The 57671-nt window shown below is 72.9% G+C and carries 44 protein-coding genes, 2 tRNA genes and 1 pseudogene (1 of these 47 running past the window's edge); 28 read left to right on the top strand and 19 right to left on the bottom strand.

Features of this window, described 5'->3' with window-relative positions:
• The 4 genes from MLV88_RS10310 to MLV88_RS10295 all read right to left on the bottom strand — a co-directional run.
• Positions 1-4646, bottom strand: partial view of an AMP-binding protein gene (locus MLV88_RS10310; protein WP_243337390.1) — the 5' portion only. Its footprint begins 79 nt before the window's first position; the window shows 4646 of its 4725 coding nt (coding positions 1-4646); its start codon is at positions 4644-4646; the stop codon falls past the left edge of the window.
• The gene (locus MLV88_RS10305; protein WP_242336020.1) at positions 4643-6256 is read right to left on the bottom strand and encodes a lactate racemase domain-containing protein; all 1614 of its coding nucleotides are present in this window, start codon (positions 6254-6256) and stop codon (positions 4643-4645) included. The genes MLV88_RS10310 and MLV88_RS10305 overlap by 4 nt, the downstream gene beginning before the upstream one ends.
• 3 nt (positions 6257-6259) lie before the next feature.
• Positions 6260-6937, bottom strand: coding sequence for an HAD family hydrolase (locus MLV88_RS10300; protein ID WP_242360432.1), 678 nt, complete (start codon positions 6935-6937; stop codon positions 6260-6262).
• 82 nt (positions 6938-7019) lie between these two features.
• A complete protein-coding gene (locus MLV88_RS10295) occupies positions 7020-7991 on the bottom strand; it encodes an NAD-dependent epimerase/dehydratase family protein (protein ID WP_242360431.1) in 972 nt (323 codons plus the stop codon).
• Between the two features lie 196 nt (positions 7992-8187).
• Between MLV88_RS10295 and MLV88_RS10290 the strand changes: the two genes are divergently transcribed.
• The 11 genes from MLV88_RS10290 to ccoS all read left to right on the top strand — a co-directional run bounded on the left by MLV88_RS10290 (position 8188) and on the right by ccoS (position 19290).
• The gene (locus MLV88_RS10290; protein ID WP_243337389.1) at positions 8188-8592 is read left to right on the top strand and encodes a hypothetical protein; all 405 of its coding nucleotides are present in this window, start codon (positions 8188-8190) and stop codon (positions 8590-8592) included.
• 72 nt (positions 8593-8664) lie between these two features.
• The gene (locus tag MLV88_RS10285) at positions 8665-10665 is read left to right on the top strand and encodes a molybdopterin oxidoreductase family protein (protein ID WP_243337388.1); all 2001 of its coding nucleotides are present in this window, start codon (positions 8665-8667) and stop codon (positions 10663-10665) included.
• Between the two features lie 280 nt (positions 10666-10945).
• The gene (locus tag MLV88_RS10280) at positions 10946-12379 is read left to right on the top strand and encodes a cbb3-type cytochrome c oxidase subunit I (RefSeq protein ID WP_242336007.1); all 1434 of its coding nucleotides are present in this window, start codon (positions 10946-10948) and stop codon (positions 12377-12379) included.
• Positions 12380-12393: 14 nt separating this feature from the next.
• Positions 12394-13425, top strand: a complete 1032-nt coding sequence (locus tag MLV88_RS10275) for a cbb3-type cytochrome c oxidase subunit II (RefSeq protein ID WP_242336004.1) — start codon at positions 12394-12396, stop codon at positions 13423-13425.
• A 9-nt stretch (positions 13426-13434) separates the two neighbouring features.
• On the top strand, positions 13435-13746 hold the full coding sequence (locus MLV88_RS10270; protein WP_242336002.1) for a cbb3-type cytochrome c oxidase N-terminal domain-containing protein: 312 nt from the start codon (positions 13435-13437) through the stop codon (positions 13744-13746).
• Positions 13743-13889, top strand: a complete 147-nt coding sequence (locus tag MLV88_RS10265) for an LPXTG cell wall anchor domain-containing protein (RefSeq protein WP_242335999.1) — start codon at positions 13743-13745, stop codon at positions 13887-13889. Before MLV88_RS10270 ends, MLV88_RS10265 begins: the two co-directional genes overlap by 4 nt.
• Entirely contained in the window at positions 13873-15099 is a 1227-nt protein-coding gene (locus tag MLV88_RS10260; protein WP_242335996.1) for a 4Fe-4S dicluster domain-containing protein, read from the top strand. Before MLV88_RS10265 ends, MLV88_RS10260 begins: the two co-directional genes overlap by 17 nt.
• Positions 15096-15941 carry a FixH family protein gene (locus MLV88_RS10255; RefSeq protein WP_242353819.1) on the top strand — a complete coding sequence of 282 codons (846 nt, stop codon included), beginning with the start codon at positions 15096-15098 and terminating at the stop codon, positions 15939-15941. The genes MLV88_RS10260 and MLV88_RS10255 overlap by 4 nt, the downstream gene beginning before the upstream one ends.
• Positions 15938-16600: a sulfite exporter TauE/SafE family protein gene (locus tag MLV88_RS10250; RefSeq protein WP_242335990.1), complete on the top strand. Its 663-nt coding sequence runs from the start codon at positions 15938-15940 to the stop codon at positions 16598-16600. The genes MLV88_RS10255 and MLV88_RS10250 overlap by 4 nt, the downstream gene beginning before the upstream one ends.
• Positions 16597-19077 carry a heavy metal translocating P-type ATPase gene (locus tag MLV88_RS10245; protein ID WP_243337387.1) on the top strand — a complete coding sequence of 827 codons (2481 nt, stop codon included), beginning with the start codon at positions 16597-16599 and terminating at the stop codon, positions 19075-19077. Before MLV88_RS10250 ends, MLV88_RS10245 begins: the two co-directional genes overlap by 4 nt.
• Positions 19078-19086: 9 nt before the next feature.
• Positions 19087-19290, top strand: coding sequence for a cbb3-type cytochrome oxidase assembly protein CcoS (gene ccoS, locus MLV88_RS10240; protein ID WP_243337386.1), 204 nt, complete (start codon positions 19087-19089; stop codon positions 19288-19290).
• Positions 19291-19311: 21 nt separating this feature from the next.
• Here the strand turns inward: ccoS and MLV88_RS10235 are convergent, their stop codons facing one another.
• The 3 genes from MLV88_RS10235 to MLV88_RS10225 all read right to left on the bottom strand — a co-directional run bounded on the left by MLV88_RS10235 (position 19312) and on the right by MLV88_RS10225 (position 21458).
• Entirely contained in the window at positions 19312-20346 is a 1035-nt protein-coding gene (locus MLV88_RS10235; RefSeq protein WP_243337385.1) for an endonuclease/exonuclease/phosphatase family protein, read from the bottom strand.
• 6 nt (positions 20347-20352) lie between these two features.
• Entirely contained in the window at positions 20353-21078 is a 726-nt protein-coding gene (locus tag MLV88_RS10230; protein WP_242353778.1) for a GNAT family N-acetyltransferase, read from the bottom strand.
• A gap of 128 nt (positions 21079-21206) precedes the next feature.
• The gene (locus tag MLV88_RS10225; RefSeq protein WP_242353776.1) at positions 21207-21458 is read right to left on the bottom strand and encodes an acyl carrier protein; all 252 of its coding nucleotides are present in this window, start codon (positions 21456-21458) and stop codon (positions 21207-21209) included.
• Between the two features lie 703 nt (positions 21459-22161).
• On the opposite strand from MLV88_RS10225, the gene MLV88_RS10220 reads away from it, so the two are divergent.
• Positions 22162-24453 carry a choice-of-anchor D domain-containing protein gene (locus MLV88_RS10220; protein WP_242353774.1) on the top strand — a complete coding sequence of 764 codons (2292 nt, stop codon included), beginning with the start codon at positions 22162-22164 and terminating at the stop codon, positions 24451-24453.
• 71 nt (positions 24454-24524) lie between these two features.
• Here MLV88_RS10220 and MLV88_RS10215 read toward each other — a convergent pair whose 3' ends face one another.
• The 4 genes from MLV88_RS10215 to MLV88_RS10200 are packed head-to-tail and all read right to left on the bottom strand — an operon-like array spanning position 24525 to position 29602.
• Positions 24525-25799: a glycosyltransferase family 4 protein gene (locus MLV88_RS10215; protein WP_243337383.1), complete on the bottom strand. Its 1275-nt coding sequence runs from the start codon at positions 25797-25799 to the stop codon at positions 24525-24527.
• Complete coding sequence (gene wecB, locus MLV88_RS10210; protein WP_242335966.1) at positions 25796-26977, bottom strand: non-hydrolyzing UDP-N-acetylglucosamine 2-epimerase; 1182 nt, start codon at positions 26975-26977, stop codon at positions 25796-25798. Before wecB ends, MLV88_RS10215 begins: the two co-directional genes overlap by 4 nt.
• 25 nt (positions 26978-27002) lie before the next feature.
• A complete protein-coding gene (locus tag MLV88_RS10205) occupies positions 27003-28244 on the bottom strand; it encodes an O-antigen ligase family protein (RefSeq protein WP_242353772.1) in 1242 nt (413 codons plus the stop codon).
• Entirely contained in the window at positions 28241-29602 is a 1362-nt protein-coding gene (locus MLV88_RS10200; protein ID WP_243337382.1) for a lipopolysaccharide biosynthesis protein, read from the bottom strand. The genes MLV88_RS10205 and MLV88_RS10200 overlap by 4 nt, the downstream gene beginning before the upstream one ends.
• Positions 29603-30037: 435 nt before the next feature.
• Between MLV88_RS10200 and MLV88_RS10195 the strand changes: the two genes are divergently transcribed.
• From MLV88_RS10195 to MLV88_RS10185, 3 genes are all read left to right on the top strand, one after another.
• Positions 30038-30763 (top strand): sugar transferase, encoded by a 726-nt coding sequence (locus tag MLV88_RS10195; RefSeq protein WP_308197551.1) that lies wholly within the window; start codon positions 30038-30040, stop codon positions 30761-30763.
• Complete coding sequence (locus MLV88_RS24575; protein WP_243337381.1) at positions 30760-31824, top strand: lipid II:glycine glycyltransferase FemX; 1065 nt, start codon at positions 30760-30762, stop codon at positions 31822-31824. Before MLV88_RS10195 ends, MLV88_RS24575 begins: the two co-directional genes overlap by 4 nt.
• Before the next feature lie 76 nt (positions 31825-31900).
• The gene (locus MLV88_RS10185; protein ID WP_243337380.1) at positions 31901-32542 is read left to right on the top strand and encodes a hypothetical protein; all 642 of its coding nucleotides are present in this window, start codon (positions 31901-31903) and stop codon (positions 32540-32542) included.
• A gap of 95 nt (positions 32543-32637) precedes the next feature.
• Here the strand turns inward: MLV88_RS10185 and MLV88_RS10180 are convergent, their stop codons facing one another.
• Genes MLV88_RS10180 through nadE form a run of 3 tightly spaced genes read right to left on the bottom strand, consistent with a single transcriptional unit; the run spans position 32638 to position 35934 of the window.
• Positions 32638-32925, bottom strand: coding sequence for an acyl carrier protein (locus MLV88_RS10180; RefSeq protein WP_242335952.1), 288 nt, complete (start codon positions 32923-32925; stop codon positions 32638-32640).
• A 1-nt stretch (position 32926) separates the two neighbouring features.
• A complete protein-coding gene (gene asnB / locus MLV88_RS10175) occupies positions 32927-34957 on the bottom strand; it encodes an asparagine synthase (glutamine-hydrolyzing) (protein ID WP_243337379.1) in 2031 nt (676 codons plus the stop codon).
• Positions 34958-34959: 2 nt separating this feature from the next.
• Positions 34960-35934 carry an NAD(+) synthase gene (nadE, locus tag MLV88_RS10170; RefSeq protein ID WP_242335946.1) on the bottom strand — a complete coding sequence of 325 codons (975 nt, stop codon included), beginning with the start codon at positions 35932-35934 and terminating at the stop codon, positions 34960-34962.
• A 214-nt stretch (positions 35935-36148) separates the two neighbouring features.
• On the opposite strand from nadE, the gene MLV88_RS10165 reads away from it, so the two are divergent.
• From MLV88_RS10165 to acnB, 6 genes are all read left to right on the top strand, one after another.
• Complete coding sequence (locus MLV88_RS10165; RefSeq protein WP_242353744.1) at positions 36149-37708, top strand: class I adenylate-forming enzyme family protein; 1560 nt, start codon at positions 36149-36151, stop codon at positions 37706-37708.
• Positions 37709-37741: 33 nt separating this feature from the next.
• On the top strand, positions 37742-38905 hold the full coding sequence (locus tag MLV88_RS10160; RefSeq protein WP_242335940.1) for a DegT/DnrJ/EryC1/StrS family aminotransferase: 1164 nt from the start codon (positions 37742-37744) through the stop codon (positions 38903-38905).
• A 53-nt stretch (positions 38906-38958) separates the two neighbouring features.
• Positions 38959-40278 carry a nucleotide sugar dehydrogenase gene (locus tag MLV88_RS10155; protein ID WP_243337378.1) on the top strand — a complete coding sequence of 440 codons (1320 nt, stop codon included), beginning with the start codon at positions 38959-38961 and terminating at the stop codon, positions 40276-40278.
• Positions 40279-40645: 367 nt separating this feature from the next.
• The gene (locus MLV88_RS10150; RefSeq protein ID WP_242353717.1) at positions 40646-42682 is read left to right on the top strand and encodes a nucleoside-diphosphate sugar epimerase/dehydratase; all 2037 of its coding nucleotides are present in this window, start codon (positions 40646-40648) and stop codon (positions 42680-42682) included.
• 17 nt (positions 42683-42699) lie between these two features.
• Positions 42700-45000, top strand: coding sequence for a polysaccharide biosynthesis tyrosine autokinase (locus MLV88_RS10145; RefSeq protein WP_243337377.1), 2301 nt, complete (start codon positions 42700-42702; stop codon positions 44998-45000).
• 258 nt (positions 45001-45258) lie between these two features.
• Complete coding sequence (gene acnB / locus MLV88_RS10140) at positions 45259-47808, top strand: bifunctional aconitate hydratase 2/2-methylisocitrate dehydratase (protein ID WP_242335927.1); 2550 nt, start codon at positions 45259-45261, stop codon at positions 47806-47808.
• Positions 47809-47906: 98 nt separating this feature from the next.
• Here acnB and MLV88_RS10135 read toward each other — a convergent pair whose 3' ends face one another.
• Entirely contained in the window at positions 47907-48374 is a 468-nt protein-coding gene (locus MLV88_RS10135; RefSeq protein ID WP_242335923.1) for a ferritin-like domain-containing protein, read from the bottom strand.
• Positions 48375-48446: 72 nt separating this feature from the next.
• Positions 48447-48923 carry a ferritin-like domain-containing protein gene (locus MLV88_RS10130; protein WP_242335920.1) on the bottom strand — a complete coding sequence of 159 codons (477 nt, stop codon included), beginning with the start codon at positions 48921-48923 and terminating at the stop codon, positions 48447-48449.
• Between the two features lie 156 nt (positions 48924-49079).
• Here MLV88_RS10130 and MLV88_RS10125 point away from each other — a divergent pair, with 156 nt between their 5' ends.
• Entirely contained in the window at positions 49080-49754 is a 675-nt protein-coding gene (locus MLV88_RS10125; protein ID WP_242335918.1) for an NUDIX hydrolase, read from the top strand.
• 22 nt (positions 49755-49776) lie between these two features.
• On the opposite strand, the gene MLV88_RS10120 is transcribed toward MLV88_RS10125, so the two are convergent.
• Together MLV88_RS10120 and MLV88_RS10115 are read right to left on the bottom strand one after the other, a co-directional pair.
• Entirely contained in the window at positions 49777-50448 is a 672-nt protein-coding gene (locus MLV88_RS10120; protein ID WP_242360422.1) for a hypothetical protein, read from the bottom strand.
• A 144-nt stretch (positions 50449-50592) separates the two neighbouring features.
• The gene (locus tag MLV88_RS10115; protein WP_242360421.1) at positions 50593-52905 is read right to left on the bottom strand and encodes an OmcA/MtrC family decaheme c-type cytochrome; all 2313 of its coding nucleotides are present in this window, start codon (positions 52903-52905) and stop codon (positions 50593-50595) included.
• Positions 52906-53271: 366 nt separating this feature from the next.
• On the opposite strand from MLV88_RS10115, the gene MLV88_RS10110 reads away from it, so the two are divergent.
• The 6 genes from MLV88_RS10110 to MLV88_RS10085 all read left to right on the top strand — a co-directional run bounded on the left by MLV88_RS10110 (position 53272) and on the right by MLV88_RS10085 (position 57234).
• On the top strand, positions 53272-54717 hold the full coding sequence (locus MLV88_RS10110; RefSeq protein WP_242360420.1) for an aspartate ammonia-lyase: 1446 nt from the start codon (positions 53272-53274) through the stop codon (positions 54715-54717).
• 24 nt (positions 54718-54741) lie between these two features.
• Positions 54742-56013 carry a GspE/PulE/PilB domain-containing protein gene (locus MLV88_RS10105; protein ID WP_242360419.1) on the top strand — a complete coding sequence of 424 codons (1272 nt, stop codon included), beginning with the start codon at positions 54742-54744 and terminating at the stop codon, positions 56011-56013.
• A gap of 38 nt (positions 56014-56051) precedes the next feature.
• Positions 56052-56597, top strand: a complete 546-nt coding sequence (locus MLV88_RS10100) for a hypothetical protein (protein ID WP_242353682.1) — start codon at positions 56052-56054, stop codon at positions 56595-56597.
• A 74-nt stretch (positions 56598-56671) separates the two neighbouring features.
• A complete protein-coding gene (locus MLV88_RS10095; RefSeq protein ID WP_242336092.1) occupies positions 56672-57013 on the top strand; it encodes a hypothetical protein in 342 nt (113 codons plus the stop codon).
• A 5-nt stretch (positions 57014-57018) separates the two neighbouring features.
• A tRNA-Gln gene (locus MLV88_RS10090) sits at positions 57019-57092 on the top strand.
• A 67-nt stretch (positions 57093-57159) separates the two neighbouring features.
• Positions 57160-57234, top strand: a tRNA-Glu gene (locus tag MLV88_RS10085).
• Between the two features lie 127 nt (positions 57235-57361).
• On the opposite strand, the pseudogene MLV88_RS10080 reads toward MLV88_RS10085, so the two are convergent.
• Positions 57362-57671 (bottom strand): annotated as a pseudogene (locus MLV88_RS10080) (hypothetical protein); the annotation flags it as partial.

Raw genomic sequence — 57671 nt, 5'->3', positions numbered from 1 at the left:
CTCGGGGTCGGAGTCGGAGTGGCGGGGGAGGCGGGGGCCGGCGCCGGCGTCGGCGTCGCGGTCGCCTTGGCGATCGAGGTCGCGGTCGCGCCGCCGGTCGAGGTCGCGGTCGCGCCGCCGGTCGAGGTCGCGATCGCGCCGCCGGTCGAGGCCTTCCGCTCGCCCTTCGCCGCCTCCCGCAGGGCGCGGACGGCGTCCTCGATCACCCGCGTCGCGACCTTGTACCCCTCGCTCCGCGGCAGGCCGGCGATGCGCTGGCGCAGCTCCTCGACGGCGATGGGGCGGCCGATGCGCACCTCGAGCTCGGCGTTGCGCGGGACGCTCTTGCCCGGCGGCAGCGCCTCGAAGGTGCCGTCGAGGTGGAGCGGCAGCACGTCCACGTTGCACTGCAGCGCGAGGTAGCCCGCGGTCGGGAAGAACGGCCGCAGCGCGCCGTCGCGGGTGCGCGTCCCCTCGGGGAAGATGAGGAGGTGGTACCCGCGGCGGAGCGCCTCGGCCGCGGCCTTGAGGCTCGCCTTGAGCGAGCCCTCGCGCTCCATCGGGATGAGGTTCGTGAAGTTCTCGAAGTAGGCGCGCTTCACGCGGGTGTCGAAGAAGTAGTCCCGCGCGGCGAGCGCGGCGAGGCGCCGGCCCTCCTCGCCGAGCGCGATCTTGACGAGCCCCATGTCGAGGTGGCTCGCGTGGTTCGCGACGACGAGCACGTTGCGATCGTGCGGGATGTTCGCGGCGCCGACGACCTTCGCCTCGTAGAGCCCGTGGTAGAGGGCGCGCTGGCCGAGCCCGAGCAGGCGACGACCGAGCTTCGCCAGCGCCGCCGGCACCGCGATCTCCGCGTCGCCGGCGGGCGGCGGCGGGGCGGCGCGCTCCGGCTCCGGCGCGTGGCGGTGGACCGCCGCCGAGACGACGCGCGCGAGCTCGCCCGCGGTCTGGACGTCCTGCAGGTGCTCGGCGGCGGACGCGGGCACGCCCGCCTCCTCCAGCGCGGCGGTGAGCTCGGTGAGCATCAGGCTGTCGAAGCCGAGATCGGTCGCGAGGTGCGACTCGTGCGTCACCTCGGCCCGCGGGCGGCGCGAGACCTCGGCGAGGAGATCGAGGAGCCAGCCCTCGCCCGCGCCGCGGTCCTTCGCCGACTCCCGCGCGCGCCGCCCCTTCTGCGCGGCCGTCTCGAGCCGGAGCAGCTCCTCGCGCACGAGGCCGCGCTTCACCTTCCGCGTCGCCGTCTTCGGCAGCTCGCCGTCCACGACGTGCCAGACCTTCGCGCGCTTCGCGAACGGGAGGGACGCCGACACCGCGCGCACGTGGGCCTCGAGGCGGGCGCGCACCTCCTCGCGATCGTCCTCGCCGTACTCGGGCACGACGATGAGCGCGACCTTCTCGCCCGTGCCGTCGGGGAGCCCCACGACGCACAGCTCCTTCACGAGCTCCGGCTCGCGGTAGGCGTCCTCGACCTCGTCCGGGTAGACGTTCTTCCCGTTGGCGTCGATGATGACGTCCTTCTTGCGCCCGACGAGGGTGAGGTTGCCGTTCGCGTCGAGCTTGCCGAGGTCGCCGGTCCGCAGCCAGCCGCCCTCGAGCACCTGGCCGGTGAGCTCGGGATCGACGCCGGCGTGCTCGCCGCCGCGCCAGTAGCCGAGCATGACGTTCGGCCCGCGGGCGAGCACCTCGCCGACGCCGTCCGCGTCCGGCTCGGAGATCCTGAGCTCGACGCCGGGCAGCGCCGGACCGACGCTCCCCTTCGGCGCCTCCTCCTCGGGCTGCGACACCGCGAGGACCGGCGCCGCCTCCGTGAGCCCGTAGCCCTCGTACAGGTCGAAGCCGAGCTCGCGGAACGCCTTCTGGACCTCGGGATCGAGCGCGGAGCCGCCCGACACGAGCAGGCGCAGGCGGCCGCCGAAGCGGCGGTGCACCGGCCAGAAGAGGAGCTTGCCGAGGTTCACCCCGAGCTCGGAGTCGCGCAGCGCGGCGTTGCCCTTCATGAGCGCGCGGAACGCGGCCTCGACCACGCCGGGCTTCGCCGCGAGCTCCTGCGTGATGCGGCGGTGGAGGAGCGACCAGAGCGCCGGCACCCCGATCATCGCCGTCACGCGCCCGGCGGAGAGCGCCTCGGAGATGCGGTCCGAGGTGAGCTCGTCGAGGTACTCGATCTCCGCGCCGCGCGAGAGCGGCACGAGCAGCCCGCAGGTGAACTCGAAGGTGTGGTGCAGCGGGAGCACGGACAGCATGCCGTCGCCCGGGCCGAGCTCGAACGTGCCGACGAGCTTCGCGACGAGGCTCGCGAAGTTGCGGTGCGAGAGCATGACGCCCTTGGGCGTGCCGGTCGTCCCGCTCGTGAAGATGAGCGAGGCGAGGTCGTCCGGGCCGATCTTCACGGGCGGCGCGCCCGCGCCGGGGGGGCCGCCCGCGAGCGCCTCCCCGAGGAGCGCGGTGCGCGCGCCGGGCACCGCCGCGGCGGCGAGCGCCGCGAGGCCGGGGCTGCGCTCGGCGGCGTCGTCGGAGAGGAGCGCGAGGCGCGCTCCGGCGGTCCGCCAGAGGTTCGCGAGCTCGCGCTCGGTGAGCTGCGGATCCACCGGGACCGCCGCCGCGCCGGCGCGGAGGATCCCGAAGTAGGCGATCGCCCACTCGGGCCGGTTCTCGCTCGCGAGCAGCACGCGGTCGCCCTTCGCGACCCCGGCCGCGTGCAGGAACGCGGCGACCGCGCCGGCGCCCCGCCGCAGCTCGCCGTACGTGACCCGCGTCTTCGCCGCGCCCTGCATCCGCAGCGCGACGCGGTCCTTCCAGCGCTCGCACCCGGCGTCGAGGAGCTCGAGCAGGTCGCGGTGGGCCTTGGGGGCGTGGACGCGCTTGCCGGACTCCTCCTCGAGCCCCGGGAACACCCACTCCTCCATGCCCTTCATGTGCACGTCGAGCCAGTAGCGCCGCCAGTCGAGCGCCTCCGGATCCCACGGCACGCGCGCGCGGTCCGCGTCGCCGAGCCGCGCGTACAGCGCGCGGATCGCGGCGCAGCGGAAGACGTAGCGGTTGTCCCAGACGAACGGCATGTAGAGGTCCCACATGGCCTTCGTCTTCTCGAGCCGATTGCCGAGCTCGTCGAGGCTCTCGGCGGCCCCCTCGGCGAGCGCCGTGAGCCGCGGCGCGCCCCAGCGCGGCGACGCCTCCAGGAGGAGCCGCTTCGCCCCGCGGGCGAGCGCGGAGATCGCGGGCGCGCTCGCCGCCTCGTAGTGGGCGCGCGAGACGGAGTAGGGCTCGAGCCGGGAGAGGAGCCGGTTCCAGGTGCGGTTCCCCTCCTCGCGCTCGCGGAAGAAGCGGCGCCGGTAGAGCGCCGTGAGCTCGACCGCGCGCCGCGCCCAGAGGGGGTTCACGTCGCCCGAGGCGAGGTGGTAGACGCGGCCCTCCGGGAGCTCCCCGGCCCCGGACGCCCGCGAGGCGTCGCGGCGCTCCACGAGCTCGGCGGTCGCCGCGATCATCGCCGCCGCGACGAGATCGACCGGCACGACGTCCAGGATCGCCTTCTCCGCGGCGGGGAAGCTGCGGTGCCCCTTGAGCGCCATGAAGGCGAGCGGCGCGCTCGTCGTGAACCCCTCGTTCCAGCCGGGGAACGGGAAGCGGAGCGCGCTCTCGACGATCGACGGCCGGACGATCGACCAGACCACCCGCTCGCCCCGGGCGCCTCCGAGCGCGCTCGCGGCGATGACCTGCTCGCCGAGCGACTTCGTGTAGGTGTACGTGTTGGGCCAGCCCCAGTGGCGGGCGCGGGTCATGCCCGCCTCGACGAGCTGCCCGGACAGCCACAGCCGCCTCTCGCGGCCGACGGCGAGCCGCAGGGCCTTCTCGTCGCCCGCGCGCCCCTCGGCGCGGAGCCGCTCCAGCGCGCGATCGCGGAACTCGGACTGGAGCACGCGGTCGTCGGCGCGCGCGCGGAGCTCCTCGATGCGCCGCGTGGCGTCGGCGAGCTCGCCGTCCACGTCGAAGTCGGCGGCGGCGAGGGCGCCCGCCTTCGGCCGGCCCTCGACGCCCTCGCGGCGCGGGAAGTAGCCCGGGAGCTCCTCGTCCTCGTGGACGACGCCGTCGCGGTTCCCCGCGACGAAGCAGGTGGACACGTGCAGGAGCGCCGCGCCGGTGGTCCGGCAGAGCTCGACCGCGCTCCGCGGCCCGCGGACGTTCACGGCGAGCGCGAGCTCGAGCGAGGGGTCGAAGTCGACGAGGCCGGCGCTGTTCACGACCGCGTCGAGCCCCTCGAGGCGCGCGAGGTCCGCCTCGGAGAGGCCGAGGAGCGGATCGGTCACGTCGCCGGCGAGCGGCACGCACTTCTCGCGGAGGAAGGCCTCGAAGCCGGCCCCGTGGCGCGCGCGCAGCGTGTCGAACGGGCGGCTCGGGGCGACCTTGTCGAAGAAGCGGGCCTCGGCGGTGCCGCCGGTCCCGGGGCGGACGAGCACGAAGACCCGGCCGACGTCGGGGTAGCGGTCGAGGAGCATCGAGAGCGCGACCTTGCCCACGAAGCCGGTCGCGCCGGTGACGAGGATCTTGCGCCCGGCGAGCGCGCGGCCGACGTCGAGAGGGTCGGCGGCGGTCGAGGCCGTGCGGCCGGCGCCCGGGCGCGGGCCCGGGTGCTGGTGCGCGGGGCGGGATCTGTCGCGGCGCTCGCTCATCCGAGGTTCTGCGTCATGACGATCGGCGGGTGGTGGAGGAGCGCGATGGACGCGCTGCGGCCGTGGATCGCGCGCGCCATGTCGATGGCCTCCGAGAGCGTCTCCGCGTGGTCCCAGCCCATCATGCGCGGCACGTGCGCGTTGTCCGCCCCGGCGGCGATCACCTTGCCGACGTGCTGGCGACCGTTCTCGCCCCAGTACCACATGAAGAACGGGTGCGCCCCGTGGTACGCGTGGCCGGTCCGGTACATGTGGACGTAGGTCGGGTTCTCGGCGAGCTCGCGCTCGTAGCGCGCCTCGAGCACCTGCGCGTCGCGGGTCTCCGGCAGGAGCCGGTGGAAGAACTCGATGTAGCTCGGGTGGTGCTCGGGGTCGAACGAGTCCGAGCACGGGTGCGTGACGATGAGCGTGCCGCCCTTCTTCACGAGCGGCTTGCCCCGGTAGAAGTTGAAGAAGTACCCGCAGGCCATGACCTGGACGAGCAGCGGGTTCAGGATCGAGTTCACGTTGTACGGCGAGACGTACGGGATGCCGTAGATGAGCACGTCCGCCTGGAAGTCCACGTCCACGGCGTACTGCGCCCAGCTCTTCTCGAGGATCTTCGCGTGCGTGGGCTCGGTCAGGCCCGCGTGCACGGCGATCACGTCGTACGGCGCCGGCACGGCCTGGAAGATCTTGCGCTTCGCCACGGGCGGGAGCCGCTTCAGGGTCGCGCGCATGCCCGCGAGCTTGAGCCGATCGAGCTCGGTGTAGTCCTCCTCCTTCTTCATGAGGAACTCGAGCGGCCCGTCGAACATCCGGTTGTTGATGGTCGTCTCGATGTGGAAGACCTGGAGGTGCTCGTCGACGTAGCGGCCGATCCGGTCCACGGAGCGGTGCATCTCGGAGCGCTCCGGGTCCATGTACGAGTGGCTCTTGCGGATGTGGTGCGGCGTGTGGTGCGCCTTCACGCCCTCGTAGTTGGTGAGCCCGGTCGAGACCGACTTGTGGCCGCCGTCCATGGGGACGAGGTTCAGGTTCACGTAGATGAGCAGGTCCGACTCCGCCGCGCGGCGGTTCACGATGACCTTCTCGCCGTGCGCGGTGGTGCCGAGGACGACGCAGCCGTCGGGGTCCTCGGCGTCGTGGTTGTAGTAGCGGTCGGGGTAGTAGGCGTCGAAGATCTGGTCGCCCACCATCCGCCGCATCTCCGCCTCGGTCATGCGGCGGTGGAGGGCGATCGCGATGACGAGGTGGACGTCGTCGACGCCGGACTCCGCGAGGAGCGGCAGGATCACCTCGAGCACCTGCTGGCGGACGTCGGGCGTCCGCATCGGGGGCAGGGGGAGCGAGATGTCGTCGATGGCGATCGTCACCCGCATCCCGGGGCGCAGGAGCGCGTGCAGCGGATCGCAGCCCTCCGGCCGGTTGATCGCGCTCCGGATCGCCGCCTTCACGTTCGGCAGCCCCTCGAGCGGCGGCTTCGGGTAGATGACGCGGGTGCCGACGGGCAGGTCCTCGACGAGCAGGTCCTCGCCGGAGAAGAGGACGCGCGGGGGCGAGTCCTTGTCGATGGTGACGATCTGCTCGGTCGTCTCGTAGAACCGCGCGAGGCTCTTCGGGTCACGCATGCGTCACGCCTCCGTGGTCCTGAGGATGGGCCACTCGTAGGCCCGCGCGACGCGCGCGAGCCGCACGTCGGGGTTCACCGCGGCGGGGTGGCCCACGACGGCGAGCATCGGGTAGTCGGAGAAGGAGTCGGAGTACGCGAAGCTCTTCTCGAGCGCCAGCCCCTCGCGCACGCAGTAGTCGCGCATCGCGAGCGCCTTGTGCGCGCCCTCGATGATGGGCGGGATGACGCGGCCGGTGGCGACGCCCTGCACGAACCGCATCCGGTTCGCGATGAGGTCGTCGGCCCCGAGGTGCTCGGCGAGGCGCCGCACCGTGAAGTCGAGGGCGCCGGTCACGAGGACCACCCGGCAGCCGGCGCGGCGCGTCTCGTCGATGAGGCGCGGCGTGCCGGGGAAGATCGCCGGCCGGAGCACGTCCTCGAAGAGCTCCCCGGCGAGCGTCTCCAGGCGGTCCTCGCTCTGGCCGGAGTAGTACCGGTAGAAGACCTCGTTGAAGAGCTTCCGGTTCATCCGGTCCGCCGCCGCGAAGAGCGGCAGCGACAGCACCGTCCGGGCGGTCTGCCAGGCCGTGCCGAGGATGGAGCCCTGGTTCATCGCGTAGAACGCGAACGCGTGCACGATGTTCGTGCGCACGAGCGTCCCGTCCACGTCGAAGAAGGCGGCCCTCTCCGTTCCCGCCATAGGTGAGCCTCTGTAGACTGTCGTGGTGCGGCTTGGCAAGCGCGGCGAGGGGCCCCTCGGTGCGGTGCCGCGCCGTGATGCGTCAGAGCCACCCGCGGGCGCGGTACCAGGCGGCGGCGCGGGCGATCGAGTCGGAGAGCGGCGTCCTCGCCTCGAAGCCGAGCCGGGCGCGCGCCTTCCCAGGATCGCACACCCAGCCCGGCGCGAGGGCCTGCGCCGCGAGCTTGCGGTTCAGCGGGAGGCGGCGACCGGTCGTGCTCGTGACGAGCTCTGCGAGCGCCGCGGCGCCGCGCACCGCCGCGGGGGGCACCTTCACGGTCCGCGCGCGGACGCCGAGCGCGCGCGCGGCCTCGAGCTGGATCGAGAGCGCGTCGGTGGTGACCGGGGAGGCGAGGAAGAACGCCTCCCCGGCGGCCTCCGGCTTCTCGGCGAGCAGGATCATCCCGCGCGCGCAGTCGTCCACGTCGATCCAGGAGAGCGGCCGCTCCGGGCCGCGGAGACCGATCGCCAGCCCGGCACGCGCCAGCCGGAACAGGAAGAGGTTCTCGCGATCGCCCGGCCCCATGATCCGCGGCGGCCGGGCGACCGCCACCGGCAGGCGATCGGCGTAGGCGAAGGCGATCCGCTCCGCCTCCGCCTTCGACGCGCCGTAGGGCTCCACGGGCTCGAGCGGCTCGTCCTCGCCGCGGGGCGTCCGCGAGGGGCCCGCCGCGGCGATCGAGCCCGCGAGCACGAAGCGCGAGAGGCCCTGCGCCTCGGCGAGGCAGGCGTCGAGCGCCAGCCGGGTCGAGCCCGCGTTCACCCGCAGGAACTCGTCGGGAGCCGTCGCGCGGCGGACGCCCGCCAGGTGGAACACGACGTCGCAGCCGCGCACCGCGGCGCGCAGCGACGCCGGGCTCGTCGCGTCTCCGAAGAGGACGTCGACGCCGGGGAGGGCCTCGAGGGCGGGCGCCGGCGCGCGGACGAGGGCGCGCACGCGCTCGCCGCGCGCGGCCAGCCGGCGCACGAGCGCCGACCCGAGGAACCCGCCGGCACCGGTCACGAGCGCGCGCATCGCCGGCGGACGGAACCATGCGGCCGGGCGCCCGTCAATCCCTCCCGGCGCCGTGCGCCCCCGGTGCGTGCGTGCGTGCGCTGGGGTCCCTTGTCGCTCTCGGAGGGGCGTCCTTACAGTTTTTTACGAGGACGGGCCGGGGAGGCCCGGAAGGACGGGCCGGAGGGGCCCGGGGGAACGACAAGGGGGGGAACGGATGAGGATTGCCAAGGCGCTGGTGGTGGCGGCGACGCTGCTCGGGTTCGGGGTGGCGCACGCCGACGAGGTGGTGCGAGTCGAGCGGCGGCACAGCACCGCGGGCATCGTCCTCAAGGACACGATCGCCGGCGGGCTCGTCGGCTCGGCCGTGTCGGGAGGCGTGATCCTCTACAACATGGGGATCCAGGGTGAGGACAACTACGACTGGGGCCGCACGCTCGCGTGGGGCGCCGTGATCGGCCTCGGCGCCGGCCTGGTGTGGGGCATCGTCGACGCCGCGTCGGCCTCCGACACGACCTACGCGGCGCGGACACCGGTCCACGACGGCCAGTCGCTCACGCTGAACCGCGGCAGGGACCAGAGCAACAAGGTGACGATGGGGCTCCTGTCCCGGCGCTTCTGAGGCGCCGCAGCGGGAGGGGCCTTGGGGTGGGGCCGGCGGGAGCCGGCCCTGCCCTTTTGTTATCCTCCGGGGATGACCGCGCTCCGCTCCGTCTGCCCGTTCGACTGCCCCGACGCCTGCGGGCTCCTCGTCCAGGTCGAGGATGGACGTGCAGTGAAGGTGCGCGGCGACCCGGAGCACCCGTACAGCCAGGGCACGCTGTGCCCGAAGATGAACGGCTACGAGCGGAGCGTGGGCTCGCCCGATCGGCTGCTCCACCCGCTCGTCCGCACCGGCGCGAAGGGGGAGGGCCGGTTCCGGCGCGCGAGCTGGGAGGAGGCGATCCAGCTCGTCGCCGCGCGCTGGAAGGACCTCGCCCGCGAGCACGGCAGCGAGGCGATCCTCCCCTACTCGTACGCGGGGACGATGGGTGTCGTGCAGCGGAACGCGGGGCACGCGTTCTTCCACCGGCTCGGCGCGTCGCGGCTCGACCGGACCATCTGCTCTCCCGCGAAGGGCGCCGGCTGGAGCCAGGTGATGGGCGCGACCGCCGGCCCGGATCCGGACGAGGTGCTCGACTCCGACCTCGTCGTCCTATGGGGCATCCACGCGGTCGCGACGAACCTCCACTTCGTCCAGCGCGTGAAGGAGGCGCGGCGCCGGGGCGCGAGGGTGCTGCTCGTCGAGGTGTGGCCGAGCGAGACCGCGGCGGTGGCGGACCGGACGATCCTCGTCCGGCCCGGGTCCGACGGCGCGCTGGCGCTCGGGCTCGTCCACGTCCTCGCGCGCGAGGGCCTCGCGGACGAGGCGTTCCTCGCGGCCGAGGCGGTCGGGTGGCCGGAGCTGCGCGCGCGGGCGCTCGCAGAGTACCCGCCGGAGGCGGTGAGCCGGCTGACCGGCCTCGCGCCGGCGGAGATCGAGGAGCTCGCTCGGGCGCTGGCGCGCGCGCGGGCGCCGTTCCTCCGGGTGGGGAGCGGGCTCTCGCGGTACGCGAACGGCGCGATGACGGTCCGCTGCATCGTCTCGCTCGCGGCGGTGCTGGGCGCGTTCGGGAGGAAGGGCGGGGGCTGCTTCGCCGACGCGAGCTCGTCCCAGGCGCTCGACCTGTCGCCGGTGACGCGGGAGGACCTCCTGCCGAGGCCCACCCGCGTCGTGAACATGAACCAGCTCGGCGCGGCGCTCGCGGAGCTCCGCGATCCGCCGATCCGCTCGATGATGGTCTACGCGGCGAACCCGGCCGCGGTCGCCCCGGATCAGAACGCGGTGCTCGCCGGGCTCGCGCGCGAGGACCTGTTCCTCGTCGTGCACGAGCGGTTCATGACCGACACCGCGCGCTTCGCCGACGTCGTGCTCCCGGCCACGTACTCGCTCGAGCACGCCGACCTGTACCGCTCCTACGGCCAGTACTGCCTGCAGCGGGCGCAGCCGGTCGTGCCGCCGCCCGGAGAGGCGAAGGCGAACTGGGAGGTGTTCCGCCTCCTCGCCGCCGCGATGGGCTTCGAGGAGCCGGTGTTCCGGATGACGGAGGACGCCCTCATCGACGCGGTGCTGGAGCGGCTCTCCCCGTCCTGGCGCGCGGGGCTCGACCTCGAGCGGCTCGCCGCCGGGCGCGCGGTGACGCTCCGGCCGCCGGCCGGGCCGCGCTGGCGTACCCGCTCCGGGAAGATCGAGCTCCGGAACGACGCGCTCGCCGAGCCGTTGCCGCGGCACCTCCCGACCCACGAGGAGCGGGGCCTGCCGCTCCGGCTCGTCACCGCGCCCGCGATCCACACGCTGAACTCGACGTTCATGGAGCGGCCCGAGCTTCGCGAGCGCAACGGCGGCATGAGCCTCAGGCTCTCGCCCGCCGAGGCGTCCGCGCGCGGCCTCGCGGACGGCGCCGCGGTGGTCGCCTGGAACGGCCTCGGCGAGGCGACCTTCGCGCTCCGCGTCACGCCCGGCCTTCCCGACGGGATCGCGGTCGCCGAGGGCGTGTGGTGGCTCGCGCACGCGCCGGGTGCGCGGAACGTGAACGCGCTCACCGCGCAGCGGCTCACCGACGCCGCGGGCGGCTCGACGTTCTACGACAACCGGGTGGACGTGCGCGGCGCCTAGGCCCGAGCGCTCGCCGGGCGTCCACGTTCCCGCCGGCGCAGGCCGCGGGGGCTTCCCGCTTGGCCGGTGCCGCTGTCATCGGACGCTGACTCCCATCAAGGGCGGCAACTTGCCGCAGCATTTGCGCCAGCGGACCTGCTGGCGCAAGGGTAAGCCATCAGCGCGAAATCATTGCGTCTTGCGGGGAATTGCTGGCCCTAACGGGTGCGCAACGAGCCTCTACTCGGCGGCCGGGAGGTCCTGTATTCTTGCGCGCGATCAACCCACAGGGGACGTGCACATGAACGAGTATCGCTACGACCACCGGACGGTCCAGGGGTTCATCCTCTCGGCCATCTTCTGGGGGGTCGTCGGCATCCTCATCGGGCTGCTCATCTCGGTGCAGATGTGGCTGCCCGCCGCGAACTTCCCGCCGTACCTCACCTTCGGCCGGCTGCGGCCCGTGCACACGAACGGCCTCGCGTTCGGGCTCGGCGTCGGCGCGATCTTCGGGCTGAGCTACTGGATCGTGATGCGGCTCTGCAAGCGGCCGCTCCTGTTCCCCCGGCTCGCGCGCGTCCAGCTCTGGCTCTTCAACGCCGGCATCGCGCTCGCGGCGCTCTCGCTCATGGCGGGGTACACGCAGTCGCTCGAGTACGCGGAGCTCGAGTGGCCGCTCGACGTCGCGATCGTCGTCCTGTGGGTGATGTTCGCCGTGAACGTCTTCGGGACGGTGCTGAAGCGGCGCGAGCAGCAGATGTACGTGTCGCTCTGGTACGTCATCGCGACGGTCATCGCCGTGGCCGTCCTCTACCTCGTGAACAACCTCGCCCTCCCGGTGAGCCTCACGAAGAGCTACCCGGTGTTCGCGGGCGTGAACTCCGCCAACGTGCAGTGGTGGTACGGGCACAACGCGGTCGGCTTCGTGTTCACGACGCCGATCCTGGCGATGTTCTACTACTTCCTCCCGAAGGCGACCGGGCTGCCGATCTGGAGCCACCGCCTGTCGATCGTGGCGTTCTGGTCGCTCGTGTTCGCGTACCTCTGGACCGGCGCGCACCACCTCGTCTACACGCCGCTGCCGGACTGGATCCAGACCCTCGCGATCGTGTTCACCCTGTTCCTCATCGCGCCGAGCTGGGGCTCGGTCGTGAACGGCTACTACACGGTGGGGCAGGACTGGTCGAAGATGCGGTCGAACTACCTGACCAAGTTCTTCATCCTCGGCATCACCTTCTACGGCCTGCAGACCGTGCAGGGCCCGACGCAGGCGCTCCGCGTCGTCTCGCAGCTCATCCACTTCACGGACTGGGTCCCCGGCCACGTGCACATGGGCACGATGGGCTGGGTGACGATGGTGATCACGGCGTCGGTCTACTACGTCATCCCGAAGATCTACGGGACCGAGATCCACTCGGTGAAGCTCGCGAACGTCCACTTCTGGCTGGTCCTCGTCGGCCAGCTCCTGTTCTCGATCACCATGTGGATCACCGGCATCCGGCAGGGCTGGATGTGGAAGGCGACCGACGCGCAGGGGAAGCTCGTCTACCGGAACTTCGTGGACACCGTGGCGGGCAACTACCCGTACTGGCACACGCGCACGCTCGCCGGGATCGTCTTCACCGTCGGCATGCTCTTCTTCGTCTACAACGTCCTCATGACCATCCGTAAAGGCAGGGCGCTCGAGCGGCAGGCCGCGCCCGCGACGCCGGCGGCCCACGTCACGGCGGCGTAGGAGCGGAGACGACCATGGCCGGAAAGATCTACTCGAAGCCGCTCGCCTTCTCGATCGCCGCGACCCTCGCCGTGCTCGCGGGCTCGATCGTCATGATGGCCTACCCGATGCTGCGCTCGGACATGCACCCGAAGGTCGAGGGCCTCGTGCCGCTCGGCGCGCTCGAGCTCGCGGGGCGCGCCATCTACCAGCGCGAGGGCTGCGTGAACTGCCACACGCAGACCGTCCGCCCGCTCCAGAGCGAGGTGGTGCGCTACAAGGGCAACCGCGCCGCCGAGCCGTCGGGGCGCTACTCGCTCGCCGGCGAGTTCGCCTACGACCACCCGTTCCTGTGGGGCTCGAAGCGGACGGGCCCCGATCTCGCGTTCGAGGGGTGGCTGAAGAGCGCCGCCTGGCACGTGGCGCACTTCGAGAACCCGCAGTCGGTCGTGCCGAGGTCGAACATGCCGGCGTACGCGTTCCTGAAGGACGCCGCGGTGGACGGGGACGACCTCCGCGCGCACATGCGGACGCTCCGGCGCCTCGGCGTGCCGTACACCGACGCGGACCTCGAGGGCGCCGCGGCGGCGCTCCAGGGCAAGACCGAGATGGACGCGATCGTGGCGTACATGCTGTCGCTCGGGAAGGCGGTGGACCGGGGCGGAAAGGGCGGGCTCGAGCTCGACCTCGAGGAGAAGAACCCCGTCGCGACCGACGTCGCCGCGATCACGAAGGGGCGCCAGCTCTTCGACGCGCAGGGCTGCTCCGCCTGCCACGGCGACGAGGCGCAGGGGCAGGAGGGCGTCGCGCCGAGCCTCATCGACGACGCGTTCCTCGGCGCGAAGGGCGACCTGCCCGACGCGGCGTACTTCGGGATGATCAAGGGCGGCAGCGACGTGAAGCGGCAGCTCGGCCGGCCCGGGCTCGCGGACGGCGGCATGCAGCCGTTCGGGAGCGAGCTGTCCGACGAGGACATCTGGTCGATCGTCGCGTGGCTCCGGAACCAGAAGGCGCACGAGGCCTCCGAGGGGCACCACGACGACGCGGCGGAGCACGGGAACCGCTAGGGAGACGCCATGGCCGAACGGCAGCAGCTCGATCCGCAGTTCGACGACGATCTCTCCCAGCTCGAGGCGCCGAAGGAGACCGCGAACAAGCTCCCCGTCGGCTGGCTCGTCCTGTTCTGGGGCCTCGTCGTCTGGGGCGTCTGGTACGCGTGGTCGTTCACCCCGGGGCTCGGCGGCTGGTCCCAGGCGCAGGACCTCGAGGGCGGCGGGGCGTCGATGGGCCTGAACGTGCTCGCCACGCTCGCCTTCACCGTGATCCCCGCGACCGCGGCGGTCCTCCTCGTCGCCGCCCAGCGCCGGAAGGGGAAGAAGCAGGCATGAGCCCGGAGACCGCCTACTTCGTGTTCGGCCTCACGCTCTGCGCCGCGCTCGCGGGGATCGCGCTCTTCTACTACTCGCGCAAGCGCAAGCACACGGTGGAGCAGGCGAAGTACCGGATGCTGGAGGATGACGACGAGCGGTAGCTTCCAGCGGTGGCGCCGGCTCGCTCTCGCCGCCCAGGGGCTCCTCTGGCTCGGGCTGCCCTTCGTCTCCGTCGGGGGCGAGAGCGCGCTGCGCCTCGACGTGCCGGCCGGGCGGCTGCACGCCTTCGGGGCGTCGTTCGCGATCGACGAGGCGTTCGTGGTCCTCGCCGCGACGCTCCTCCTCACCGCCGCGTTCCTGCTCGTGACGCTCGTGCTGGGGCGGGTGTGGTGCGGCTGGTCCTGTCCGCAGACGCTCCTCGGGGAGCTCACCCGCCTCGTCGAGCCGGACCCCCGGCGGAAGCGCCCGCGCTGGCGGCGCCCGGCGGGCCTCGCGCTCGTCGCGCTCGCGTCCGCCCTCGTCGCGGCGAACCTGCTCTGGTACTTCGTGCCACCCGGGGAGTTCTTCCGCAGGCTCGGCGCGGGCACGCTCGGGCCGGTGCTCGGCGGCGCCTGGCTCGCGATGGGTGGCGTCCTGTTCGCGGACCTCGTCTTCCTGCGCCAGACGTTCTGCGCCACGGTCTGCCCGTACGCGAAGCTGCAGGGCGTCCTCTTCGACCGGCACACGCTCGTCGTGGCGTACGACCGGCGCCGCGCCGCGGACTGCGTCGACTGCGGCGCGTGCGTGCGCGTGTGCCCGACCGGCATCGACATCCGCGACGGGCTGCAGATGGAGTGCATCGCCTGCGCCGCGTGCGTGGACGCGTGCGCGCCCATCATGGCGAAGCTCCGCCGCCCGCCGGATCTCGTCGGCTACTTCCTCGGCGAGCCCGGCACCCCGCGCAGGCTCGCGCGCCCGGGCGTCCTCGCGCTCGCCGGCGCGACCGCCGCCGCGCTCGCGCTCCTCGTCGCGGTCGTCGCGGGACGAGGGCTCGTGGACATGAACGCGCTCGCCGAGGCGGCGTTCGCGCCGCGGCGCGCCGCCGACGGGCGGGTCGTGAACGCCTTCAGCGTCGCGCTCGAGAACCACGGCCGCGCGCCCGTCACCGTCGGCCTCGCGCTCCGCGCCGGCGCCGCCGAGGTGGCCGTCCGCCCGGACGTCGTGGAGCTCGGCCCGGGCGAGCGGCGGCAGGTCCGGCTCGTCGCGAGCGCGCGCGGGCTCGACCGCGCGGGGCGCGTGCCGGCCGAGCTCGTCGCCGAGGTGCGCCGCGGCGGCGCGGCGGTCGAGCGCGACCGCCAGTCGGTCTCCCTCGTCGTCCCGGAGGTCAGGTGATCCACGCAACGAAGCTCGCGTTCACGGGGGCGGTGGTCGCCGGGCTCGGCGCCGTCGTCGGGACGATCTGGATCGGCGCCCGCGTGAAGGAGGAGACGATCGTCGCCGACCCCTACGAGGAAGGGCTCCGCTACGACGCCGAGCGCCACGCGCGCGCGACGCTCGGCTGGGACGTGTCGCTCGCCGCGAAGCCGTCCTCGCCGGGCGAGGTGACGCTCCCGTTCGCCGTGGCCGACGGGCAGGGCAGGCCGGTCGCCGGGGCCGTCATCGCGGTGAGCGTGGCGCGGCTCGACACGAGCCGGGGGGTGGAGACCGTGGCGGCGCGGCCGGACGGGATCGGGCGGTATGCGGCGGAGGTCGACCTCCCCGCCGCCGGCCCGTGGCTCCTGCGGTTCGACGTGCGGCGCGGCGGCGACCGGGTGCGGATCGAGAAGGTCGTCCACGTCGGCGCGCCCACGGCGGACCCCCGGCGCGCCGCCGCAGGGGAGAGCGCGGCCCCCTGCGATCTGGGCCGGGGCCCCTGCACGCGCCCGCTCGACGGCGGCGGCGAGGTGACGCTCGAGCTCGGCCCGCGCCCGCTGCGCACCATGCGCACGCTCGCGGTCGCCGCCGAGGTGCGCGGCGCGCCGGGCGCCGCCGTGGAGGTCTCCTTCGCGATGAACGGGATGGAGATGGGGCGGAACGCGAGCGCGCTCGCGCCCGCGGGGGAGGGGCGCCACGCCGGGAAGGCGGTGCTCGTGCGCTGCCCGAGCGGGCGGAGGGACTGGACGGCGGAGGTCAGGGTGACCTCGCCGGAAGCGCCGGCGCGGACGGCGAGGTTCGAGCTCACGGTGGCCGAGTGACCGACGCCGTCGCGATGGCGTTCGTGACCGGCCTGCTCGGCGGGTTCGGCCACTGCATCGGGATGTGCGGGCCGCTCGTCGGCTCGTTCGCGCTCGCGAGCGGTGCGCTCGGACCGCGCCGCTCGCTGGCGGGGCAGCTCGCCTACCACGCGGGCCGGGTCACCACCTACGCGACGCTCGGCGCGGTGATGGGGCTCACGGGCTCGTTCGTGAACGTGGCGGGCAGGCTGGCCGGGCTGCAGGACGTCGTCGCCGTCGTCGCGGGCGTGCTCATGATCCTGGTCGGCCTCGGCGCGGCGGGCCTCTCGGGCGGGCTGAAGCGCCTGGAGGCGCGCGCGTCCGCCCGGGTCGTGCGGCTCGTGCGCGGGCTCCTCTCCGGCGGCGGCCCCGGGCGGCTCTACCCGACGGGCCTCGCGCTCGGGCTCCTCCCGTGCGGCCTCTCGTGGACCCTGTTCCTCGGCGCGGCGGGCACGGGCAGCCCGTCCGAGGGGCTCCTCCTCGCGCTCGCCTTCGGGCTCGGCACCGTCCCGGCCCTGCTCCTCGCCGGCGCCCTGGGGGCGCTCCTCGGCGCGCGCGCGCGGGGCGTCCTCTACCGGGCGGGCGGGCTCCTCGTCGCGGTGCTGGGCGGCGTGTTCGTCGCCCGCGGGCTCGGCCTGTGAAGCCGGTCTGCGACCACTGCCTGCTCGAGTTCCCCGAGCGCGAGGAAGTCCGCGTCGAGATCGCGGGGCGGGCGCACGTGTTCTGCTGCGGCGGCTGCCGCGGCGTCTTCGAGCTCGTGCACGCGGAGGGGCTCGGCGCCTACTACGACACGCGGCGGTGGGAGGGGCCGGGCGCGCCAGTGAGGCCGGACGGGCTCGAGGCGGACCTGCCCGCGTTCCGCGAGGCGGTCCGCCACGGCGAGGAGGGCGACGAGATCGAGGTCTACGTCGACGGCATCCGCTGCGCGTCGTGCGTGTGGCTGAACGAGCGGCTCCTCTCGCGGACGCCGGGCGTCACCTTCGCGCGCGTGAACTACGCGACCCACCGCGCGCGCGTGCGCTGGGATCCGGCGCGCGCCGGGCTCGAGACGGTGCTCGGCCGCATCCGCGCCGCGGGGTACCTCCCGAAGCCGTGGTCCGACACGGAGCAGGCGGCGGCGCAGCGGGCGGAGGCGAGGGATCTGCTCGTCCGGCTCGGCACCGCCGGGTTCCTCGCCTCGCAGCTCATGATCTACCAGGCGGCCCTCTACGCCGGGTACTTCCAGGGGATCGACGCGGGGACGCGCCGGCTCATGGAGTGGATCTCGCTCGGGCTCACGCTGCCGGTCTTCTTCTACGCGGGCGCGCCGTTCCTCCGCGCGACCGCGAGCGGGCTCCGCCACCTGCGCTTCAACATGGACTCGCTGGTCGTCTTCGGCTCCGGCGCGGCGCTCGTGTACTCCGTGTTCCAGATGCTCCGCGGAGGCGAGGTCTACTTCGACACCGCCGCGATGATCCCCACCCTCGTGCTCGTCGGCCGGTTCGTGGAGGCGAGCGCGAAGGGCCGGGCCTCCGAGGCGGTGGCGCGCCTCGCCCGGCTCGCGCCGCGCGAGGCGCGGCGCCTCGCGCGCGGCGCCGGCGGGTGGGAGGAGCCGCGGAGCGTCCCGGTCGCGGAGATCCGTCCGGGCGATCGCCTCGCGGTCGTGCCCGGCGAGCTGATCCCGCTCGACGGCACGGTCGTCGACGGCGCGTCGGAGGTGGACGAGTCGCTCGTCACGGGAGAGTCGCGGCCGGTCGCGAAGGCGCCCGGCGCGGCCGTGATCGGCGGGACGGTGAACGGGACGGGCGCCCTCGTCGTGGAGGTCACGCGCGTCGGGAAGGACACCGTCCTCGCCGGGATCGTCCGGGCCGTCGAGGAGGCGCAGGTCGCGAAGCCGCGCATCCAGGCGGTGGCGGACCGGGTCGTCGGCGTGTTCGTGCCGGCGATGCTCGTCCTCGCCGCGGGGACGCTCGTCTTCTGGCTGGCGCGCGGCGCGCCCGTGGACCGGGCGCTCATGACCGGCATCTCGGTGGTGGTGATCGCCTGCCCCTGCGCCCTCGGGCTCGCGACGCCGATCGCGGTCATCGTCTCCACCGGGCTCGCGACGCAGCGCGGGCTCCTCGTGAAGGGGGGAGACGTGGTCGAGCGCGCCGGGCGGGTGACGGACGTGCTGCTCGACAAGACGGGCACGGTCACGCGCGGCAGGCCGGTCTTGCGCGAGGTGGTCGTGGTGGACCCCGCGCTCGGGCGGGAGGCGGCGCTGGCGCTGGCGGCCGCGGTGGAGTCGCGCAGCGAGCACCATGTCGGCCGGGCGATCGTGGAGGCGGCAAGGGCGCTGCCCGAGGCCGCGGTCGAGGTGGAGGGGTTCCGGGCGGTGCCGGGGAGGGGAGTGGTGGCGCGGGTGCGGGAGATGGGCGGGTGGCCGACCCCGACCTCGACCCCGGCCGACGCCGCTTCCATCCTCATCGGCAACCGCGCCCTCCTCGCCGACCACGGCGTCTCCCTCGGCGCGGACGCCGACGCCCGCGCCCGGGGGCTCGAGGAGCGCGGCGAGACGGTGGCGTTCCTCGCGGTGCGGGGCGCGGTCGCCGCGCTCCTGTCGGTCGCCGACGTGGTGCGCGACGAGGCGCCCGAGGCGATCGCGCGCCTCCGGGCGCTGGGCGTCCGCGTCGCCCTCGTGAGCGGCGACACGCAGATCACGACCGGTGCCGTCGCTGCCGCGCTCGGGGTGGAGGCGATCGCCGAGGCGAGCCCGGTGGAGAAGCGCGCCGTGGTCGCCCGGCGCCAGGCGAAGGGCAGGCGCGTGCTCTTCGCGGGCGACGGCATCAACGACGCCCCCGCGCTCACGCAGGCCGACGTCGGAGCGGCGATGGGGCGCGGCACCGACGTGACGATGGAGAGCGCCGACGCGGTGCTCGTCCGCGACGACCTCCGGCTCGTCGCGGAGCTCGTCCGGCTCTCGCGCCGGACCCTGGCCGTCATCCGCCAGAACGTGTTCTGGGCCTTCTTCTACAACGCGGTCGCGATCCCGCTCGCGATGGCGGGCCTGCTCCACCCGATCGTGGCGGCCGGGGCGATGGCGGCGAGCTCGCTCTTCGTCGTGCTGAACTCGGTGCGCCTGCGCGGCGCGCTGGGCTAGAGACCTTCCATGTCGATCGGCTTCCTCGTGGTCCTCTCGCTGGCGCTCGGGGTCGCCGCGTGGCTGTTCTTCATCTGGACGGTGAGGAGCGGGCAGTACGACGATCCCGAGGGGCCGAAGTACCGGATGCTCGACGACGACGAAGGAGAGAGGCCGCCGCCGCGCGAGGGCGGGGAGGCGCCGCGGCCGCCCCCCGGAGGCGGCGGCGGGTAGGGTCGCGCGGGCGAAACGCCCTCACGGGCGGCGTCGGGCGGCCGCGCCGAGCGCGCGGCCCGTCACGCCCTGCGGCTCGGCGGCGCGCGGCGCGAGCTCCGCGAGGACCGGCCGGTGGTCGGATCCGCCGCTGTCGTCGAGCGTCTCGGCCCGGATCGCGACGAGCGCCTCCGAGAAGAAGATGTGGTCGATGCGCACGAGCGGCACGGCGGGGACCGCGCCGAACGGGAGCCAGACGTGCGCCGGATACGTGAAGCCGAACCCGAACCCGCGATCGTCGTGGGCGCTGTGGAGCGCGCGCGTCACCATGCCGTAGAGCTGGGAGCGGTCGGGCGCGTTGAAGTCTCCTCCCAGGATCACGGGCCCCGTCTCCCGGAGCACGTCCTCCTGCAGGAGCGCCTCGATCTGCGAGTAACGGTCATGCCATCCGCCGCGGCGCAGCGGGTGGACGTTGTAGATGGCGATGGGACCCGCAGGGGATCGCAGCACCGCTCGTTGCGCCTTGCCCTTCGTCCTCATGCTGCCCGACGCCTCCACGGGGTACCGGCTCACGATCCCTTGCAGGAGCTGCGGGTCGTACGCGACGTGGACCTCCGCGCCGCCGCTCGCCTCCCGGAGCGCCTCGACGACCCCCGCGAAGATCTTCGGCCGGATCTCCTGAACGAGGAGGAGATCCGGGCGCTGTCGCTCGATGGCGCGCGCGATCCGCTGCACGTCCAGGTTCCTCGACCAGGTGTTGTAGCTCATCACCCGGAGGGAGAAGCCGGAGGAAGCCGGAGGGGCGGGCTTCGATCGGAACAGCGGCGCATGGGCGGCGGTGATGATGGCGATCGAGGCGGCCGCCACGGCCGCGAGGGCCCGGTGGTGCGTGAGCCACGCGGCGGCGGCGCCGGGTACGAGGACGGCGAGCAGCCACGGCATCACGTAGCCGGTGTAGCGGGTGACGAGGAACGCGTCGCCGAACGCGGGGCGCAGGGCGAGCCCGGCGAGGATGGTCGAGCCGAGGAGCCACCCTGCCATGACGAGGACCGGACGCATCTCGGCGCGTGAGGCCATCATCCGTCAGGGCTGCGGGGTGTCCACGCCGGACGATGGCGAGCGCGCCGGGGGCGCAGGGGCCGCGTCGGGACCCGCCGGGCGCCCGGAGACGCGCGCGACCTTCGGGAACGCCGTCTCGAGCCAGAGGAACTTGTGGATCGTGACGCGCGGAAGCTCCCGGTAGCCGAGGAGGCGATGAACCCACAGCGCCGGCAGGTTGCCGGCGTCGTAGTAGCCGTACGCCCTGCGCACGCCCGCGGCGCGGAGGTGGTGGAGCGCGCGCGACATGAAGTAGGTGGCCATGCCGCCGCCGCGCTCGTCCGCGGCGAGGTGCATGTCGAACATGTAGACGTCGTCCTCGCCGAGGTCTATCCCGAACCACCGGAGGTGCGGGTGGATCCCGCGCGTCCGGGCCGTGCGCCGGCCCACGTACCAGTAGTCGGCGATCACCTTCCTGCCGCGCGTCATCACGAGGGTGCGGTAGCCGCGCTCGACGTAGCGCTTCACGCGCGCGCCGCGGCTTTCCTCCGGGTGGTCCAGCTCGAAGCGGTCCACGTTCTCCGGGCCGATCTCGAAGAGCTCGAGCCCGGGACCGGGCGGCGCAGCGACGGGCTTCAGGGCGGAGAGGTCCTTCTCGATCGGGACCGCCTCCTCGCTGCGATGGAGCGCGAACCGGCAGGCCGCGGCGAGGCCGTGGTCGCGCGCGTACTCGCGGAACTGGAGGTACCGGAACCGCCAGGCGCTGGTCATTTCCGTTCGTCTTCCGGCGGGACGCGCGCGAGGACCTCCGTGCGGTCGCGCTGTGAGGGGCCGAGCGAGGCGTGCCGTGCGACCGGGAGCGAGGGGGTCATGGTCGTTCCCGAGGAGCGGAGAGCGCCTCAGCGGTGGCGGGCCACGAAGGACGCGATCGCCTCCACCGAAGAGAAGTTCTCGGGGAGAATCTCGCTCTCCCGGACCCGGATCGCGAAGGTAGACTCCAGGAAGCCGATGAGGTGCATGATCCCCATCGAGTCGATGACACCTGCGGTGATGAGGTCGTCACGATCTCCGATCCGGAGGTGCTCCGAGGCCCTCATGAGCTCCCCCGTGATGAAGCCTCGGACCGCGTGACGCACCTCGCCTCCCGTCATCCGATTCTCCTCTTCATGCTCATTGCGTCGCCTCCGCGCCGGAGGCCGTGACTCCACCCTCGAGCCCGCCACGGGCGCGTGGAGTGGATGTTTGTTTCCGTCTCGCGTCCACGCCCGGCAAGCCCCCACTGCGGACGGTGCGCTTCGGGGCGCGGATGGCGCAGACGCGGACCCGCCGGGGCCCGGCGGGCGCGCGTCGTCGCTGCCAGGTCGCTGCGGCGTCCCCTCGCACCACCCCCGCATCGTCAAAGCTCGTCGGCGTCCTTCCGCCTGGCCGCCGCCCCGCACCGCGAGCGCCTTCTCGGCACGGGCTCCACGGATGAGGGAGCAGCGGGTCGTCAACTCACCGGTACCACGAGCGAATTCCTGAGTGCGCATGCACTCAGGGGTTCGTTTGTACCCGTACGATAAGTTTACGGCTATGACATTCAGATCAGGGCCTTTGCCAAAATCCTGAGCAATCTCCGCCATATTCGTACCTACTGCCCTTTCGCTCCTACACGGCTGCCGTGGTCTCTACGGCCCCAGGACCACGGAGCAAGCAGCCGTGGAAAGCCCTGCTGGGCCTGCAGCTGAGCCGCCAAGAGGGATGAAAGGGAACGCCCGAATGCACAAGTTCTTCGCCGGACACGCTGCCTTGCTGACACTCGCTGGACTGCTCGCTCTCGTCGCCTGCGGCGGCGGGGATACGTCGTCACAGCCAGTGACGGCGACCCCGTCGGAGGTGTCCTTCGGCGAGGTGGACGTGGCTGGCGACGCGGCGCAGACGGTCACGCTCACCAACACCTCCGCCGCTCCGCTCACGATCACCGACGTGACCCCCACCGGGAAGTGGGCCATCACCTCCGGTCGAGCGCTGCCGGTGACGCTCGCCCCGGGCGAGCAGACGAGCCTGTTCGTGGAGCTCGCCCCCGTGACGTCGGGTGACGTCGCCGGCGCGATCTCTGTGAGCAGCTCCGCCCAGACCGGCTCGACCACGCTCGTCCGGTTCAACGGAAGGGGCGTGAAGTACGCGAACCAGCTGGACGCGGCACCGGGTGCGCTCGTTTTCCCGGACGTGCCGGTCGGGGCGATCGCCCAGCAGGTCGTCACGGTGACCAACTCCTCGAGCCGCCCCGCCCAGGTCACGAGCATCTCGGTGCTCGGCCGGGACGTCACCGCCAGCGGGCTCACGCTGCCCGCCACCATCGCGGCGGGGGAGAGCGCCACCCTCACGGTCGCGTTCGCCCCGAGCATCGCGGGCGCGGTGGCTGGCAGCGTGTCCATCAACGGCACCCAGCCGCGTCCGCTCGCCGTCGTGGAGTTCAGCGGGAACGGGCTGTCCCCGGCCGTGTCGCTCGGCACGACGCCGACCGCCCTGGACTTCCGGGACGTGACGATCGGGAGCTACAGCGCGCAGAGCGTCACGCTCACGAACCCCTCCAGCGCGCCGGTGACCGTGTCCGAGGTCGCGACGACCGGGACGGGGTTCACGGCTTCCAGTGGAAGCCTGCCCACCACCCTCGCGCCCGGCGCCGCTGCGACGGTGACGGTGAGGTTCACGCCCACCGCCAGCGGGCCGTCGAGCGGCAGGCTCGTCGTGAAGAGCGCGACCCAGGCGGATCCGCTCGCCGCCGTCGACTTCGCGGGCACCGGCGTCCCCGCCGCGAGCATCACGAGCGTGACGGTACGTGATACCGCCGTGGCCGCGGGGCAGACGGTTCAGCTCGTCGCCGACGTGGTCGTGGTCGGGACCATCGATCGCTCGGTCCGGTGGGCCGTGGAGAGCGGCTCCCTCGGCACGGTGGACGCCCAGACCGGCGTCTACACCGCGCCCGCGACCGGCGGCACGTACCGGGTCTCGGCGACGAGCGTCGCCGACCCGACCCGGAAGGCCACCGGCTCCGTGACGGTGTCCGCGCCGGTGGTCGCCCCGACGCCCGCGCCGTCCGGCCCGACGACCCCCGCGGACCCGAGCCTGCGGACCGTGGCGCAGTGGGAGAGCCTGTTCCTGCAGAGCTGGGACAGCGAGAACGTGAACACGTACCTCCCGCTGAGCACCTCGGGGAACAGCTGGAAGTACTACAACCTCGCGTACGGCATCGACGGCCTGACCGCGATGTTCGAGGCGACGGGGAACACGAAGTACCTCGATCGCGCGCTCCTCTACATCCACAACGTCATCGCCAGCGCCGTCCCCTCCTCGTCCCTGCCGAACAGCCAGTTCAAGGACGGCTACCTGGGCTGGGGGGCGTGGGATCACCCATACGACACGAGCCTGGTCGGCGGCGAGTACCCGCTCACGGAGAGCTACTGCTTCAGGTACGTGACGAAGCTGCTCCGGGTCATGCGCAACAACCCGGCGGTCTACGCGGATCCCGGCTACCGGAAGACCTACGACGACGTCCTCGCGTTCACGAAGAAGAACATCTTCGAGAAGTGGGCGACCCGCGGTTCGGAGAACCTGTACCGCAGCAGGACCCACATGGCGTCCCACTGGGCGTTCATCGCGGCGGATCTCTGGGTGCTCAGCTCGGATCCCGCCGAGCGCGCGACGTACCGGACCGTGGTAGACAACGTCAACCTCCACCTGCCCAACTACTCCTCGTCGCTGCGGCAGCAGATGAAGCCCGCCGCCGGAGACCCGGGCGCGTACTTCTGGAGCGACGTCTGGGGCTCCAGCGCCGCCCCCGGGCAGGACGTCAGCCACGGCAACAACGTCATCGCCTACATCGTGGAGGCGCACGACCTCGGCATCGAGTGGACCGACGCCGACGTTCACGCGCTGTCGAAGACGCTCCTCGACCACATCTGGATCTCCACCTCGACCGGCTACCAGTACGGGCAGTACGTGGATGGCAGCGGCGCGGGGAACGGCTGGTTCAACGACGGCTTCTGCAAGCTCGGCCGCTACGACGTCGCCGTCCAGAAGCGGCTCGAGTCGCATCCGGTCGGGCAGGGCATGCAGCTCTACGGGAACGCGGCGCTGAACGCGAAGATCCTCAACGGTCGGTAGCGGCTCGCGGGTCGTCCTCGATCCGCGATGAGGGCCTCCAGCGGCTCCGGTCGCTGGAGGCCCTCGCGCGTTCAGGTCTGGGCGGCGCTCTCGTGCGGCCGGCGGCCGGCTCGCGGCGTGCCGACCAGCTCCTTCATCGACTCGAGATACCGCGCCGCGAGCGCCTGGCGAGCGGCGTTCGCCTCGACCCAGGCTCGCCCGTTGCGCCCCATCTCCGCGCACGCCACGGGATCGTCGGCGAGCCGCCGGATCGCCTCGGCGATCGCCCGCCCGTCCTCCGGGGGAACGAAGACCCCGGCGCGCGCGTCCGTGCACACCATCGCGCGCGCCACGCCGTCGATGGCGAGGAGCGTCGGGCGAGCACAGGCCATGTAGTCGAAGACCTTGTTCGGGTAGACGGTGCGGAAGGTCGGGTTGTCCTGCAGCACCGCGGCGCCGACGTCGCAGGCGTTGACGAACTCGGGCATGCGCGCCTTCGGCTGCTCTCCGCAGAAGACGATGTTCGTCAGGCCCTTCTCGCGAGCCGCGCGCTCGTGCCTGGCGCGCTCGGTGCCGTCTCCGACGGTCGCGATGAGGATGTCGGGGCGGTCCCGCAGCCGCTCCGCCGCGTCGACGAGCTGGCCGAGGGCGTTGGCCCTGCCGTGGGCGCCGGCGTACATGACGACGAAGCGATCGCCCCAGCCCTGCTCGCGGCGCACCGCGTTCTCCCGGGGGCCCGGCCAGAACTGGTCGAGATCGGCGCCGTTCGGGACGCAGATGATCTTCTCGGCCGGGGCGAGGCCGCGGCGCAGGAGATCGTCGCGGAAGGCGGGGGTGAGCACGTTGATGCGGTCCGCCACCCGGCACGACCAGCGCTCGAGACGGTAGAGGAGGCGCGTCAAGACGGCCTTCTCGCGGAGCACGCCCGTCGTGACCGCGCTCTCGGGCCAGAGATCGCGGATCTCGAAGATGAGCCGCGCGCCGCGCGCCCTGGCTGCGAGCCAGCCTGGCACCGCCACCACGATCGGCGGCGAGGTGGCGATGACCACGTCGGGGCTTCCGGCGCGGAGCGCCGCCGACGCGGCGGAGAACATGAAGGCGAAGAACCCCCACGCGCGCCCGAGATAGCCCTTGCCGTAGAGCTCCGGGACGTAGCAGCGCCAGACGTCGACCTTGCCGTCCCGCTCGCGGGTGTTCCAGCGCCCCTTGTACTGCTCGGGCACCTTGCCGGTGGAGTGCTGGATCGTCCCGGCCACGACCGTCACGTGGTGACCGGCCTCGGACCAGAGCCGCGAGAGCTCGTTGAAGCGCGACCCGCAGGCGCGCCCGGGCATGCCGTAGTACTGGTGGATGACGAGGATCCTCACGTTCCCCTCCCGTGCCTCACGCCGGCAGCCAGCCGGGGCGGCTCGCCCGGCCCGTCCGTCTCTCCGGCTCGTGTCCACGCGAGGCTCGCGATCACGCGGGCGATCCGTTCGCTCGCCTTCCCGTCCCAGAGGGCCGGGACGCGGCCCGGCCGGCTCCCTCCGTCGAGCGCGCGTGACGCCGCGGCGGCGATCGCCCCCGGGTCGGTGCCCACGAGCTCGTTCGTCCCCTCGGTGACGGTGATCGGGCGCTCGGTGTTCTCGCGGAGCGTGAGGCAGGGGATGCCCAGCGCCGTCGTCTCCTCCTGGAGACCGCCCGAGTCGGTGAGGACGAGCCTCGCCTGCGAGGTGAGCCCCAGGAAGTCGAGATAACCGAGAGGCTCGCAGAGGTGCAGTCCGCGCAGCGCCTCGACCCGCCCGCCGAGGCCGAACTCCTGGAGCCGGGCGCGCGTGCGCGGATGCACGGGGAACACGACGGGGAGCCGCCGCTGGACCTCCTCCAGGGCGTCGAAGATGCCCCGGAGCACCTCCGGATCGTCCACGTTCGAGGGCCGGTGGAGCGTCAGGACCGCGTAGTCGCCGGCCCGGACCCCCGCCCTCGAGAGCGCGCGCGTCTCGCGCGCCCTCGGCAGGTGCTCGAGCAACGAGTCGATCATCACGTTCCCGACGCGAAAGATCCGGGCCGGATCGACGCCCTCGTTCCGCAGGTTCTCGTCGCCGTCGGCCGAGGGCGTGAAGAGGACGTCGCAGAGGCGGTCGGTGACGATCCGGTTCACCTCCTCCGGCATCTCCAGGTCGAAGGACCGGAGCCCCGCCTCGACGTGCGCGCACGGGATGCGCAGCTTGGCGCAGTCGATCGCGCACGCCATCGTGGAGTTGACGTCGCCGGCGACCACGACGAGGTCGGGCCGCTCGTCCACGCACACGCGCTCGAACGCCACCATGACCCTCGCGGTCTGCTCCGCGTGCGAGCCCGAGCCCACTCCGAGGTGGAGGTCGGGCTCGGGGAGCCCCAGGTCGGAGAAGAACACGTCCGACATCGCCGCGTCGTAGTGCTGGCCGGTGTGGACGAGCCGCTGATCGGCGAACCCCGCGCCGGCGATCGCCCGCATCACGGGCGCGATCTTCATGAAGTTCGGCCGCGCCCCGACGACGTGCAGGATCTTTCTTCGTTCGCGCATGTCCTCATCTCTACGCCGCGTCCGATCACGGACCGGCTCGGGAGGCGAGCTCCGCCCGGAGTGATGGCGGCCCGGCGGCGACCGGGGCCGCCGCCGGCGGCTGGACGCTGGACAGCAGGAGGAACGCGAACAGCGCCCGGCTGTCGAACAGGTCGCCGCTGAACTGCGCCGCGACGAGCATGAAGGCGAACCCCGCGAGCGCGGAGCCGTCCGGCCGGCGCTCCCCCCGGAGGGAGGCGACGGCGCCCGCCCCGAACGTCAGCGAGAGCAGCGCCACGCCGAGGATCCCGGCCTCGCAGAACGCCTCCAGGAACAGGTTGTGGGGGTACACCCCGAGCCGCCGCCCGGAGAACGCGGCGAGCCCGTCGCCGAACACCGGCTCCTTGAGCGCGAGCTGGTAGGCGGAGCGGTAGAGCCGGGTCCGTCCGGACGTGTACTGCTCCTGCAGCAGCAGCTGATTGACGCGGCGCTCGTAGGTCTCGAGCGCCGCCGCGCCGATGGGCGAGTAGGTGGCGGTGATCGCGAACACCACAGCGGCGAGCACGAAGCCGGGCACGAGGCGCCTCGCGTTCCGCAGCTCCGACACGAGGAACACGCCGACCCCGAGGACGAGCGCGATGAGCCCCCCGCGTGAGCCGCTCAGCATCACGAGCACGAGCGAGATCGCGGCGATCGGCATGAACAGCCAGGAGCGGCCGTGGCGCCTCCAGAAGAACAGCGCCGCCAGCGCGAGGTAGCCCATGAGCCGCGCGAAGGAGTTCGGCCCGCCGCCCATCACGGACAGGCGCTCCCCGACCGCGCCAGAGGTGACGAGACGCACCAGCGCGACCGTCGCCAGGAGCCCGGCCACCGCCAGCACGCCCGCCCACATCCAGCGCAGCACCCGCCCCGAGTCGTCGCTCCAGAGCGCCCGGGCGAGGCCGAAGGTGGCCGCCGCGACGAGCACGACCTCGTACAGCTTGACGGCGGCGAGCACGGGGTCCGGAGCCCACGCGGCCGTGGCCACCCAGTACGTGAAGAACACGAAGAGGGCCGGGACGGTCAGCCCTCCGCGGCCGCGCGCCCCCGCCGACGGCTGGGCCTTCGCCATGAGCGACACGCACACGAGCAGCAGCACCACCCAGAAGCGAACCTCGGTGTAGAACGGGTGCTCCGTGGCGGCGTCGCCGAGGCGGGAGAGCGTCCAGCGACCGACGAGCAGGTACACCGCGGTGAGCACGCCGCACGCGGCGGCAGCGAGCCTCGAGGTGCCAGGCGTGCCCGTCATGCCGCCGACCGGAGGTCCCGCAGCGCGACGCGGGTCGCCCAGGCGTTCCCCGCCACCTGGACGGCCGCCCCGCAGCACATCGCGACCGCCGCGCCCATGTTGCCGTGGCGCGGCACCAGCACGGCGCAGGCGAGCGCCGACACGATCGCGCTGGCGGCCAGGATGAGCGGCTGGATCCGGAGCGCGCGCAGCGCGGTCATGGCGTACTGGAGCAGCACGGCCGCGTAGCCCATGACGGCGGCGAGGATGAGGACGAGCAGCACGTACGCCTGCGTGGCGTACTCCGGGCGGTAGAGCGCCGCGAGCAGGGGCCGGCCCAGGAGCGCGACGACCGCGAGCGCGACGGCGCCGACGCCCGAGACGAGCCCGATCATCCGCAGGAGGAGGCGACGGAAGCGCCGCCCCTCGCCGCTCGCGTGGTACGACGCCAGCCGGGGGCTCGCGGACTCGCCGAGGGCCGTCATGAAGCGCGCCCCGATGATCATGAGGTACCCGGCCGCCGCGAAGAAGCCGAGCTCTCGCGCCCCGAGCAGCCGCTCGACGAAGAGGCGCGGGATGTTCGTCAGGAGCGACGACAGGAGCGCGGCGAACCCGAGCGGCAGCGCCATCCGGGAGAGCGTGCGCAACGCCGGCCACCGCCAGCGGGCGCGCAGCGGGCCGCCGTGCACGGCCCTCGCGAGCCGGTTGGCCTGGGGGATGTCGTAGAGCACCAGGACGGCGATCCAGGCGCCGGCCACGCCGACCACGGCCCACGTCAGGGACCGTCCGAAGCGGAGGCCGGCCGCGAGCCCGGCGAGCGACGACAGCCCCTTCACCATGTGGGAGCGGGAGATGAGGCTCATCCGCTCGTGGCGCTGCATGAACCCGAAGTACACGTCGCTCAGGGACTCCGCGCTCTTGGCCGCGGCGACGGTCACGATCGCGATCCCGGTGGCGCCGGGGTACACGACCACCGCCAGCGTCACGAGCAGCGCGACCGCCAGGGACAGCGAGAGCAGGCGGAGGGCGAGGTAGTCGCCGAAGCCGTAGGCCTCGCGCGCGTCGGTCGCCTGCACGCCGCGCAGGTTCAGGTTTGCGGCCATGATCACGGGGGCGGTCACCGCGAAGGCCAGCGCGAACTGGCCGACCATCTCGGGCGTCCCGAGCTTCGCGATCACGATCAGCATCGCCCACTGGCAGCCGCCGTAGACGCCGTTGCCGGCGAGGGTCCACAGCACGTTTCGCCTGAGGCTCATGCGGGCCCGGGGCACCGCCACGGCGGGCGCGGCCTGCTCCGGGGGGAGGGCGACGACGTGCGGTGCCGGCCGCCCGGACTCCGGCGCGTCCCGGCGCTCGACCGAGCGAGTGCCCGAGGTCATGCGCGTGTCCCCGGGGCTCGGGTCACGCTCGGTGCATGGGGAGCGCGCCCGCCGGGGGGCGTGCTGCACGGCGTGCCGGAGACGAGCCGGGCGTGGATGGAGACGGGCGGCATGGGTCCTCGCGGCTGGCCCGACCTCGACGAGACCGCACCGCCGACGATCTGGGCGCGGCAGGCGAACGGCAATGAGCGCGAATGGGGCGGCGAGGAGGCGAGCTCGAGCGGGGCGACCGCTTCGGGCGGATCGCGCGCGGAAGCCCGGCCGCCGCGGAGCGCCGCGCGGGCCGCGGTCCGCGGTCCGGTCCCATGATGGCTCGTGTAAGGGGAGGGCTCCGGCAATACCGTCAAGTGCCGCGCAAGGGAACGCCGGGTGGAACAGGGCTCGCGCCCTCGCCTCCAGCGGCCGGTTCACCCCGGCAGGGAGCCCGTCCTGAACGTGAGCAGGGGCATCGCGCTGAAGGTGAAGCGGGCGCTCGACGTCTGCGGAGCCGGGGTGGGGCTCGTGCTCGCCTCGCCGGTCCTCGCGGTCGCCGGAGCCGCGATCCTCGTCACGCAGGGGCGCCCCATCCTGTTCCGTCAGGCTCGGCCGGGGCTCGGCGGCGCGCCCTTCACGATCTACAAGCTCAGGACGATGCGCCCTCCGCGCGCGGACGAGGTCTGGTACCAGACGGACGCGCAGCGGGTGACTCGCCTCGGACGCTTCCTGCGCGCCACCAGCCTGGACGAGCTCCCCGAGCTCTGGAACGTCCTCCGAGGCGAGATGAGCCTCGTGGGGCCCAGGCCCCTGCTCGTCGAGTACCTGGACCAGTACACGCCGGACGAGCGGCGCCGGCACGACGTGCGCCCGGGGGTCACGGGGTGGGCGGCCGTCAACGGCCGCCATGCGCTCAAGTTCAAGGAGCGGCTCGCGCTCGACGTCTGGTACGTCGACCACTGGAGCCTCCGGCTCGACCTCCGGATCCTCGCGCTGACGGTGTATCAGGTGCTGCGCCGCTCGGACGTCCACGAGACGCAGGACATCGCCGAGATCGGGTTCCCGCTCCCAGGAGCGGTCCGCACGAGCGGCGCTCCCGCGGGCGGCGAGCCCGCCGCCGCGCGCGCGCAGCCCGGGATGCAGGCGGGCGGGCGCAGCGCCCCGGGCGCGGAAGGTGGCCGCGGGTGAGGTTCCGGGTCCTCGACGCAGCAGACGCGGGCGACGTCGCCACCTGGCTCGCGATCTGGAGCGCCTGGCCGGCCAAGGAGGTCGTGACTCGCCCCGAATACGCGCAGCTGTTCGCGCGGCCCGGGGATCGCGCCGTGTGCGTGGTGGGGGAGGACGAGGGTGGCGCCATCCTGTTCCCGCTCATCCTCCGGCCGCTCGCCCTCGAGCCCTGGGCGCGCCGGGGCGAGCTGCGCCGGGACGCGATCACGCCCTATGGCTACGGGGGTCCCTTCGTGTGCGGCGGCGGAGTGCGGGATCAGGCCGCGTTCTGGGCCGCGTACGGGGAGTGGTGCCGCGACGAGCGGATCGTCACGACCTTCGCCCGCCTGTCGCTGTTCGCGGAGCAGCTCGCCCCCATGCCGGGTCGGGTCGAGGTGAGATCGCAGAACGTGGTCGTGACCCTCGACGGCGGCGGCGAGGGCCTGTGGCGCAACTACGAGTCGAAGGTGCGCAAGTGGGTGCGGCTCGCGGAGGCCGCCGGCGTGACGGTCGAGGTCGATCGCGACGGCAGCGGGCTCGACGCGTTCTTCGAGGTGTACACGCACACCATGCAGCGGCGGTGCGCGGACGAGTTCTACTTCTTCCCTCGGTCGTTCTTCGAGTCGATCGTGACGCGGCTCGGCGGCCGCTTCGTCTTCTTCCACGCGCGCGCGGGGGGGAAGGTGGTCTCCTCGGACCTCGTGCTCTGCGCGGACGAGCACGTGTACTACTTCCTCGGCGGGACGCTCGAGGAGGCGTTCGCGCTGGGACCGAGCTACCTCGTCAAGCACCGGATCGCCGAGTGGTCGATGGGCGAGGGGAAGCGCCGGTACGTGCTCGGCGGCGGGCACGAGCCGGACGACGGGCTGTACCGGTACAAGCGGGCCTTCGATCGGCGCGGAGCGGTGCCTTTTCGCGTCGCCGCGCTCGTCCACGACGAGGTCGCCTGCCGCGAGCTCGCCGACGCTCGCGCGGCGCACGCCTCACGCGAGGGGAAACCCTGGCGCCCGAGGACCGGCTTCTTCCCTGCGTACCGTGCCTGACGCGCACGGAGAGGCGAAGAGGGATCGCGCCCACCGGCACGACTTCCGGGCGCTGGCGAGGTGGAAGGTGGTCGACATGCCAGCTTCGTCGTCGCTCGACAGAGTCCGCCTGGTCGTGTCCAGCCTGGGGTTCACCGTCCCGCTGGTGTACCTGCTGAAGCGCGTCGCCTATCAGGATCACTTCTATCATCTGAGAGCGCCGATGGGACGCCTTCGCTTCCCTCGTCTGCGCTCCGACATTCGCTGCGAGCTGGCGACCGAGGCGGACCTCGACGAGATCGTGAGAGGTCTCGGAGCGCTCGACCTGGCCTCCCGCAAGGAGGTCGTCGCCCGCGTCCTCTTCCATCGGGCCGGGTTCTCCAGCTGCTACATCGGGCGGAGCCCGCAGAACGAGCTCGTCTCGATGCAGTGGTTGCTCCGCCCGCAGGACAACGCGCTGCTGGAGCGGCAGCGCCGGCGCCTCTACTACCCGCTGCGGAGCGACGAGGCCATGGTCGAGAACATCTTCATCTTCCCCCGGTTCAGGGGACTGTCGGTGTTCCCCACCGTGAACCACTTCGTGCTCGACCTCGCGAAGCGCGAGGGGTTCCGCGCCTGCAACGCCTACATCCGCAAGGACAACATCCCGTCGCTCAACGCGTTCATGGGGCTGGGCTTCCAGATCCAGAAGCTGCTCACGGGCTACAACCTGGCGGGGCTCTCGTGGAGGAACCTGTGAGCGTGCCGGCTGTTCGAACGGTGGCTGCGCCCCCGCCCCTGCCCGCCGGGTCCCGTGCGCCGCCGCGAGCGGCTTCGCCGCTTCCGCGGCGTCCCTCACGCCGCTGAGACGTCCCCGCTCGTGAACGACGTCGGGCCGTTCGCCTGCCGCTTCCGCGCGACGAAGGAGGCGATCCGCTCGATGGACTCGAGGTTGTCGGGCGTCGTCTCGTCGTCGCGGACGCGGATGCCGAACTCCTCCTCGACGAAGGCGATGATCTCGAGCACCCCGGTGGAGTCCACCAATCCGCTCGTGACCAGGAGGGCGTCGTCGGCGAGCTCCGCCGGATCGCTCACGTAGAAGTTCTCGAGGATGAACGCCCTGATGCGTTGCTGGACCGTCACCTCACACCCCCGCTGCGATGCCCGATCCGGGCCGGCCGCACGCTCCGGACAACCTGTCGACGAACGTCCGGAACTCCACCCCCGGCGCCCGCGAAGGCACCTGCCGGATGAGTTGCTCATGGAGCAGCGCCGTCGAAAGCACGCCGACGAGGGCCATGTTGTCGAAATTGGAGAGCTGCCCGCCGGCCGCCGACGCCTGGCACTTGCGCCACAGGCGCGCGACCGCGCCGCGATCGAAGACGCCGGCGTCCCCGACTGCCCGCTCGCTCGTCAGGTCCTCGATCCAGCCCGGAGCGCCGGGGCCCACGAAGGCCTGCGCGTCGGGAGCGCGATAGGGCTGCTTGGATCGCTCGACGACTCCGTCCGGGACGAGGCCTCGCGCGACCCGCTTCAGGACGTGCTTCTCGTCGAGGCCGCGCAGCTTGAACGCGTCGGGCAGCCCGTTCGCCAGCTCCACCACGTGGGCGTCGAGGAACGGGAACCGGCCCTCGATCGAGTGGGCCATGAGCATCCGGTCGCCCTGCGACGAGAGCAGGTAGCCGGAGAGGAGGGTCCGCGCCTCCAGATACTGATCCTGGGCCAGGGAAGACCAGCCGGGGAACTCGGCGGGAACCGAGGCGAGCAGCCGCTCCACGACGTCCACGCGCCGCAGCCGATCTCGCAGCTCGGCGCTGAAGAGCCGCTGCAGGGCCGCCGCGCTCTGCCAGCGCGGCTGGTGCGCGAAGCCGGGTGTGTCCCACTGGGCTCGCCCGCGCCCGAAGAACTCGCGGGCGAGGGTTCGCTGCGAGACCGGTGAACGGACCAGGTAGGGGTAGAGCCGCTCGAGCAGGCGCGGGCGCAGCGCCGACTCGGGCTGGCGACCCCAGAAGCGCCGGATCTTTCCCTCCCGGAAGAGGTCGTACCCGGCGAACATCTCATCGGCGCCCTCGCCGGTCAGGACCACCTTGATGCCCGCCTCTCGCACCTGCCGCGAGAGCAGGAAGAGCGGCGCCGGACCGGTGCGGAGCAGCGGACGCTCCGCGTGCGCGACCACCGCGGGGAACGCCGCGCGGATGTCCTCGCGGCTGACGACGAGCTCGTGGTGCTCGCTCTCGAGGCGCTCCGCGACGGCGCGCTGGTAGGGCGTCTCGTCGAACTCGAGATCCTCGAACCGCACCGAGAACGTGCAGAACCTCCCGCCGCTCACGCGGCGTCCCAGCGCGGCCACGAGCGAGCTGTCGAGGCCGCCGGAGAGGTAGCTCCCCACCGGCACGTCGGCGCGCAGCATGCGCAGGCGCACGGCGTCCTCGAGCGCCGCGCGGACGCGCTCCGCGGCCTCGCCCGGCGAGCTCGCCGGCGCGGCCCCCTCGGCGTAGCGGGGCGTCCAGAACGCCCGGTCCACCGTGCCCCGCCGCGAGATCCTGCGCACGTGACCCGGCTCGAGCTCCGTGACCCCCTGGAACACGGACTGGGGGGGCACCACGGTCCAGAAGGTGAACGTCTCGGCGAGGCCCACGGGGTCGAACGCGCGCGTGAGCGCGGGAGCGCCGGCGAAGATCGCCTTCACCTCGCTCGCGAACCACAGCCGGCCGCCGTGCTCGCACAGGTACAGCGGGCGGACCCCGAGCCGGTCGCGGGCGAGGATCAGCGTCTCCTCCGCCGAGTCCCAGAGCGCGATGGCGAACTGTCCGTTGAAGCGCTCGAAGGCCTGCTCGGCCCACGACTCGTACGCGTGGACGATGACCTCCGTGTCGCTCCGGGTCCGGAAGCGGTGCCCCAGCGCCTCGAGCTCCGCGCGCAGCTCGACGTAGTTGAAGATCTCTCCGTTGAACGTCACCCACAGCGATCCGTCCTCGTTGCAGAGCGGCTGCTGCCCGGTGAGGAGATCGATGACCGAGAGCCGCGCGTGGCCCAGGCCCGCGTGCGCGTCCCGATACAGGCCGAACTCGTCCGGCCCGCGATGGCGCAGGGCGGAGACCATGGCCGTGAGCTCGTCGAGCGACTGCGGAGGCAGGCCTTCGCGCAGCGCCACGAAGCCGGCGATCCCGCACATCCCTACGGCCCCCGGCGGTCGTCCGCGAGCAGCGGAGCCTGGTGCAGGTACCGGCTCGCCCGGCGCTTCGCCTCGATGTCGCGATAGACCCGCTCCACCTGCTCGGCGGTGAGCCCGGTGACGGCGCCGACCTCCGCGGGCGCCGTGCCGTGGTCGTGCGCCCAGAGGCACAGATCCATGTCGGCGTAAGGCAACGCGAAGTAGAACTCCTCCTGGGTCTGGGCGAGGGAGAAGGTGTCCGTGGTGGGCGGTCGGCTGCGGACCTCCGCCGGCACCCCGAGGTGCTCGGCGAGCGCGTAGACCTGGGTCTTGTACAGGTGCGCGATGGGCTTCAGGTCGGCGGCGCCGTCCCCCTGCTTCACGAAGAAGCCCTGGTCGTACTCCAGGCGATTCGGGGTGCCCACCACCGCGAAGTTCAGGCGATCCGCGTGGTAGTACTCCACCATCGCGCGCACCCGCTGCTTGAAGTTCGTGGCGGCCACGAGCTGCAGGTAGGCGGCGGGCGGCATCCGCGAGCTCCGCTGCATCCCGCGCGGGTCCGCGACCGTCAGCGTCGTGACGTTGAGGCGATCGCCCTCGAGCAGGGAAGGCAGCGTGAGCTTGCACTGCCATCCGGGCCCGTACTCGGGGTAGACGGCCCGGATCGCCTCGAGCTGCCGCTCGTAGCAGCCGAGCGCCTCCAGGGCGGGGCCGACGTCCTCGACGACGTGGCGGATCCCCAGGCGGTCCGCCACCATCGCGCCGAGCCTGAGGGCGTCGCCCGAGGAGTCGCGCTCCGGCATCAGCAGCCCGACCACGCGATCCGGGCCGAGGGCGCGCGTGCACAGCGTCGCCACCACGGAGCTGTCGACCCCGCCCGACAGGCCCACGACGGCGCCCCGCCGGCGCAGCGACCCGAGGACCTGCTCCCGCAGGGTCGTCTGGATCTGCTCGGCGACACCGGCAGGGTCGATCCGCAGCACGTCTCGCGAGAACATCGTGCGGTCGAGAATAATCACGACGGGTTCGGCGACATGTCCCGGGCATCGGGGGAATGCGATCGCAATCCTGGGGCGCGCGGCGCGATGTCCCCGAGCGCCTCGGGCGAGCACGGGACTCCTCGCGAGGCGTGCACGCGAGCCGTTCCGGTGCACACGTTGGGACGCGTACGTACGCGGCGCGCGACGCGCTCGCGTCCGCGACGGAGGCCCGGTGGAATCCTCGCTCCTGCACGAGTGGCTCTTCTCGCACGCCGAGCGCCAGCCCGACGCGCCGGCGATCGCCACCCCCGCGGTGCGCCTCACCTACGGCGACCTCGCTGCGCGCGTGCGGGCCCTCGCGGGTCACCTCGCGGCGAACGGCGTCGGGCCGCACGATCGGGTCGTCCTCGCGCTGCCCAACACCCCCGCCACGGTCGTCGCGGGGCTCGCGGTGAACATGCTCGGAGGGACGTGCGTCGAGGTGAACCGGGAGTTCGGCGCCGAGGTGCTCTCGGGCGTAGTGGCGCAGAGCCGTGCCCGGCACGCGGTCGTCTGGGGCCGCGACGCGCGCCTCTGGGGGCAGGTGCTCGCGCAGGGACGGCTCGAGCACCTCTGGGTGCTGCAGGGCGACGCGACCCGAACGGTTCCGGACGGGCTGCGCGGCGCGCCGGTGTCCCTCGTCCTCGAGGACGGCAGCGTCGAGCCCGCGCCGCCGCCGCCGCGGGCCGAGCCGCGCGCCGACTGGCCCGCGCTCATCCTCTACACCTCGGGCAGCACGGGGAGGCCACGCGGGGTCGTGCAGACGTTCCGGAACGTCGACGCGAACACCCGCTCGATCGTGCAGTACCTCCGGCTGTGCGCCGACGATCGCGCGCTGCTCGTCCTGCCGCTCTACTACTGCTACGGCCGCAGCGTGCTGCAGACGCACCTGTTCGCGGGCGGCTCGGTGTTCCTCGACAATCGCTTCGCCTTCCCGCGCGTGGTCCTGGAGTCCCTCGCGTCGGAGGGGTGCACGGGGTTCGCCGGCGTCCCGCTCACGTTCGAGATCGTCCGCAGGCAGGTGGACGTCTCGTCCATGGCGTTCCCGCGGCTGCGCTACCTCACGCAGGCCGGGGGCGCCATGGCGCCCGACACGATCGCCTGGGTGCGCGAGGCCTTTCGACCCGCGGAGCTGTTCGTCATGTACGGCCAGACGGAGGCGACGGCGCGGCTCGCCTACCTCCCGCCCGACCGCGCGGAGGAGAAGAAGGGCTCCATCGGCGTCCCCATCCCCGGCGTCGAGCTCCGCGTCGTGGACGACGCGGGCCGCGAGCTGCCGCCTGGAGCGGTGGGCCACCTCGTGGCGCGCGGCGACAACGTGACCCAGGGCTACCTCGACGAGCCCGCCGAGACCGCGGCCATCCTCCGCGACGGGTGGCTCTGGACGGGTGACCTCGCGCTGCGCGACGCCGACGGCTTCCTCTTCCACCAGGGGCGCTCGAAGGAGATCCTCAAGATCGGCGGTCACCGGGTGAGCCCCGTGGAGATCGAGCACGTCATCGCGACCCACCCCGCGGTCGCGGAGGCGGCCGTCATCGGCGTGAAGCAGGACCTGATGGGCGAGGTCGCCGCTGCGTTCGTCGTCGGTCGCCCCGGCAACACGCCCAGCGAGGCGGACCTGCGCCGGCACTGCCGCGAGCAGCTGCCGCCTTACAAGGTCCCCGCCACGTTCACGTGGGTGGAGGCGTTGCCTCGGAACGAGGCGGGCAAGCTCCTGCGGACGGAGCTCGCCGCGCGCCACGCCGCGGGCTGAGGGCGGGGTCGCGCGACGGGGGAGGGCGAGCGGATGACGCGGACGTACCTGTCGGTGCCGCACATGGGACGCAGCGAGGAGCGCTACGTGCGCGAGGCGTTCGCCTCGAACTGGCTCTCCACCGTCGGCCCGAACCTCGACGCCTTCGAGCGCGCGTTCGCGGAGCGCATCGGGCGGCCCGCGGTGGCGCTCGCGAGCGGCACCGCCGCCATGCACCTCGGCCTGCGGCTCCTCGGGGTCGCGCCCGGCGACGAGGTGCTCGTCTCGGACTTCACGTTCGTCGCGAGCGTGAACCCCATCCGCTACCTCGGCGCCACGCCCGTGTTCGTGGACAGCGATCCCGCGACCTGGATGATGAGCCCGGCGCTCCTCGCCGAGGCGCTCGAGGACCGCGCCCGCCGAGGGAGGCCGCCGCGGGCGGTCGTGGTGGTCCACCTCTACGGCCAGTGCGCCGACCTCGCGCCGATCCTGGAGGCGTGCCGCGCGCACGGCGTGCCGCTGCTCGAGGACGCCGCCGAGGCGCTCGGGGCGACGTACCACGGGGCGCCCGCGGGGTCGTTCGGCGACGTCGCCGCGTTCTCGTTCAACGGGAACAAGATCATCACCACGACGGGCGGCGGGATGCTCGTCGCCGCGCGACGGGACTGGGTCGACCGCGCGCGGTTCTGGTCCACGCAGGCGCGCGAGCCGGGCGCCGCGTACCACCACACGGAGGTGGGCCACAACTACCGGCTCTCGAACGTGCTGGCGGGGATCGGTCGAGGCCAGCTCGAGGTGCTCGACGAGCGGGTGGCCCAGCGCCGCGCCGTCGCGTTCCGCTACCGCGACGCCTTCGCGGATCTGCCCGGCATCGGGCTCATGCCGCAGGCGCCGTACGGCCTGCACACGAACTGGCTCTCCTGCTTCCTCGTCGCGCCGCGCGCGTTCGGCGCCTCCCGGGACGACCTGCTGCGTGCCCTCGAGGCGCGGGACATCGAGGCACGGCCGCTCTGGAAGCCGATGCACCTCCAGCCCCTCTACCGTACGTGCGAGCGGTACGGCGGCGAGGTCGCCGCCGCGCTGTTCGAGCACGGGCTGTGCCTGCCGAGCTCGAGCAGCCTCTCGCGCCAGGAGCAGGACCGGGTCGTCGAGGTCGTCCGCTCGGTCGCACGCCCCACCCTCGGTCAACACGAGACCCCCTGGGGCGCCTTCGCGTGAGGTGCGTCGTGCCCAGCTTCGCTCCGCCGCCGAGCGGCCTAGAGGAGGCTTCCATGCAACAGCTCCGGGAACGGATCCGATCGCGCACCGCGGTCGTGGGCGTGATCGGCCAGGGGTACGTCGGGCTGCCGCTCGCGCTCGTCTTCCGCGAGGCGGGCTTCCCGGTGATCGGGCTCGACGTCGACTCGGCCAAGGTCGCGGCGCTCACCCGCGGCGAGTGCTACATCCGCCACATCGGCCCGGAGCGCGTCCGCGCGGCCGTGGCGAGCGGCGGGTTCACCCCCACGACCGACTTCGGCCGGCTCGCCGACTGCGACGCCATCCTCATCTGCGTGCCCACCCCGCTCGGCCGCCACCGCGAGCCGGACAACTCGTTCATCCACGCGACGGCCCGGCAGATCGCGCCCAGGCTCCGGCGGGGACAGCTCGTCGTGCTCGAGTCGACCACCTACCCAGGCACCACCGACGAGGAGGTGCTTCCGATCCTGGAGGAGAGCGGCCTCCGCACCCCCGAGGACTTCCTGCTCGCCTTCTCGCCCGAGCGGGAGGACCCGGGCCGGAGCGACTTCACCACGAAGACCATCCCGAAGGTCGTCGGCGGCGTGAACCCCGCGTCCACGGAGATCGCGGCGGCGCTGTACGCGGGGGCGCTGGATCGGGTGGTCCCGGTGCGGGGCGCGCGCGTGGCGGAGTCCACGAAGCTCCTGGAGAACGTCTTCCGGTCGGTGAACATCGCGCTCGTGAACGAGCTGAAGGTCATCTTCGAGCACATGGGGATCGACGTGTGGGAGGTGATCCGGGCCGCGTCCACCAAGCCCTTCGGCTACATGCCCTTCCACCCGGGCCCGGGGCTGGGCGGCCACTGCATCCCCCTCGATCCGTTCTACCTCGCGTGGAAGGCGGCCGAGCACGGTGAGTGGGCGCGGTTCATCGAGCTCGCCGGGGAGATCAACTCGCGCATGCCGCGGTACGTGGTGGAGCGGATCGCGGAGGCCCTGAACGAGGACGGGAAGGCGCTCCGGGGCTCCGCCGTGCTCGTCCTCGGGCTCGCCTACAAGGCGAATATCGACGACGATCGCGAGTCCCCCTCGTACGAGATCCTGGAGCTGCTCCAGGAGCGCGGCGCGCGCGTGGCGTACTGCGATCCGCACTTCCCCACGGCGCGCAAGGTGCGGAAGCACGATCTCGGGCTCCGCTCGGTCCGGTGCGACGCGGCGACGTTCGCGAGCCACGACGCGGTCGTGGTCTCGACCGCGCACGACGTGTTCAAGGACCCCGCGCTCTACGAGGGGGTGCGCCTCGTCGTGGACACCCGGAACGCCGTCGCGCCGCTGTTCACGGGGCGCGAGGGCCCGCGCATCGTACGCGCGTGAGGACCGACGTCCACGCGCCGCCGGATGGGCCCGGACGCCCTCGCCTCCACGGGCGGGCCGCGTGCGCGCTCCTCGATCGCGAGCCTTCCCGGGGATCCGAGCAGGCGGGCATCCACCGAGCGTGCATGTGGTTCGTGGGACGCGCCCGCGTGGGCTTGCGTTCACTCACCGCGCGCGCCATCGCGCGGGAAACGAACGCTTCACCGCCGCCGTCGCGAGAGCACCGGACGAGGTCGGCCCCATTCAGATTGCGCCGGCCGGGCGAACTCTCATGCCCGAGGGCCAAAGGACTCGACGTGTGAGCACAACGCGCATACCTGCAAGCGTGCACCATCGAAGGACGGGTACGGGTTGGGAGGGAGGAAGGATGGGCCAAGGGGGATCCGTCCAGCTGGACGGCGGGGAGGCTTCCCTGCGCAGGCTGCGCGCCGTCGTGGCGGGAGCGATGCGCGTGGCCGAGGCGGGCGCGCGAGCGTCCGCGGGGGCGCGCTACGCGGTCATGTTCGCCGTGGACGGCATCGCGGCGATGGTCGCGCTCCGGACCGCGATCTGGCTCCGCTTCGACGGCGAGATCCCCCTGCGGTACGAGCAGATGCTGCCGGTCGCGACGGCCGCGCTGATGGCGATCCGCGTCTCGTGCAACGGCTTCGCCCGGCTGCACCGCTGGTCCTTCCGGCTCGCGGGCCTCGCCGAGGCGCTCCGGATCGCCGCGGCCTGCGTCGCCGGCTCCGTGCTGTTCGTCGCCGCGACGAAGCTCCTGGAGCTCCCGCTGCCGCGGACCGTCTTCGCGCTCGAGCTCTTCCTCTCCGCGAGCGCCTTCGGCGCCACGCGCTTCCTGCCCCGGGCGGCGTTCCGGTGGGCGGGGATCTGGTCCCAGTCGCTCGCCGGCGCGCCGCGCGCGGTCATCGTCGGCGCCGGTCACGCCACCGAGCTGCTCGCACGCGACCTGCTCCGCTCCCCGAACCCGGGCTACCAGCTCGTCGGGTTCGTCGAGGAGGACGGGCACATGGCGCGCTGCCGGATCGCCGGGATCCCGATCCTGGGCGGGATCCAGCACCTCCCGAAGATCATCCGGCAGCATCGGGTCGCGTCGGTGCTCCTCGCGGATCCGCGAACCCCCGCGGCGCGCGTACGCGAGATCATCGCGCTCTGCGCCACCTCGCGCGTCCGGTTCAAGATCGTCCCCGCGTCGTGGGCCGACCTCGAGGGGCGCCTCTCCGGGGCGAGGCTCGACGACATCTCGCCCGAGGACCTCCTCCCACGCGCCGCGGTCGCGTTCGACGAGTCGGAGGTCCGGCGGCTCGTGGAGGGCCGGCGAGCCCTCGTCACCGGCGCCGGCGGGAGCATCGGCGGCGAGCTGTGCCGCCAGCTCGCGCGGAACGGCGTCGACCAGCTCGTGATGGTCGACATGAACGAGAACGAGCTCTATCTCCGCCGGCTCGCGCTCGCCGAGGACTTCCCGGGCCTCGACCTCCACGCCGAAGTGGCCGACGTGCGCGAGGCGGAGCCGCTCCGCCGGCTCGGCCTGCGCTACCGGCCGCAGGACGTCTTCCACGCGGCGGCGCACAAGCACGTGCCCCTCATGGAGGACGCGCCCGCGGAGGCGGTGAAGAACAACGTGTTCGGCACGCTCAACGCGGTGCGGATGGCGGACGCGTGCGGCGCCGAGCGCTTCGTCCTCATCTCGACGGACAAGGCGGTGAACCCGACCTCGGTGATGGGCGCGACCAAGCGGGTGGCCGAGCTCGTGGTGCGCGACCTGGCCCGGCGCTCCCGCGTGCGCGTCACCGCCGTCCGGTTCGGGAACGTGCTCGGGTCGGCGGGCAGCGTCGTCCCCATCTTCAAGCGCCAGATCGCCCGCGGCGGTCCGGTGACGGTGACGCACCCGGACTGCACGCGCTACTTCATGACCATCCCGGAGGCGTGCGGCCTCGTGCTGCTCGCCGGGCTCGGCGGCCACGGAGACCTCTGCGTGCTCGACATGGGCGAGCCGATCCGGATCGCCGACCTCGCGGGCAGCATGATCACGCTGTCGGGCCACGTGCCGGGCGAGGACGTCGACATCGTCTACACCGGCCTCCGCCCGGGCGAGAAGCTGTGCGAGGAGGTCCTCACCGAGCAGGAGGAGCGCTCGCTCGTGGTGAGGAACCGCATCCGGGTGACGCACAGCCCGGCGCCGCCGCCCGACCTCCGCGAGCGGATGGACGAGCTGCAACGGCTCGCCGACCGCGGGGACGCCGCCGGCATCCTCGCCGCGCTGCGCACGATCGTCCCCACCTACCGCGGCCCGGCGCGGAACGGCCGCGACGGCACGAGCTCGCGCGCGACGACCGAGCGCGGCGGTCCACGCGGCCGCGTGGGCGGCCTGGACGGCAGGGACTCCGGGGTCGCATCGCCGCTGTGATGCGCAAGGAACCAGAGATGCCACACGATCGGGCGAACGACGACGCGGTCGTCGAGGTGAACTTCGGAGCGGGGACGATCGGCGACGTGGTGCAGCAGCAGCAGCTGCCGCCGCCGCTGCCGCGGGCGCGCGAGGAAGTGCCGTTGACGGACGTGTTCCGCGTCCTGCGGGAGCGCCACCGCGGCGTCGTGGGCGTCGCGCTCGCCGTGGTCGCGCTGGCCGTCGCCTACCTCATCCTCGCGACCCCGGTGTACCAGGCCGCGCTCGTGCTCCAGATGGAGGATCGCAAGCAGACGTTGACGGGCCTCGAGGACCTCTCGGGGTTCATCGGCGACGCCGCGTCGCCGGCCGAGACGGAGATCGAGATCATCCGCTCGCGGACCCTCATCGGCGCGGTCGTGGACGAGCTCGGGCTCGACGTGCAGGCGGAGCCGCGCCGCGCGCCCCTGGTGGGCGCCACGCTCGCGCGCCACTGGCGCGGCGGCGCTCCGGCGGCGCCGCGGCTCGGGCTCGCGCATTACGGCTGGGGCGGCGAGCGCGTCCGCGTGCAGGAGCTCGCGGTCGGAGAGGATCTCGTGGACGTCCCGCTCGTGCTCACCGCGCTCGAGGGGGGGCGCTACCGGCTCGCTGCCGAGGGGTCCGCGCTCGTCGAGGGGGCGGTGGGCGCCCGGGCGTCGGGAGGGGAGGGGGGCGCCGCCGTCGAGGTCGTGATCCGCGAGCTCGTGGCCCGGCCCGGCACGGAGTTCGTCCTCCTGAAGCGGGACCGGCCGGACGTGATCACCGAGCTGCGCGACGCGCTCACCGTGCGGGAGACGGCGAAGAAGACGAACGTCCTCGTGGCCGAGCTCGAGGGGAGGGACCCGCAGCAGGTCGCCGCGACGCTCAACGCCATCGGGGCGGCGTACCTGCGCCGCAACGTGGAGCGGAAGAACGCGGAGAACGGCCAGATGCTCGCCTTCCTGGAGTCGCAGCTTCCCCAGCTCAAGGGGAACGTCGACCAGGCCGAGGCGGCCCTCAACGCCTACCAGCAGCAGAAGCGCTCGATGGACATCTCCGCCGCGACCGAGGCGGTGCTCGGCCGCGCGGTGCGCATCGAGACGGCGCTGCAGGAGCTGCAGCTGCAGCTCATGGACCTGCGCCAGCGCTTCACCGACAGCCACCCCGCGGTCATCGCGGTCCAGCAGAAGATCGCGCGCATGCAGAAGGAGCACGTCTCCCTCGACGAGGAGATGCGCGCGCTGCCCGAGCTGGAGCTCGACGCGGCGCGCCTCGCGCGCGACGTCAAGGTCGCGTCGGAGCTCTACGTCCTCGTGCTCAACAAGGCGCAGGAGCTGAAGGTGGCCCGCTCGGGCGTGATCGGGAACGTCACGGTCCTCGATCCCGCCGAGACGGCGAAGGACCCGGCCCGGCCGAACAAGCCGCTCGTGCTCGTGGTCGCGCTGCTCGTCGGGCTGGGCCTCGGCGTCGGGGTCGCGCTCGCGCGCAACGCGTTCACGGAGGGCTCCGACGACCCGGACGAGATCGAGGCGCGCACGGGCCTGCCCGTGTTCGTGATGGTCCCTCACTCCGAGGTGGAGCTGCAGCTCGATCGGGAGGCGCGGCAGATCCCCGGCTCGTTCCGCGCGGCCCTCGCCCAGGCCGCCCCCGACGACCTCGCCGTCGAGGGGCTGCGCAGCCTGCGCACGGCGCTCCAGTTCGCGCTCGTGGAGGCCCGGAACAACATCATCGCCCTCGGCGCGCCGGCGCCCGCGGTCGGCAAGTCCTTCGTGTCCGTCAACCTCGCGCACCTCCTCGCTGCGGCCGGCCGGCGCGTCGTGCTCGTCGACGGGGACCTTCGCCGCGGCCGGCTCCATCGCTACTTCTCGCTGGAGCGGGCCCCCGGGCTCTCCGACGTGGTGAGCGGCGCGGTCACCCTCGAGCAGGCGCTCCGGCGCACGTCCGTCGAGCGGCTCGACGTCCTCTCGACGGGGCGGATCCCGCCGAACCCCGCCGAGCTCCTGGCGAGCCACCGCTTCCAGCACCTGCTGGCCGAGCTCTCGAAGCGCTACGACCTCGTGCTGGTGGACACGCCGCCCGTGCTCGCCGTCACCGACCCCACGCTCGTGGCGCGCCACGCCGGGGTCAACCTGCTCGTCCTCCGGGCGGGGGCGCACTCGGTGCACGAGATCACGCTCGCGGTGAAGCAGCTCGGCCAGGGGGGCGTGCGGGTCCAGGGCGCAATCCTCAACCAGGTCGACACGAACCGCGGCCGCTACGGCCGCTCGGGCCGGTACCGCCGGTACGAGTACCGGTCGGAGACGACGCCGGGCAAGGCCTGACCCGGCCTCGGGGTCCCGTCCCTCCCGCCGCAGCTCGCCAGGGCGCGGCCGCGCCGGCCGGGTCCACGCGCGCGGATCCGCTCGAAAGTGGACCGGTGGGGTCCCGCAAACACCCGTTCTCGCGAGGTTTTCGGCAGGGTCGCCGGTGACGCCGGCCGACCCGACGTGCTATACGGCCCGAGCTTTCCCGACCTGCGCTCGCCGCCGGCTTTCTCGCCCTTTGGCGGGCGCCACGTTCCGTCGGGAGGAGGAGCGACCGTGATCGAGGCGTACCTGAAGCACGAGGCGGAGCGGAAGGCGCAGGGCATCCCGCCCAAGCCCCTCGACCCCGCGCAGACGCGCGAGCTCGTGAAGCTGCTCGAGAGCCCCCCCAAGGGCCAGGAGGCCTTCCTCCTCGGGCTCCTGCGCGACCGCGTCTCCCCGGGCGTCGACCCGGCCGCGGAGGTGAAGGCCGGCTTCCTCGCCGACGTGGCGAAGGGCGCGAAGAGCTCGCCGCTCATCTCCAAGAAGGAGGCGGTGCAGCTCCTCGGCACGATGATGGGCGGCTACAACGTGCCGCCGCTCGTCGCGGCGCTCGCCGACCCGGCGCTGGCCGACGAGGCCGCGAAGGCGCTCTCCCACACGACCTACGTCTACGACGCGTTCGACGAGATCGTCGCGCTCGCGAAGACGAACGCCGCCGCGAAGAAGGTGCTCGACGCGTGGGCCAAGGCGGAGTGGTTCACGAGCCGCCCGGGCGTCCCGGCCCAGGTGAAGGTGAAGGTCTTCAAGGTCGACGGCGAGATCAACACCGACGACTTCTCTCCCGCGGGCGACGCGTCCACGCGGCCCGACATCCCGCTCCACGCGCTCGCGATGGGCAAGACCCGCTTCAAGGGCGGCCTCCAGACCATCGCGGAGTTCCGCGCGCAGGGCTTCCAGGTCGCCTTCGTGGGCGACGTGGTCGGCACCGGCTCCTCCCGCAAGTCCGCCTGCAACAGCGTGCAGTGGGCCATCGGCGAGGACATCCCGTTCGTCCCGAACAAGAAGCGCGGCGGCGTCATCATCGGCGGCGTCATCGCCCCGATCTTCTTCGCCACGGCGCAGGACTCCGGCGCCCTCCCGATCCGCGCCGACGTGACGAAGCTGAAGACGGGCGACGTCGTCATCGTCGACACCGTGAAGGGCGAGCTCCGCAGCGAGGCGGGCGAGGTCCTCTCGACCTTCAAGCTCTCCCCGAACACGCTCGCCGACGAGTACCGCGCCGGCGGCCGCATCCCGCTCACCATCGGCCGCGCCGTCACCGAGAAGGCGCGCAAGGCCGCGGGCCTCCCGCCGACCGACCTCTTCGCGAAGGTCACGAACCCGACGCCGAAGCCGGGCCAGGGCTACTCCCTCGCGCAGAAGATGGTCGGCAAGGCGTGCGGGCTCCCGGGCGCGCTGCCCGGCGGCTACTACGAGCCGCGGATGACGACGGTCGGCTCGCAGGACACGACCGGCCCGATGACGGCGGACGAGCTGAAGGAGCTCGCCTGCCTCAAGTTCCAGGCGCCGATGTTCATGCAGTCGTTCTGCCACACGGCGGCCTACCCGAAGGCGGCCGACGTGAAGATGCACCGCACGCTCCCGCAGTTCGTGCAGGAGCGCGGCGGCGTGCCGCTCCGCCCGGGCGACGGGGTCATCCACTCGTGGCTGAACCGCCTGCTCCTGCCCGACACCGTCGGGACGGGCGGCGACTCGCACACGCGCTTCCCCCTCGGCATCTCGTTCCCGGCGGGCTCCGGCCTGGTCGCCTTCGCGGGCGCGCTCGGGTTCATGCCGCTCGACATGCCGGAGTCGGTGCTCGTCCGCTTCAAGGGCAAGCTCCAGCCCGGCATCACGCTGCGTGACGTCGTGAACGCCATCCCGTTCTGGGCGATCCAGCAGGGCCTCCTCACCGTCCCGAAGAAGAACAAGAAGAACGTCTTCAACGGCCGGATCCTCGAGATGGAGGGGCTGCCGGACCTCACCGTGGAGCAGGCGTTCGAGCTGACCGACGCCGCGGCGGAGCGGAGCGCGGCGGCGGCGGCGGTGAAGCTCTCCGAGAAGAGCGTCGCCCAGTACCTGCGCTCGAACGTGGCGCTCATGAAGAAGATGATCGCCGACGGCTACGGCGACGCGAAGACGCTCGCCGGCCGCATCGCGGCCGCCGAGGCGTGGCTCGCGAAGCCGGAGCTCCTCTCCGCCGACGCGAGCGCCGAGTACGCCGCGGTGATCGAGATCGACCTCGCCCAGATCACCGAGCCGATCCTCGCCTGCCCGAACGACCCGGACGACGTGAAGAAGCTCAGCGACGTCGCGAACACCAAGATCGACGACGTGTTCCTCGGCTCGTGCATGACGAACATCGGCCACTTCCGCGCGGCCGGCGAGCTCTGGAAGGGCCAGAAGTTCAACCCCGCGGTGCGCACCTGGATCTGCCCCCCCACGCGCATGGACCAGCAGCAGCTGAAGGACGAGGCGTACTACTCGACCTACAGCGCCGTCGGCGCCCGGATCGAGATCGCCGGCTGCTCGCTCTGCATGGGCAACCAGGCGCGCGTGCCGGACGCGGCGACGGTCTTCTCGACCTCGACCCGCAACTTCGACGACCGCATGGGCAACGGCGCCAAGGTGTTCCTCGGCTCCGCGGAGCTCGGCGCCGTCGCGGCGACCCTCGGGCGCCTGCCCACGCCGGCGGAGTACTTCGCGGCGTACCAGGAGAAGATCGCCCCGAAGGCGGGCCAGGTGTACCGGTACCTGCAGTTCGACGAGCTCGAGGGGTATCAGGGGCTCCGCGTCGTCGCGTAGCCTGCGGCACACGATACCGGGCCTGCGATCTTGAGCGGCGCGCCGTCCTGGACGGCGCGCCGTTCTCGTTTCTGCGACGCGCACCTGCGCGTCGAGGGTCAGGTCGCCGCGCCGGGCTGGTGCTGCTCCCAGGTCCTCTGGTCGATGGCGCGCTCGATCCAGGCGAGGTGCCGCTGCTCGTCGGCGTAGCCCCTGCGCACGAGCTCGAGGATCTCGTCCGGGAACGGCTTGGCGACGGCGCGGGCGTAGGTGGAGGTGGTGAGCTCCTCGTTCGGCTTCATCGCGCGGAGCGCCTGCTCCATCCCGAGCCGGGCCCGCAGGCCGGTGACGCTGCCGAGGAGGGCCCCCTTCATGTCGGGCTTCGCCCCGGGCGGGCGCACGTTCATGTCGAGCAGCGCCTTCGAGAGCTCGAGGATGTGGCGCTGGTGGTCGAGCCGGAAGCGCGCCAGCTCCGTCGCGATCCAGCCGTCGCCGATCGCCTCGATGGCGCGGTCGTAGGCGACGACGGCGTCGGCGTCGAGCTGCAAGAGGTTCGTCAGCTCCTCGGCGATCTCGTGCACGTTCATCTGCGGTCCTCCCGTCGAGAAGCTGGTGACGCGTCGCGGCGGGCGCATCGCGCCTCGGACGGGCGCCCCCGGCTACGGCAGGGCGGCGACGGGGGACGTCTGGAACCAGAGCGCGCGGGCGAGCGCCTCCTCGATCCAGGCGAGGTGGCGCTCCTCGTCCGCGTACGCCCCTTCCACGAGCGCGCGGACGTCCTCGGGCAACGGCACGGCGAGCACCTTGCGGTGCACCGCAGTCGTGAGCTGCTCGTTGTTGCGCATCGCCTCGAGCACCTCCTGCGGGTTCAGGCGCCGCCGCGGCGGGGTGAGCGCGCCGATGACGACCCCCTTCACGTCGGGCTCGACCTCCGGGGGGCGGGCACCCATCCCGAGGAGCGCCTCGTGCAGCGCGAGCGCGTGCCGCTGGTGCTCCACCTTGAACAGCGCGAGCTCCCCGCCGATCGCGCTGCTCGGCCCGCCCACCCAGGCGATGGCCGCGTCGTAAGCGTGGAGTGCGTCGATCTCGAGCGCCAGCAGCCGCGCAAGCTCCCTGCTCACCTCCGACTGCTTCATCGGTTCCTCCTGCGGAAAAGGTTGTCATCGATGGATCCAGTCCACTACCCCCCGGCGGGGAGACGGAGGGACGCTCGGACGATCGCGAAGAGCAGGGCGGGTGCCCCGGCGAGGTCTGCGCTTGCGCGTGGGCGGAGCGCGTGCAGGCTTTCCCGCATGCCGAAGATCGCCGCCATCGAGATCGTCGAGGACTACACCGGGCGCGCCCGCTGCGACGAGGGCTTCCTCCGCCTGAAGCGCTACCGGGCCCAAAACCGCCGCGCCGACGGGACGACCTCGCCCGTCTACCCGATCGACGTCATCGACCGGCCGACGCTGGACGCGGTGGCCGTCGTGCTCTGGGCACGGACGCCGCGCGGGATCGAGATCCTCACGCGCCGCGGGCTGCGGCCCGCCGCGTACTTCCGTCGCGGCAAGCCGGCCGCGCTCCCCGAGCCCGAGTACCTGCTCGTGGAGGAGATCGTGGCGGGGGTGCTCGAGCCTGGAGAGCGAGGACTCGAGGCGCTGCGCCGCCGCGGCGCGGAGGAGGCGCGCGAGGAGGCCGGCGTCGAGATCGTCCCGGAGCGCCTCGAGCTGCTCGGCGGTCCGTTCTTCCCGCTGCCCGGGATCGTGTCCGAGAAGATCCACCTCCTCGCCGGCGAGGTGCCGCGGCCCGACGTGGACGGGATCCACGACGCGCCGCACGAGGGAGACGGCTCGCCGCTCGAGGAGGGAGCGCTGCTCGCCTGGCGCGAGCTCCACGCGGCGATCGCGGCGTGCGAGGCCGGGGAGATCGAGGACGGGAAGACCGAGCTCGCGCTGCGGCGGCTCGCGGCGCGCCTGGGCGCCTGAGCCGCGCCGCCGTCTCCGGAGCTCAGTCGTTCTTCGCCCCCTCCTGGATCCACGTGAGCAGCGTCTGGGCGTCCGCGTCCGAGAGCCGTTTGGCGTGGCCGCTTCCGCCGGTCCCGCGCACGTAGAGCGCGCTCTGCGTGGGATTCGCCGTGTCCACCTTCTGCAGCGCCGCCGCGTACGAGATCGCGGTGTCGTTCGAGCCCCACGCGCTCCCGTGGCAGCCGCCGCAGCTCGCGACGAGGAACGGGTGGACCTGCGTCGAGAACGAGACGGTCGGCGTGGTAGGCGTCGTCGGCGTGGTCGGTGTGGTCGGTCCGTTCGCCCCTTGCTGGATCCACTCCAGGACGAGCTGCGCCTCCGCGTCGGAGAGCACCTTCGCGTGGCCGCTCCCGCCCGTGGGACGCACGTAGAGCGGGCTCTGGGCCGGACTCGCGGTGTTCACCTCGCCGAGGGCCGCCTGGTACGACGCGTTCACGTCGCTGGAGCCCCAGGCGCTGCCGTGGCACGCCCCGCACTTCCCCTGCAAGAGCGGGTGGATCTGCTGCTCGAAGGACGCCTGCGCCCCTGGCGACGGGGTCAGGTCCCCCGCGTTGGAGCCGCCGCCGTCGGACACCTCGCGGGCGTCGCCACACGCCGCGCCCACCGCGAGCGCCGCCAGCGCCGCCATCCACGACCCGCTCCGTCCCGTGCGCATGTGCCCCTCCGCGGCCCCAAACGCTCGTGACGGCGCCTACCGAACGCCATCCCCGGTCGGGCAGCTCGTGCCGAAAAAACACGAGAGCCCGGCCGGATGTCCGGCCGGGCCCTCGCCGCCCCCGCGGCTCGGGGGTCCTTCGCGCTACGGCTTGATGTCGTGGAACTTCACGATGTCGAACGGCGCCCCCTTGCCGTGGCAGGCGACGCAGGTCGTTCCGACGGTCGCCTCGCCGCCCGTGTGCGCGCACGGCTCGCTGTTCACGGTCGCGAGCGAGCTGCACGAGGGCAGCCCCGCCGTGGCCGTGAACTTCGCGTTGTCGTGGCAGGCGGTGCACACCGCGATGACGGCCGGGGTGGTCGTGTCGTCGGTCTGGTCCGCCACGACGTTCGCGACATAGGTGGTGTCGAGCGGCACCGTGCTCCCCGCCGGCGGGACCTGATACGTCTCGCCCGTGTGACAGAGGGTGCAGTTCTGCACCGTGTCGAGCTGCGGCACCTCCGCACCCGCCTCGAAGGTGATCGGGTTGCTACCGAACCCGCAGATCGTCAGGTCGTTCCCGCGGATGGACCCGCCGTGGATCTCGTGGATCATGCGCTTGAAGTCGATGGACTGCTCGGTCGTGGTGGCGGCGCACGCAGGGTTCGTCGCCGTCGCCGTGCGCCGGCCCTTGTCGGTCGCGCGCGGGTTGTGACAGACCGCGCAGACCTGGATGACGTCGTTCCGGTTCGCGCCGTGCGCCGAGAGCTGGCCGTGGCACGAGTCGCACTTCGCGATGTCCACCACCTGGCGCCGCGCCGCCGCCTGGCCGCCGCCGATCGCGTAGTCCTGGATGACGTTCTTGACCGGGAGCTCCTCCCCGTTCTCGATGGGACGGCCGTCGATGAAGACGGAGTAGGTGGTGACGCCGTCGGTGATCGCCGTGGGCGAGGTCACCTGGTACACGTTCGTCTGGCCGGAGACGGGCGTGGCCGCGGGCGTCAGGCCGGTCGCGCCGACCACCGGGATGTCCACCGGCTGCCCCGGCGACGTCGCGCCGCTGCCCACGTTCGTGTAGTCCGCGGCGCCCGGCTGGTGCCAGCCGATCTTCACGTTGAGCCGACTCAGCGTCTGCTTGTAGGCGGGGTCCGCTGCGAGGTCGACCGGCGTCCCGTTCTTCGTGACCCGCACCTGCACGACCGGCTTACGGTCCGCGCCGGTGGTCACGTTGACGATCTCGTACTTGTACGCCTCGGCCTTCTTGGCGAGCGGCACGTGCACGGTCGCGACGCCGATGCCGGCCGCGTCCGCCGTGTGGCACGTCGTGCACGCGGTCGCCCCGACCTGCGCGTGGTTGCACGGCGCCGTCTCGGTGGTCCCGAGCGCGCACGCGGCGGCGCCCGACCCGTCGAACTTGACGGTGTCGTGGCAGGAGGTGCACGCCGCCTGGTTGGCGTTGGTCTTGTAGCGGTCGGCGTCCGTGCCCTTGTGGCACACGGTGCAGTCGCGCACGTCGTGCATCCACGACTTGTCGAACTCGAACACGTTCTGGCGGAAGCCCACGATCGTGTACGGCTGGCCCGTCGCGCCCTGCGCCGAGGGCAGGTCGCCGCCCATGTGGATCTTGTGGACCATCACCTTGAAGTCGACGCTGTTGCCCGACTCGGGATCGGTGGACTGCGGGGAGTGGCAGGTCTGGCAGACGGTCGCGCCGAGCCGCTCGTCGTGCGCGGCGATCGCGGGAGCGTGGCACGCGTTGCACGCGTCGTTGCTCACGATCTGCAGACGCTTCGGGGTCCCGCCCGCCGGGATGAAGTTCCGGGTCGAGGTCGCCGACGACGTGCCCGGCTCACCAGCGGCCGTGTGCCGGGTGAGCCAGATCCCTGCCGTGTGCGTCTTCGTCCGGTCCACCTGCGCGCCGGCGGGGATGGCCGCGAGCGTGTACTTGTACACGCCGTCGCCCTGGTGCGTGAGGCGCTGATCGAGCGTGGCGTCCGTGGGTCCCGCGTCGAAGGTGGCCTGCGTCGCGGTCGCCTGCTTCGGCTGCTGCGCGGTGCCGCCCGGTGGCGTGAACGGCTGACCGGTCGCGTTCACGGTGTAATAGGAGGTGAACTCGGACGTCGTGGGGTCGTACTTCGAGAGCACGACGCGGATCGGGCTCACCCACGGAAACGTCGTGGACGGGGGCGAGCCGGAGGGGACGACGCCGTTCTTCACCTCCTGTGCGAGGTCGGTCACCGCGGTCCCGTCGGAGGTCACGCGGAACGTGAGCACCGGCGCGCCGCTCTCGGGCACCTCGACGTTCTGGATCTCGACCTTGAGCGCGCCGTTCTGGTTCGAGGACGTGTCGCCCGTGCCGCCGCCGCCGCCGCCGCCTCCACCTCCGCCCTTGTTGTTGTTGTTGTCGCCGCACGCCATCGCCGCGATCACCACCGCAGCGGCGATGCTCCACGCCGCGCCTCGCACACGCCACGTCATCGAGTCCTCCTTACGTGCACCGTGGGTCACGTGACGCGGAGAGAAGCGCTGGAGCGCCGGATGCGCGACGTGCCCCGCAGGCGAAAGTTGCCCCGCGTTCACGCCACGTTGCACCACCTTGGGGAGAGAAGGCAGACCCCGCGGCGGGGCGAGACGCATGCGGAGCTAATCGCCGGGCCGCGCTTCGGGCGGGCGAACGGGGCGCGTTGTCGCGCGCCCACCACGCGAGGTGAATGTAGGCGCAGAACGTGCGCACGCAACCCCGCTGCCGGCGCCTGCCCGGCTCCCGGCCCACCGAGCGCCGAGCCCCTTCGCGGCGCGCGTGCGCGATTGCGCGGGACGCGACGAACCGTGAATATCCGTTTCATGCCGACGACCCGATCCTCGCGCCGCCCCGCGGCGCGCCCCGCGCCGCGGGCGAGCCCGCGCACGCGCATCGAGAAGGACACCCTGGGCGAGGTGCCGGTCCCCGCCGGCGCGCTCTACGGCGCGCAGACGGCGCGCGCCGTGGAGAACTTCCCCATCTCCGGGCTCCACGCCCACCCCGCCTTCGTGGACGCGACGGTGCGCGTCAAGCTCGCCGCCGCTCGCGTCAACGCGAGGCTCGGCCTCCTCCAGCGGGCGAAGGCCCGGGCCATCGAGGCCGCCGCGCGCGAGGTCCTCGCGGGCCGGCACCGCGACCAGTTCGTGGTGGACGTGTACCAGGCCGGGGCGGGGACCTCCCACAACATGAACGTGAACGAGGTGCTGGCGAACCGCGCCAGCGAGCTCCTCGGCGGGCGCCGCGGCGCGCCGCTCGTCTCCCCCAACGACGACGTGAACATGGCGCAGTCGACGAACGACGTCGTGCCGACCGCGATCCGGCTCGCCGCGCTCGAGCTCGCCCCCGCCGTGATCGAGGCGCTCGCCGGCCTGGCCGGCACCTTCGAGGAGAAGGCGCGGGCGTGGGACGGCGTCGTGAAGTCGGGTAGGACGCACCTCATGGACGCGACACCCATCCGGCTCGGCCAGGAGGTCTCCGGGTGGGCGGCCGCGCTCCGCGCCGCGGGCGGACGGGTCCGCGACGCGCTGCCGGAGCTGTCCGTCATCGGCCTCGGCGGTACGGCCGTGGGCACGGGGCTGAACGCACATCCGCGCTACGGGCGGCTCGTGGTCGGCGAGCTCGAGCGGCTGACCGGGATCCCGCTCACCCCCGCGCCGAACCTCTTCTACGCCATGCAGTCCCTCGCCCCTGCCGTGGCGCTCTCCGGCGCCCTCCGCGCGGCCGCGCTCGAGCTCCTCCGCATCGGCGGAGACGTCCGGCTCCTCGGCAGCGGCCCGAACACCGGCCTCGCCGAGCTGCGGCTCCCGCCGGTCCAGCCGGGCTCGTCGATCATGCCGGGCAAGGTGAACCCCTCGATGGCGGAGATGCTGGCGATGGTCTCGTACCAGGTCGTCGCCATGGACGCCGGCATCGCCTGGGCCGCGAGCGGGGGCCAGCTCGAGCTGAACGTCATGATGCCGCTCGTGGCCGCCGATCTCTGCCACGCGCTCCAGATCCTGGCGAACGCGGTGCGCGCCTTCGACGAGCGCTGCGCGCGGGGCCTCGAGGCGGACGAGGCCCGCTGCCGGCACTACGCCGAGCGGACCGTGAGCCTCGCGACGGCCCTCGCGCCGCGGCTCGGCTACGCCGCCTCCGCGGAGATCGTGAAGGAGTCGGTGCGGACCGGGCGGTCGATCGTCGAGGTCGCGGTGGAGCGCGGAGGCCTCCCCGCGCGGCAGGTGCGCCGGATCCTCGACGCGGCCAAGCTCACGCGGCCGGGGAGGGCCTGACCCGATCCGGGGTATCATCGCGCCGTGCCCCGGCTCGGCGAGATCCTCTTGCAGGACGGCGCGTGCGATCCCGAGGCGATCCGGGGCGCGCTCGAGAACCAGGTCATCTTCGGCGGGCGGCTCGGCACGAACCTGCTGGAGATGGGCGCGGTGACGGAGGAGGCGCTCGCGGCCGCCCTCGGCAGGCGTCACCGGCTGCCGGCGCTCTCGGGCGAGCTCCCGCTCGATCCCAAGGCGCTGGCGCTCCTGCGCGCCGACGTCGCCGACCGGCACGACGTCGTCCCGTACCTCGTCGCCGATCGCCGCCTCGCGATCCTCGCCTGCGATCCCTCCGATCTCGCGATGCTCGACGAGGTCGCCTTCGCGACGGGCAAGCAGGTCCACCCGATCGTCGCCCCCGAGGCGCGGATCTGGGCGCTGCTCAAGCAAGGCTACGGCATCGAGCGGCAGCTCCGCGGCATCGAGGTGGAGTTCGGGTCGCTCCGGCGCCGGCTCACGGCCGAGGTGCCGCTCGAGGGCGCCGCGGCGCCCGTCGCCGAGGCGCCGGAGGACCTGCTCGGAGAGGGGCAGTTCGACGCGCTCTACGCGGGCACCGGCGCGTTCGCGCTCGCGCCGCCCTCGGCCGCCGCTGCCCCGGCCGTCCCCGCCGACGACGAGGAGATCATCGAGCTCGACGACCTCGTGCTGCCGGACGACGCCGTTGCGCCGCCCTTCGCGGCGGAGGTGCTCGCGTCGCTCGCGGGGGCGCCCGGGCACGCGCCGCCGGTCCGCTTCGTCGCGCCCGCGCCGCGGCGCGCGGAGCCCGAGCCCTCACCGCTCGGCTTCGACGAGGCGCTCCGCTCGCTCGAGGGCGTCACGGAGCGCGACGCCATCGCCCGGATCGTGCTGCGCCACGCGCGCTCCCGCTTCCGGCGGGCCGTGCTCCTCACCGTGAATCGAGGCGAGCTGCGAGGCTGGGCGGGGCTGGGCGAGGGGGTGGACGCGGAGCAGGTCCGCCGCCTGCGGCTCGCGCTCGGCGCCCCGGGCGTCGGCGACACCGTGGTCCGCACCCGGGCGCACGTCCTCGGGCCGCTCCCCAAGACCGAGGCGAACATCCGGCTCCTCAAGCGGCTCGGCGGCGGCGTGCCGGGGAACGCGTTCCTCGTCCCCATCCTGGCCCTCGGGCGGGTCGTGAACGTCTTCTATGCGGACAACGGGCGGGGCGGCCTCGTCGACGCGGGCGGCGTGGGGGAGCTCCTCATCCTCGCGACGCGCATCGCGAAGAGCTACGAGACGCTCGTCGCCCGCGTGCGGTAGAACGGGCCCCCCGGCCCCTCGCCGGCCTCCGGAACCCCATGGCTGCGACCCTCCACTACTTCATGCTCCCCGACGACGAGCGGGCGCTCTTCCGCCACCTCGAGCGACGCGACCTCACGGTCTACCCCGAGCTCGTGCCGCCCGGCTACACGGCGCCTCGCGTCGCGCCGGACCTCGTCGCGAACCTCGACCAGTCCGCCTACTACCTCGCCATGGAGCGGCTCGGGCCCGTGATCGTCCACCCGGTGAAGCGCGGGCGAGACAGGGGCATGCTGGCGATCGAGGAGGTCCCCTCGCCCGTGCTCCACTACGAGCGCTCGCTGCCCAACGCGGAGGGGGAGCTCGTCGCCGGGAGGGTCTGGGCGGAGCTCGACGTGACCGACGACGCGAACACCAAGCTCGGCAAGCCGCTCGCGCTGAAGGCGCTCTTCCAGGAGATCCACGACCTGTTCCGCAAGAACTGGCGGCGCAGCGATCCGAAGGGCTTCTGGGTCGGCCCCCACGCCGGCGCGGCCTTCAAGCGGGGCGAGCTGAAGCTGCGGGAGGCCGGCCACAAGGGCAAGCTGGTGGGGGTCTGGCGGTGAGCGCGGGCCGCTGGCCGGGGCCGATCTCGGCGGTTGACGCGGGCGGCCCGGACCGGTACACGTGCCGCTTGACTGTGCCCCTTCCGCCTCGCTATAAGGCCGCGCTCGCAGCGGTTCTCCTCACGCTGCCGGGCGTCGCGCTCGCGGAGCGAGTCGCCGGAGCGGTCCTCCCCGACGAGGCGGTGAAGGTCGGCGAGAACCGGTACCGGGTCGCGAAGAGCTACGACGACACGCTGAAGTTCTTCCGGTCGGTCTACTCGCCGGGGAAGTTCAGGAGACGGCCGATCGCGGACCAGCCCGCCGTGAAGGCCGTGCACATCGAGAACCCGGACTCGAAGCCGGGGCAGTGGGAAGGGCTGAACGTCTACGAGCTGAAGGGCGAGACCCGCGTCTTCGTGCTCGTGAAGGGGAAATAGGTTTCTGGGGGATCGTCTAACGGCAGGACGCCAGACTCTGGATCTGGCTATCTAGGTTCGAATCCTAGTCCCCCAGCCAGCATCAAAAAGAAGCACGGCGAGCGTTGACTGCCGAACCGCTCGCGGATACATAAGCGCCCGCTGTTGGCCCGTTAGTCTAGCGGTTAGGACATCGGCCTCTCACGCCGAGAGCATGGGTTCAAGTCCCGTACGGGTCACCATTTGCCCCGCCTCCCTTGTCCAGGAGGCGGGGTTTTTCTTTTGGTGCTGAGCGCCTGCCGGCGACGCAGAAGAAGAGCAGCCCCGCCCCTCGGGCAGAGGAGGCGGGGCTCGACTCTCGGGACCGCTCTAGAGCTGGTAGAAGCTGGCCGCGACGCCGGGCTGCCCCGCGATCCCCGGGCTCGCCCCGCCGGCGCCCCCCGAACTGATCGTGAAGTCGACGTTCTGGCGCGTGCTCGCGCTCGACGGGTCCTGGAAGATCCCGATCGACGGCCCGCCCGCGCCCCCGCCGCCGGCGCCTCCCGCTCCGCCGGTGCCCCCGACGCCGCCGTCGCCGCCGCGCCCGCCCGTGGCCGTGCCCGCGGTTCCCCCGAGGCCACCCGCGCCGCCGGCGCCGCCCGCTCCGCCTCGCGCGCCGGCGCCGCCGTTACCGCCCGTG

Origin of the sequence: Anaeromyxobacter soli, assembly GCF_022808855.1 — a bacterium.
Lineage (GTDB): Bacteria > Myxococcota > Myxococcia > Myxococcales > Anaeromyxobacteraceae > Anaeromyxobacter > Anaeromyxobacter soli.
This window is presented reverse-complemented; position numbering and strand designations above follow the sequence as displayed.

Bases quoted from the DNA above. Each gene is read 5' to 3' on its own strand.
- MLV88_RS10305 (WP_242336020.1), bottom strand. From the start codon at position 6,256: ATGCGTGACCCGAAGAGCCTCGCGCGGTTCTACGAGACGACCGAGCAG.
- MLV88_RS10300 (WP_242360432.1), bottom strand. From the start codon at position 6,937: ATGGCGGGAACGGAGAGGGCCGCCTTCTTCGACGTGGACGGGACGCTC.
- MLV88_RS10295 (WP_242360431.1), bottom strand. From the start codon at position 7,991: ATGCGCGCGCTCGTGACCGGTGCCGGCGGGTTCCTCGGGTCGGCGCTC.
- MLV88_RS10290 (WP_243337389.1), top strand. From the start codon at position 8,188: ATGAGGATTGCCAAGGCGCTGGTGGTGGCGGCGACGCTGCTCGGGTTC.
- MLV88_RS10285 (WP_243337388.1), top strand. From the start codon at position 8,665: ATGACCGCGCTCCGCTCCGTCTGCCCGTTCGACTGCCCCGACGCCTGC.
- MLV88_RS10280 (WP_242336007.1), top strand. From the start codon at position 10,946: ATGAACGAGTATCGCTACGACCACCGGACGGTCCAGGGGTTCATCCTC.
- MLV88_RS10275 (WP_242336004.1), top strand. From the start codon at position 12,394: ATGGCCGGAAAGATCTACTCGAAGCCGCTCGCCTTCTCGATCGCCGCG.
- MLV88_RS10270 (WP_242336002.1), top strand. From the start codon at position 13,435: ATGGCCGAACGGCAGCAGCTCGATCCGCAGTTCGACGACGATCTCTCC.
- MLV88_RS10265 (WP_242335999.1), top strand. From the start codon at position 13,743: ATGAGCCCGGAGACCGCCTACTTCGTGTTCGGCCTCACGCTCTGCGCC.
- MLV88_RS10260 (WP_242335996.1), top strand. From the start codon at position 13,873: ATGACGACGAGCGGTAGCTTCCAGCGGTGGCGCCGGCTCGCTCTCGCC.
- ccoS (WP_243337386.1), top strand. From the start codon at position 19,087: ATGTCGATCGGCTTCCTCGTGGTCCTCTCGCTGGCGCTCGGGGTCGCC.
- MLV88_RS10235 (WP_243337385.1), bottom strand. From the start codon at position 20,346: ATGGCCTCACGCGCCGAGATGCGTCCGGTCCTCGTCATGGCAGGGTGG.
- MLV88_RS10230 (WP_242353778.1), bottom strand. From the start codon at position 21,078: ATGACCAGCGCCTGGCGGTTCCGGTACCTCCAGTTCCGCGAGTACGCG.
- MLV88_RS10225 (WP_242353776.1), bottom strand. From the start codon at position 21,458: ATGACGGGAGGCGAGGTGCGTCACGCGGTCCGAGGCTTCATCACGGGG.
- wecB (WP_242335966.1), bottom strand. From the start codon at position 26,977: ATGCGCGAACGAAGAAAGATCCTGCACGTCGTCGGGGCGCGGCCGAAC.
- MLV88_RS10205 (WP_242353772.1), bottom strand. From the start codon at position 28,244: ATGACGGGCACGCCTGGCACCTCGAGGCTCGCTGCCGCCGCGTGCGGC.
- MLV88_RS10200 (WP_243337382.1), bottom strand. From the start codon at position 29,602: ATGACCTCGGGCACTCGCTCGGTCGAGCGCCGGGACGCGCCGGAGTCC.
- MLV88_RS10185 (WP_243337380.1), top strand. From the start codon at position 31,901: ATGCCAGCTTCGTCGTCGCTCGACAGAGTCCGCCTGGTCGTGTCCAGC.
- asnB (WP_243337379.1), bottom strand. From the start codon at position 34,957: ATGTGCGGGATCGCCGGCTTCGTGGCGCTGCGCGAAGGCCTGCCTCCG.
- nadE (WP_242335946.1), bottom strand. From the start codon at position 35,934: ATGTTCTCGCGAGACGTGCTGCGGATCGACCCTGCCGGTGTCGCCGAG.
- MLV88_RS10160 (WP_242335940.1), top strand. From the start codon at position 37,742: ATGACGCGGACGTACCTGTCGGTGCCGCACATGGGACGCAGCGAGGAG.
- MLV88_RS10155 (WP_243337378.1), top strand. From the start codon at position 38,959: ATGCAACAGCTCCGGGAACGGATCCGATCGCGCACCGCGGTCGTGGGC.
- MLV88_RS10150 (WP_242353717.1), top strand. From the start codon at position 40,646: ATGGGCCAAGGGGGATCCGTCCAGCTGGACGGCGGGGAGGCTTCCCTG.
- MLV88_RS10145 (WP_243337377.1), top strand. From the start codon at position 42,700: ATGCCACACGATCGGGCGAACGACGACGCGGTCGTCGAGGTGAACTTC.
- MLV88_RS10135 (WP_242335923.1), bottom strand. From the start codon at position 48,374: ATGAACGTGCACGAGATCGCCGAGGAGCTGACGAACCTCTTGCAGCTC.
- MLV88_RS10130 (WP_242335920.1), bottom strand. From the start codon at position 48,923: ATGAAGCAGTCGGAGGTGAGCAGGGAGCTTGCGCGGCTGCTGGCGCTC.
- MLV88_RS10125 (WP_242335918.1), top strand. From the start codon at position 49,080: ATGCCGAAGATCGCCGCCATCGAGATCGTCGAGGACTACACCGGGCGC.
- MLV88_RS10120 (WP_242360422.1), bottom strand. From the start codon at position 50,448: ATGCGCACGGGACGGAGCGGGTCGTGGATGGCGGCGCTGGCGGCGCTC.
- MLV88_RS10115 (WP_242360421.1), bottom strand. From the start codon at position 52,905: ATGACGTGGCGTGTGCGAGGCGCGGCGTGGAGCATCGCCGCTGCGGTG.
- MLV88_RS10110 (WP_242360420.1), top strand. From the start codon at position 53,272: ATGCCGACGACCCGATCCTCGCGCCGCCCCGCGGCGCGCCCCGCGCCG.
- MLV88_RS10100 (WP_242353682.1), top strand. From the start codon at position 56,052: ATGGCTGCGACCCTCCACTACTTCATGCTCCCCGACGACGAGCGGGCG.